Origin of the sequence: Polaromonas sp. JS666 (assembly GCF_000013865.1) — a bacterium.
In the GTDB taxonomy this organism is placed as follows: Bacteria; Pseudomonadota; Gammaproteobacteria; order Burkholderiales; family Burkholderiaceae_C; genus Polaromonas.
Genome location: NC_007948.1, coordinates 4,626,433 through 4,683,244 on the forward strand (window position 1 = coordinate 4,626,433; position 56,812 = coordinate 4,683,244).

53 protein-coding genes, 1 tRNA gene and 2 pseudogenes (2 of these 56 running past the window's edge) are annotated in these 56,812 nt (G+C 58.3%); 14 read left to right on the forward strand and 42 right to left on the reverse strand.

The window, feature by feature from the left end:
* The 3 genes in view from BPRO_RS21915 to argH (BPRO_RS21925) are tightly spaced (at most 29 nt apart) and all read right to left on the reverse strand, a layout consistent with a single transcriptional unit that may run on beyond the window.
* Nucleotides 1–413, reverse strand: partial view of an aspartate/glutamate racemase family protein gene (locus BPRO_RS21915; protein ID WP_232291445.1) — the 5' portion only. It extends 340 nt beyond the left edge of the window; only the first 413 of its 753 coding nucleotides appear in the window; it begins with the start codon at nt 411–413; the stop codon falls past the left edge of the window.
* 8 nt (nt 414–421) lie between these two features.
* Complete coding sequence (locus BPRO_RS21920) at nt 422–1,393, reverse strand: Bug family tripartite tricarboxylate transporter substrate binding protein (RefSeq protein WP_011485262.1); 972 nt, start codon at nt 1,391–1,393, stop codon at nt 422–424.
* A gap of 29 nt (nt 1,394–1,422) precedes the next feature.
* Nucleotides 1,423–2,922, reverse strand: coding sequence for an argininosuccinate lyase (gene argH, locus BPRO_RS21925; protein WP_011485263.1), 1,500 nt, complete (start codon nt 2,920–2,922; stop codon nt 1,423–1,425).
* A gap of 128 nt (nt 2,923–3,050) precedes the next feature.
* Between argH (BPRO_RS21925) and BPRO_RS21930 the strand changes: the two genes are divergently transcribed.
* Nucleotides 3,051–3,929, forward strand: a complete 879-nt coding sequence (locus tag BPRO_RS21930) for a LysR substrate-binding domain-containing protein (RefSeq protein WP_011485264.1) — start codon at nt 3,051–3,053, stop codon at nt 3,927–3,929.
* A gap of 208 nt (nt 3,930–4,137) precedes the next feature.
* On the opposite strand, the gene BPRO_RS21935 is transcribed toward BPRO_RS21930, so the two are convergent.
* The 8 genes and pseudogenes from BPRO_RS21935 to BPRO_RS21965 form a co-directional block, all read right to left on the reverse strand.
* Nucleotides 4,138–5,256 (reverse strand): ABC transporter substrate-binding protein, encoded by a 1,119-nt coding sequence (locus BPRO_RS21935; protein WP_011485265.1) that lies wholly within the window; start codon nt 5,254–5,256, stop codon nt 4,138–4,140.
* A 48-nt stretch (nt 5,257–5,304) separates the two neighbouring features.
* Complete coding sequence (locus BPRO_RS21940) at nt 5,305–6,270, reverse strand: Bug family tripartite tricarboxylate transporter substrate binding protein (protein WP_011485266.1); 966 nt, start codon at nt 6,268–6,270, stop codon at nt 5,305–5,307.
* A 105-nt stretch (nt 6,271–6,375) separates the two neighbouring features.
* Nucleotides 6,376–8,235, reverse strand: a complete 1,860-nt coding sequence (locus BPRO_RS21945) for a dipeptide ABC transporter ATP-binding protein (protein WP_011485267.1) — start codon at nt 8,233–8,235, stop codon at nt 6,376–6,378.
* Entirely contained in the window at nt 8,232–9,752 is a 1,521-nt protein-coding gene (argH, locus tag BPRO_RS21950) for an argininosuccinate lyase (protein ID WP_157045849.1), read from the reverse strand. The genes BPRO_RS21945 and argH (BPRO_RS21950) overlap by 4 nt, the downstream gene beginning before the upstream one ends.
* 29 nt (nt 9,753–9,781) lie before the next feature.
* The gene (locus tag BPRO_RS21955; protein WP_011485269.1) at nt 9,782–11,347 is read right to left on the reverse strand and encodes a glutathione ABC transporter substrate-binding protein; all 1,566 of its coding nucleotides are present in this window, start codon (nt 11,345–11,347) and stop codon (nt 9,782–9,784) included.
* A gap of 92 nt (nt 11,348–11,439) precedes the next feature.
* The gene (locus tag BPRO_RS21960; RefSeq protein ID WP_041390140.1) at nt 11,440–12,324 is read right to left on the reverse strand and encodes an ABC transporter permease; all 885 of its coding nucleotides are present in this window, start codon (nt 12,322–12,324) and stop codon (nt 11,440–11,442) included.
* A gap of 13 nt (nt 12,325–12,337) precedes the next feature.
* Complete coding sequence (locus BPRO_RS30950) at nt 12,338–12,487, reverse strand: hypothetical protein (protein ID WP_369794612.1); 150 nt, start codon at nt 12,485–12,487, stop codon at nt 12,338–12,340.
* Nucleotides 12,488–12,584: 97 nt separating this feature from the next.
* Nucleotides 12,585–13,262: pseudogene (locus tag BPRO_RS21965) on the reverse strand (ABC transporter permease); the annotation flags it as partial.
* 236 nt (nt 13,263–13,498) lie between these two features.
* Between BPRO_RS21965 and BPRO_RS21970 the strand changes: the two are divergent.
* Complete coding sequence (locus BPRO_RS21970; RefSeq protein ID WP_011485272.1) at nt 13,499–14,404, forward strand: LysR substrate-binding domain-containing protein; 906 nt, start codon at nt 13,499–13,501, stop codon at nt 14,402–14,404.
* 90 nt (nt 14,405–14,494) lie between these two features.
* On the opposite strand, the pseudogene BPRO_RS30565 reads toward BPRO_RS21970, so the two are convergent.
* The 11 genes and pseudogenes from BPRO_RS30565 to BPRO_RS22020 all read right to left on the reverse strand — a co-directional run.
* Nucleotides 14,495–14,701 (reverse strand): annotated as a pseudogene (locus BPRO_RS30565) (ABC transporter substrate-binding protein); the annotation flags it as partial.
* A gap of 42 nt (nt 14,702–14,743) precedes the next feature.
* The gene (locus BPRO_RS21975; RefSeq protein ID WP_011485273.1) at nt 14,744–15,106 is read right to left on the reverse strand and encodes a RidA family protein; all 363 of its coding nucleotides are present in this window, start codon (nt 15,104–15,106) and stop codon (nt 14,744–14,746) included.
* Nucleotides 15,103–16,524: an NAD(P)/FAD-dependent oxidoreductase gene (locus BPRO_RS21980; protein WP_011485274.1), complete on the reverse strand. Its 1,422-nt coding sequence runs from the start codon at nt 16,522–16,524 to the stop codon at nt 15,103–15,105. The genes BPRO_RS21975 and BPRO_RS21980 overlap by 4 nt, the downstream gene beginning before the upstream one ends.
* Nucleotides 16,521–16,832 carry a (2Fe-2S)-binding protein gene (locus tag BPRO_RS21985; RefSeq protein WP_041389013.1) on the reverse strand — a complete coding sequence of 104 codons (312 nt, stop codon included), beginning with the start codon at nt 16,830–16,832 and terminating at the stop codon, nt 16,521–16,523. Before BPRO_RS21985 ends, BPRO_RS21980 begins: the two co-directional genes overlap by 4 nt.
* A complete protein-coding gene (locus tag BPRO_RS21990) occupies nt 16,825–17,940 on the reverse strand; it encodes an NAD(P)/FAD-dependent oxidoreductase (protein ID WP_011485276.1) in 1,116 nt (371 codons plus the stop codon). The genes BPRO_RS21985 and BPRO_RS21990 overlap by 8 nt, the downstream gene beginning before the upstream one ends.
* Complete coding sequence (locus BPRO_RS21995) at nt 17,941–18,918, reverse strand: ABC transporter ATP-binding protein (protein WP_011485277.1); 978 nt, start codon at nt 18,916–18,918, stop codon at nt 17,941–17,943. It abuts the gene before it with no gap.
* Nucleotides 18,906–19,910 carry an ABC transporter ATP-binding protein gene (locus BPRO_RS22000; protein WP_011485278.1) on the reverse strand — a complete coding sequence of 335 codons (1,005 nt, stop codon included), beginning with the start codon at nt 19,908–19,910 and terminating at the stop codon, nt 18,906–18,908. The genes BPRO_RS21995 and BPRO_RS22000 overlap by 13 nt, the downstream gene beginning before the upstream one ends.
* Nucleotide 19,911: 1 nt before the next feature.
* Nucleotides 19,912–20,847 carry an ABC transporter permease gene (locus BPRO_RS22005; RefSeq protein ID WP_011485279.1) on the reverse strand — a complete coding sequence of 312 codons (936 nt, stop codon included), beginning with the start codon at nt 20,845–20,847 and terminating at the stop codon, nt 19,912–19,914.
* Entirely contained in the window at nt 20,844–22,004 is a 1,161-nt protein-coding gene (locus tag BPRO_RS22010; protein WP_157045850.1) for an enolase C-terminal domain-like protein, read from the reverse strand. Before BPRO_RS22010 ends, BPRO_RS22005 begins: the two co-directional genes overlap by 4 nt.
* 17 nt (nt 22,005–22,021) lie before the next feature.
* Entirely contained in the window at nt 22,022–22,999 is a 978-nt protein-coding gene (locus BPRO_RS22015) for an ABC transporter permease (protein ID WP_011485281.1), read from the reverse strand.
* A 64-nt stretch (nt 23,000–23,063) separates the two neighbouring features.
* Entirely contained in the window at nt 23,064–24,689 is a 1,626-nt protein-coding gene (locus BPRO_RS22020; RefSeq protein ID WP_011485282.1) for an ABC transporter substrate-binding protein, read from the reverse strand.
* A gap of 147 nt (nt 24,690–24,836) precedes the next feature.
* On the opposite strand from BPRO_RS22020, the gene BPRO_RS22025 reads away from it, so the two are divergent.
* On the forward strand, nt 24,837–25,037 hold the full coding sequence (locus BPRO_RS22025; protein WP_041389014.1) for a helix-turn-helix domain-containing protein: 201 nt from the start codon (nt 24,837–24,839) through the stop codon (nt 25,035–25,037).
* 565 nt (nt 25,038–25,602) lie between these two features.
* Here the strand turns inward: BPRO_RS22025 and BPRO_RS22030 are convergent.
* On the reverse strand, nt 25,603–27,228 hold the full coding sequence (locus BPRO_RS22030) for an ABC transporter substrate-binding protein (protein WP_011485283.1): 1,626 nt from the start codon (nt 27,226–27,228) through the stop codon (nt 25,603–25,605).
* Between the two features lie 47 nt (nt 27,229–27,275).
* Here BPRO_RS22030 and BPRO_RS22035 point away from each other — a divergent pair, with 47 nt between their 5' ends.
* Nucleotides 27,276–28,343, forward strand: coding sequence for a LysR family transcriptional regulator (locus tag BPRO_RS22035; RefSeq protein WP_049764157.1), 1,068 nt, complete (start codon nt 27,276–27,278; stop codon nt 28,341–28,343).
* 183 nt (nt 28,344–28,526) lie between these two features.
* Here BPRO_RS22035 and BPRO_RS22040 read toward each other — a convergent pair whose 3' ends face one another.
* The 13 genes from BPRO_RS22040 to BPRO_RS22095 all read right to left on the reverse strand — a co-directional run bounded on the left by BPRO_RS22040 (nt 28,527) and on the right by BPRO_RS22095 (nt 41,806).
* Nucleotides 28,527–29,678: an ABC transporter substrate-binding protein gene (locus BPRO_RS22040; RefSeq protein WP_011485285.1), complete on the reverse strand. Its 1,152-nt coding sequence runs from the start codon at nt 29,676–29,678 to the stop codon at nt 28,527–28,529.
* A 71-nt stretch (nt 29,679–29,749) separates the two neighbouring features.
* Complete coding sequence (locus tag BPRO_RS22045; protein ID WP_041390142.1) at nt 29,750–30,778, reverse strand: ABC transporter substrate-binding protein; 1,029 nt, start codon at nt 30,776–30,778, stop codon at nt 29,750–29,752.
* Nucleotides 30,779–30,987: 209 nt separating this feature from the next.
* The gene (locus BPRO_RS22050) at nt 30,988–31,899 is read right to left on the reverse strand and encodes a LysR substrate-binding domain-containing protein (protein WP_011485287.1); all 912 of its coding nucleotides are present in this window, start codon (nt 31,897–31,899) and stop codon (nt 30,988–30,990) included.
* A 111-nt stretch (nt 31,900–32,010) separates the two neighbouring features.
* Nucleotides 32,011–33,138: a mandelate racemase/muconate lactonizing enzyme family protein gene (locus BPRO_RS22055; protein WP_011485288.1), complete on the reverse strand. Its 1,128-nt coding sequence runs from the start codon at nt 33,136–33,138 to the stop codon at nt 32,011–32,013.
* Complete coding sequence (locus BPRO_RS22060; protein ID WP_011485289.1) at nt 33,139–33,507, reverse strand: RidA family protein; 369 nt, start codon at nt 33,505–33,507, stop codon at nt 33,139–33,141. It abuts the gene before it with no gap.
* A gap of 107 nt (nt 33,508–33,614) precedes the next feature.
* Entirely contained in the window at nt 33,615–34,991 is a 1,377-nt protein-coding gene (locus BPRO_RS22065) for an NAD(P)/FAD-dependent oxidoreductase (protein WP_011485290.1), read from the reverse strand.
* The gene (locus tag BPRO_RS28750; RefSeq protein ID WP_011485291.1) at nt 34,981–35,337 is read right to left on the reverse strand and encodes a (2Fe-2S)-binding protein; all 357 of its coding nucleotides are present in this window, start codon (nt 35,335–35,337) and stop codon (nt 34,981–34,983) included. Before BPRO_RS28750 ends, BPRO_RS22065 begins: the two co-directional genes overlap by 11 nt.
* Nucleotides 35,327–36,463: an NAD(P)/FAD-dependent oxidoreductase gene (locus tag BPRO_RS22070; RefSeq protein WP_011485292.1), complete on the reverse strand. Its 1,137-nt coding sequence runs from the start codon at nt 36,461–36,463 to the stop codon at nt 35,327–35,329. The genes BPRO_RS28750 and BPRO_RS22070 overlap by 11 nt, the downstream gene beginning before the upstream one ends.
* Before the next feature lie 100 nt (nt 36,464–36,563).
* The gene (locus BPRO_RS22075; RefSeq protein WP_041390144.1) at nt 36,564–37,358 is read right to left on the reverse strand and encodes an ABC transporter permease; all 795 of its coding nucleotides are present in this window, start codon (nt 37,356–37,358) and stop codon (nt 36,564–36,566) included.
* Nucleotides 37,359–37,366: 8 nt separating this feature from the next.
* Nucleotides 37,367–38,239, reverse strand: a complete 873-nt coding sequence (locus tag BPRO_RS22080; RefSeq protein WP_011485294.1) for an ABC transporter permease — start codon at nt 38,237–38,239, stop codon at nt 37,367–37,369.
* Nucleotides 38,232–39,302, reverse strand: a complete 1,071-nt coding sequence (locus tag BPRO_RS22085) for an ABC transporter ATP-binding protein (RefSeq protein ID WP_011485295.1) — start codon at nt 39,300–39,302, stop codon at nt 38,232–38,234. Before BPRO_RS22085 ends, BPRO_RS22080 begins: the two co-directional genes overlap by 8 nt.
* Before the next feature lie 58 nt (nt 39,303–39,360).
* Nucleotides 39,361–40,389, reverse strand: a complete 1,029-nt coding sequence (locus BPRO_RS22090; protein ID WP_011485296.1) for an ABC transporter substrate-binding protein — start codon at nt 40,387–40,389, stop codon at nt 39,361–39,363.
* 502 nt (nt 40,390–40,891) lie between these two features.
* Nucleotides 40,892–41,806: a LysR family transcriptional regulator gene (locus BPRO_RS22095; RefSeq protein ID WP_011485297.1), complete on the reverse strand. Its 915-nt coding sequence runs from the start codon at nt 41,804–41,806 to the stop codon at nt 40,892–40,894.
* Nucleotides 41,807–41,904: 98 nt separating this feature from the next.
* On the opposite strand from BPRO_RS22095, the gene BPRO_RS22100 reads away from it, so the two are divergent.
* The 5 genes from BPRO_RS22100 to BPRO_RS22120 all read left to right on the forward strand — a co-directional run bounded on the left by BPRO_RS22100 (nt 41,905) and on the right by BPRO_RS22120 (nt 46,552).
* Nucleotides 41,905–42,963, forward strand: coding sequence for a tripartite tricarboxylate transporter substrate binding protein (locus BPRO_RS22100; protein ID WP_011485298.1), 1,059 nt, complete (start codon nt 41,905–41,907; stop codon nt 42,961–42,963).
* A gap of 315 nt (nt 42,964–43,278) precedes the next feature.
* Nucleotides 43,279–44,397, forward strand: a complete 1,119-nt coding sequence (locus BPRO_RS22105) for an NAD(P)/FAD-dependent oxidoreductase (protein WP_011485299.1) — start codon at nt 43,279–43,281, stop codon at nt 44,395–44,397.
* Complete coding sequence (locus BPRO_RS22110) at nt 44,381–44,692, forward strand: (2Fe-2S)-binding protein (protein ID WP_011485300.1); 312 nt, start codon at nt 44,381–44,383, stop codon at nt 44,690–44,692. Before BPRO_RS22105 ends, BPRO_RS22110 begins: the two co-directional genes overlap by 17 nt.
* Nucleotides 44,689–46,173, forward strand: coding sequence for an FAD-dependent oxidoreductase (locus tag BPRO_RS22115; RefSeq protein ID WP_011485301.1), 1,485 nt, complete (start codon nt 44,689–44,691; stop codon nt 46,171–46,173). Before BPRO_RS22110 ends, BPRO_RS22115 begins: the two co-directional genes overlap by 4 nt.
* 10 nt (nt 46,174–46,183) lie before the next feature.
* On the forward strand, nt 46,184–46,552 hold the full coding sequence (locus tag BPRO_RS22120; RefSeq protein WP_011485302.1) for a RidA family protein: 369 nt from the start codon (nt 46,184–46,186) through the stop codon (nt 46,550–46,552).
* Nucleotides 46,553–46,571: 19 nt separating this feature from the next.
* Here BPRO_RS22120 and BPRO_RS22125 read toward each other — a convergent pair whose 3' ends face one another.
* The 3 genes from BPRO_RS22125 to BPRO_RS22135 all read right to left on the reverse strand — a co-directional run bounded on the left by BPRO_RS22125 (nt 46,572) and on the right by BPRO_RS22135 (nt 47,772).
* Nucleotides 46,572–46,892 (reverse strand): hypothetical protein, encoded by a 321-nt coding sequence (locus tag BPRO_RS22125; RefSeq protein WP_041389015.1) that lies wholly within the window; start codon nt 46,890–46,892, stop codon nt 46,572–46,574.
* Between the two features lie 109 nt (nt 46,893–47,001).
* Entirely contained in the window at nt 47,002–47,541 is a 540-nt protein-coding gene (locus tag BPRO_RS22130) for an HAD family hydrolase (protein WP_011485304.1), read from the reverse strand.
* Nucleotides 47,542–47,553: 12 nt separating this feature from the next.
* Nucleotides 47,554–47,772, reverse strand: coding sequence for a hypothetical protein (locus BPRO_RS22135; RefSeq protein ID WP_041389016.1), 219 nt, complete (start codon nt 47,770–47,772; stop codon nt 47,554–47,556).
* Between the two features lie 207 nt (nt 47,773–47,979).
* On the opposite strand from BPRO_RS22135, the gene BPRO_RS30955 reads away from it, so the two are divergent.
* The 5 genes from BPRO_RS30955 (at nt 47,980) to BPRO_RS30570 (ending at nt 53,969) form a co-directional block, all read left to right on the forward strand.
* A complete protein-coding gene (locus BPRO_RS30955; RefSeq protein WP_081430549.1) occupies nt 47,980–48,399 on the forward strand; it encodes a helix-turn-helix domain-containing protein in 420 nt (139 codons plus the stop codon).
* 274 nt (nt 48,400–48,673) lie between these two features.
* Entirely contained in the window at nt 48,674–51,304 is a 2,631-nt protein-coding gene (locus tag BPRO_RS22140; RefSeq protein ID WP_011485306.1) for a DDE-type integrase/transposase/recombinase, read from the forward strand.
* Nucleotides 51,297–51,551, forward strand: a complete 255-nt coding sequence (locus BPRO_RS22145; RefSeq protein ID WP_157045851.1) for a hypothetical protein — start codon at nt 51,297–51,299, stop codon at nt 51,549–51,551. The genes BPRO_RS22140 and BPRO_RS22145 overlap by 8 nt, the downstream gene beginning before the upstream one ends.
* Nucleotides 51,544–52,668, forward strand: coding sequence for an ATP-binding protein (locus tag BPRO_RS28105; RefSeq protein ID WP_081430550.1), 1,125 nt, complete (start codon nt 51,544–51,546; stop codon nt 52,666–52,668). Before BPRO_RS22145 ends, BPRO_RS28105 begins: the two co-directional genes overlap by 8 nt.
* Nucleotides 52,669–53,312: 644 nt before the next feature.
* Complete coding sequence (locus BPRO_RS30570; protein ID WP_041389018.1) at nt 53,313–53,969, forward strand: hypothetical protein; 657 nt, start codon at nt 53,313–53,315, stop codon at nt 53,967–53,969.
* A 295-nt stretch (nt 53,970–54,264) separates the two neighbouring features.
* On the opposite strand, the gene BPRO_RS22160 is transcribed toward BPRO_RS30570, so the two are convergent.
* The 3 genes from BPRO_RS22160 to BPRO_RS22170 all read right to left on the reverse strand — a co-directional run.
* Nucleotides 54,265–54,340, reverse strand: a tRNA-Phe gene (locus BPRO_RS22160).
* A gap of 57 nt (nt 54,341–54,397) precedes the next feature.
* On the reverse strand, nt 54,398–55,075 hold the full coding sequence (locus tag BPRO_RS22165; protein ID WP_011485309.1) for a response regulator: 678 nt from the start codon (nt 55,073–55,075) through the stop codon (nt 54,398–54,400).
* Between the two features lie 68 nt (nt 55,076–55,143).
* Nucleotides 55,144–56,812, reverse strand: partial view of a sensor histidine kinase gene (locus BPRO_RS22170; RefSeq protein ID WP_011485310.1) — the 3' portion only. Its footprint extends 629 nt past the window's final position; 1,669 of the gene's 2,298 nt are visible here — the last part of the coding sequence; its start codon lies beyond the right edge, outside the window; the stop codon is at nt 55,144–55,146.

Here is a 56,812-nt window from a genome sequence, read left to right on the forward strand (position 1 = left end):
GCCGGAGTGCCAAGCAGTCCAATGCGGCCGCCATCGATTCCTCTTGCATGAAGGTTTTCGACGACGGAAGAGACGATATGAATCAATGGCATCTTCACGCTCATTTGCAGATCTGGGTACCAGTAGTGAGCGGTGTTGCATGGAATGACGGCGCAACTGCACCCGCTGGACTCCAGGAACTGAAGGTTTCGGCGCATCGCAGGCATCGGGCTCAGTCCACGCCCGAGAGCAAATTCCGAGCGGTCGGGAATTTTGGGGTCGTTGATCAAGAGCACCGGAAGGTGCTCTTGATCACTCTGAACATCTGTGAGCAACGCCAGTCGATACGCAAAGTAAGCGCCTGCAGCGGGTCCCATCCCGCCAAGTACACCGAGCATCGGTGCCATGCCCGCTTGATTGATTGCCTTATTCACCTTTCTGCTCAATCAAGGGTGATATTTGCCTTCTTGATCACTTCGCTCCATCGTTGCGTTTCGAAGCGCACAAGTGCGAAATAGTCAGCACTAGTTCCGGGCAGTGGCAATGCACCTTGCGCCGCCAGTTGCTCGGCGGTCGACTTTTCCTTCGTGATCTTGTTGATTTCCATAGAGAGCTTGTCGATGATCGCCTTCGGTGTACCCGCTGGGGCCAGCACGCCAGACCAGGAGTCCACCACAAAGTCGGGAACGCCAGCCTCTGCCATCGTCGGAACGTTTGGCAGCGAGGGGGATCGTTGCGCACTAGTCATTGCAAGCGCACGCAGCTTTCCGCTCTGGATATGCGGGAGGACGGTCGGCAGGTTCACAAACATCAAGTCAATCTGGCCCGCCAGCAGGTCGTTATTAGCAGGACCTGCACCTTTGTACGGCACATGGTCGATGTCAGTGTTTGTCTTGAATTTAAACAATTCGCCGATCAGGTGATTGACGCCGCCGGTTCCCGAAGAACCCATGAAGAGCTTTTTGCCTCCCGATCTGGAATAGGCGATCAGTTCCTGGACAGTTTTTGCAGGCACCTTGTTCGCGACGACAAGTACATTGGGTAGGGCTGCAAACAGGGCCACTTGCTTGAATGCCTTGTTTGCGTCATAGGGTAGCTTCTTGTATAGCAGCGAATGAAATGATTGGTGGCCCGATGACGCAAGGAGGAGGGTGTATCCGTCGGGCGGGGCCTTGGCTACAACGTCCGCCCCCATCGTTCCTCCTGCCCCCGCTTTATTTTCGACAATGACTTGCTGACCTAGTTTCTCGGAAAGGCGTTGCGCGAGAACCCTTCCGATCAGGTCTACACTGCCACCGGGCGCAAAAGGGACGATCAACCGGATCGGCTTCTCCGGGTACGTGGCAGCGAATGCGTTGGTAGCAACGCAGACAGCGGCGATGGTCGCGATCAGAGTTCTAACAAGGAACTTCATGGTTCAGATCCTTTACGGTGAGTGGACGGTTATTGACTTGCGATGGCGGCCACGTCGCGCTTCATCTGTTCGTGCGCTGCGGTAAAGTGATCTCTGGTTGACTGAACTTTGGCCAGAACATTTTCGAGACTACCGAGCTGCTTCTTGATTGCACCGGACAGCTCCGCAGGCGCTGGCCCCCCGTTGTGCCGCATGTTCACACACTCAATGGGATCGAGGTACTTGCGCAGCTTCTGCTCGGGCCACTCGATTGCGGATCCAATAACGTCGACTGCTGCGCGATCCAGCATTGCGCTCGTTAGCTCGTTCGCAGACTTGCCTTCGTCCAGTGCAAGGCGAACGAGGCCACCCACCACGTGGTGCGCCTCGCGAAAGGACATGCCGGCCTCGGCCACGAGCCCATCGGCAAGGTCGGTTGCAACCGAAAAATCGAATCGAACATGCTGCAGCATGTTCTTTTCTTTGGGCTCCGCCGTGCTCACGATCAACTCGAACAGTGCGAGGCATCGGAGAGTCTCCTCAGCGCACTCCCAAAAGCTGCGCATGCTTTCACGGCTGCTATCGCCGGCATGGGTGAAGTGGGTTCCCTTCACTGCAACAAGGGAAGCGGTAAGCAGTCCGATGATGTGACTGCTCTTGCCCCGAAGGTACTCAAGTACGACGGGGTTCTTCTTCTGCGGCATGATGCTCGACGTGCTGGCCACTCGATCTGGGAACGACACAAGCCCGAATTCGAGCGTGGACCAGACCTGAAAGTCCTGCGCCACCCTCCCCCAAGTGAGCGCGACGATGGTCATCGCCGACATCGCCTCCCACGCGAAGTCTCGCGAGGCGACCGCATCCAGGGTGTTGGGCGCGACGGAGCTAAAGCCGAGTGCCGTAGCCGTCACGCTCCTATCGATGGGGAAACGTGTCCCCGCCAACGCCCCCGCGCCAAGCGGCGACTCATCGATGCGAGCCAAAGAGGCATGCAGACGATCCATGTCCCTCCCCAGCGCTTCCGCCACAGCGCTCAGATAGAAGCCATACGTGATCGGCTGCGCGGGCTGCAGATGGGTATACCCGGGCATGATGACGTTTGTGAACTTGCTCGCCCGCTCAAGGGCAACCCTGCGCACCCGTCCAAGAGCTTCTAGGACATTGAGCACGGCACTCCGTGCGCGCAGCCGATCAATCGTCACCCCAATGTCGTTTCGACTGCGCGCCATATGCAGTCGACCTCCAACGTCGCGCCCGACGATCTCCATCAGCTTCGATTCGTAGTTGAAGTAGGGCTCCTCCTTGGCCGGATCCAGTTCCACGGCTTCAGGGCCTTCGGCTTCCATCTGCGCCAAACCGTTGGCGAGCTTCTTTGCCACGTCCGGCGAGATCAAACCCGTCTTGTGCAGCATCAGCAAATGCGCCTGGTTCACGACGGTGAGATAGGGGAACTGCCTCGGGAAATCGCGCGCAAGGCGCGGACCAGTGATGTGCTCGCAGATCTCCTTTGCGGTTGGCTCTTTAAGCCGGCGACTGACTTTTGATTCCATTGTTTTCAAATCCGTTTTTTAAGTTAATGCAAGTATCAAGAGAGAGCGTCATGGCGTCAAATGACAGTTTTCAAGTACTCAATACGCATTTGATATGACTCACATCGAAAGAAGTACTATTAGCACCTATGAACTTCAAGCAGATAGAAACATTTCGGGCCGTCATGCTTACGGGATCAATGACCGTAGCGGCGCAGCAACTTCATACCTCTCAGCCGAACGTCAGCCGCGGCATCGGCAAACTCGAGGCGGAGATCGGCTTCGAGCTCTTTGATCGCCTCGCAGGGCGCCTGGTGGCAACCAAAGGCGGGGAGGCACTCTTCAAGGAAGTGGAGCGCGCGTTCGTTGGACTGGACAGTCTCACCGAATCAGCGCGCGCTATTCGGGAGTTGGGGGTGGGAACCCTCCGCGTTGCCGCAGCTGCCTCGATCTCTATGAGTGTCCTTCCTCTGGCTATTCGCATGTTCAGCGAAAAATATCCATTGATCCGGATCGTTGTGGACACCAGCGAGTCATCCATCGTTGCTAACTGGATAGCCACTCAGCATTGCGACATTGGGTTCGTGTCCTATATTTCCGACAAGCCAGGTGTCGTGGCATCAGTGATCCACACCGAGAATGCAGTTTGCGTCATGCCATCCCGTCACCCGCTTGCAAGGAAAAGGCGTCTTGTACCGCAAGACCTGAATGGTGAGCGGTTCATATCGCTCCCGAGCGGAAGCTCCTCTCGATGTGCGGTCGATGCTGCGTTTCCCGAGGAAGGTCGAATCATGGTGCTCGAAACCACTTACGCAGCGACAATATGCAGGATGGTCAGCGAGGGACTCGGCTTGAGTCTTTTGAATCCTATCGTTAGTCGCACAATGAAGCTTCCCGGGATCGTCGCCATCCCCTTCAAGCCGGACGTGCCTTTCAAGAGCTACATGCTCAGGGCCCAGCTGGCACCGCGTGACACACACGTAAACTTCTTTGTTTCCTGCATGCGGACAGCCTTTAAGTCATTTTGATGGCGCTGGTCCACATGGACATCATTGAGTGCTGACCACGCTACAGGTTTGTCTGCAGACAGACTGACCCCTGACCCTTGAGGATGCCCTTTCTCACTGGTCCGGCCCGAGGGGTTCACTCCAAGTGTGGGTCAAGATTTAATGGCAAGATTGTCAGGCTTCAGTGCGATTCAGCAACAAGCAAACAGCCAGATCGAAACTCTTCGATCTACTGACGTATTTTCCCGCTGCCACTGATGATGGACAGCTCCACGAATTTCGCGCCGGAGCGTATTCCCGGCTTGAAGCTCACCAGGTAGCCGCCGAGGTCATAGCTATCCATGCTATCCAGCGCTGTCACAAACCCTGAGCGATTTGGATTTTTTCCTTGTCGACGCACGGCTTCCACGATGACCTTGGCTGCGATATAGCCTTCCATCATGGTATAGCTCACCGGCACCTCTAGACTCTGAGTTTTAGCGATCGTATCGCTGAACTCCTTGGCCAGGCGCACTGAGATCTTGTACGGATTGGGCACAACTTGCGCAATTGCCACACCCCGCAATTGTTCCTCGCTCAGTCGCTTTGATAACTGCTCGATGTCGGCCCCTGAGTGCGAAAGCAACTGTGATGCACCACCAGCCGCCCGGTACTGCTCAATAAAGGCGGCTGCGGCCGCCCCGCTTGCGACCATGATAATGGCCTGCGGTGTGGTTTTAACGAACACCTCAACAGCCGGCGTAACGCGAGCCGTCCCAGCTGGATAGGATGCTTTGGAAATGACATTGCCGCGAGTCTTCTTGACTGCTTCGTCGGTGGCAGCAAGCAGCGAGGCAACACCCGGACCGTCTTCGTAAAAAAGGCCAATTCGGTTGATACCGACAGTGGCCAGGTGTTCGGTAATTTTGTGGATCTCGTCACGTAAGCTGGCCCGCACGTTGTACAGCAACGGGGTCTCGGGACGCATTTCTGTCGTGCGGTAGCCCACGACGGCGATGGAGTTTGCTTCGAGCACGCCTGAACTCACCAAATCTGTGATGTTGCGGTTGCCAAAAAATCCAGCCAAAACCAATGGCTTTTCTTCAGTCAGCAACTGCTTGGTGGCACTAATAGTATCCTCCGCCCGCCCACCATCATCTTTGCGAACCAGGGCGAACGTGTGGCCGTTGATGCCGCCGGCCTTGTTGACATTGTTAAACATCAGCTGCATACCAACCGCATATGCCCTGCCTTGATTGGCATCCAAGCCTGACATCGGACCGACCTGCCCGACAACAACTTCAACAGCATGCGCTAGTGGCATCCCTAGCAGGGAAAGAATGAGAACTAAGCTTGGATTCATTTTCATAAAACTTCATATCCCAACAGCGTAGAGATCAATATGCGTAGCCACAAATCAATCCACAGTTGCACCAGAACTGCGCACCAGTTTTGCCCACTTTTCAGTATCTGATTGAATACGCTTAGTGAGTTCTTCCGGCGTCGAGACAAGTGGGGTAGCGCCCTGCAGGGTAAGTTTCTCAACCATTGCTTTATCCCGTGCGATACGCGAAATTTCATTCGAAAGCTTGACCAGAATTTCCTTTGGTAGGTCCTTTGGCCCCAGGACACCAGACCACACATTTACGGCGTACCCCGGCACTCCTGCTTCAATCATTGTCGGTACGTTGGGCAGTACCGGTGACCTTGTCGTGCTCGTTACAGCTAGCGGACGCAGTTTTCCAGCTTTAATCCCCTGCACCGATCCTGGAAGATTGTCGAACATCAGCTGAATCTGATTTCCCAACAAATCAGTCATCGCGGGTCCGCTACCCTTGTAAGGTACGTGCGCAAAAGTAGCTCCCGTCATCGATTTGAACAACTCACCCGAAAGATGGTTGGTAGTTCCATTGCCGGCCGAACCCATGAACAGGGTGGTGGGATGTCTCTTTGAATAGTCGATTAATTCTTTAACCGACTTAACCGGAACCGTTGGATTGACCACCAATACGTTTGGAACAGTCGCGAACGTTGCGATGGGGGTGAAATCCTTCTTTGAATCGTATGGCAAGTTCTTATATAGCGACGCATTGATTGCCAGGCCGATTCCTCCGAACAACAACGTGTATCCATCCGCCGCCGACTTAGCCACGAAATCTGTACCGAGAGTGCCGCCTGCACCTGCACGATTGTCAACAATCACCTGTTGTCCAAGCGATTCGGACAGACGGCTGGCCAGCAGGCGACCAAGATTGTCGGTGGTTCCCCCTGGAGGAAACGGCACGATCAAACGGATCGGCTTCGTTGGATAGCTTTCCGCGTAAGCGGCTGTGGCGGCCAATGCAATGAATAGGCTTGTAATTAACCTAGAAATATTCGTCATGATGTAGATTCCAGTGAAAGGTCGAAGGAATGTGACAGTGATCGTTGCTATTCACTACTCAGCACTATCAGAAGTACCACAACGTGCAGCGCTTGTCTGAACGGCTCAAGCCGCCATCAACGCGTCGTGGACCACAAAGTGACCGGGTGCTATCTCGTCAAGCCTTAGCTCAGGCGGCGCATAGTGCAGGCCATGTATGGGACTTGGAATTTCACCGGCCATCATGTGGCGCAGGTTGCGGCGTTGCGGGTCTGCCACCGGAACGGCGGACAGCAACTTGCGGGTGTAGGGATGGCGAGGGTTTTCAAAGATCTGGCGACGGGTGCCAATCTCCACGATGCGCCCAAGATACATAACAGCCACCCGGTGGCTCACGCGCTCAACCACAGCCAGGTCGTGTGAGATAAAAAGAAAGGCAATTCCCAGTTCGCGCTGCAGATCCTGCATGAGGTTGATGACCTGAGCTTGAATGGATACGTCAAGTGCGGAAACCGACTCATCGGCCACAATCAGGCGTGGCGAAAGGGCCAACGCTCGCGCAATACAGATGCGTTGTCGCTGCCCGCCCGAGAACTCGTGTGGGTAGCGGTGCGCATGCTGCGGTAGCAAGCCAACCTTGCACAACAGCTCGCCAGCCCGGCGGCGCGCCTCCTCACCGTATGCAATGTTGTGTACCTTAAGCGGTTCAAGCAGTGAGTCTTCGATGGTGCGGCGCGGATCGAGCGATGCGTAGGGGTCCTGAAACACCATCTGTACCTCTCGGCGCAGGCCCTTGAGCCTGCTGCCGGTCATGGTGCCGATGGACTGCCCGTTGAACTCGATCTGCCCGCCTTGTGTGTGCAGCAGGCGCGCTACCGCACGGGCTGTGGTCGATTTTCCGCAGCCTGATTCACCGACCAATGCAAGTGTTTCTCCAGCGAAGAGATCAAAGCTCACATCCTCTACCGCATGGACACGGCGCTGCACGCGGCCGAGAATGCCGCCGCGCAAGTCGTAACGGGTCACCAGATTACGCACACGCAGCAAGGGTGGGAGGTTGTAGTCTGGTGTGGGTGCATCCAGCGGCGATCCTGACGGAGCAACCGCCTGAACCACCTCGCCCGTGCCAGGCTCGACCAAGGGGAACTTCGCCGGGAAATCGGTACCCTGCATAGCTCCTAGCCTGGGCACCGCGGCCAGCAGACTTCGCGTGTATGGATGCTGGGGCCGCGCAAATATGCGCCCGACCGAACCGCGTTCGACTGTCTCGCCGTTGCGCATGACCATCACCTCGTCGGCAATCTCAGCCACGACACCCATGTCGTGAGTGATGAAAACCACGCCCATGTCCAGGTCGTCCTGCAGCCCGCGAATGATCTGCAGGATTTGCGACTGCACGGTCACGTCCAGCGCCGTGGTAGGTTCGTCGGCAATGAGCAAAGTGGGTTCACAGGCCAATGCCATCGCGATCATGATTCGCTGGCGCATGCCGCCGGAAAGCTGGTGCGGGTAGCGCCCCATCACCTGCTTCGCATCAGGGATTCTCACGAGATCCAGCATGCGCAGCGCGCGTGCAAGTGTGGCCGCACGGTCACCGGGTTGGTGCAGGCGGATGGCCTCCAGAATTTGGTCGCCGACCTTGAAAACCGGGTTCAAGGAGGTCATGGGCTCCTGGAAGATCATGGCCATGTCGGCGCCCCGCAGGCGACGGAGTTGAGATTCGGGCGCTTCCATAAGATCGACCACCCCATGATGGCGGGTGCGCAGCTGCATTTGCCCGGAGGCGATGCGGCCGCCGCCCAGTTCTACAAGACGCATGATGGCCAGCGAAGTCACCGACTTGCCCGAGCCCGACTCGCCAACGATGGCCAGCGTCTTTCCACGCGCCACCTCGAAAGAGACATCGCGCACCGCCATGGGGGCGCCGACGTCGCCGCAGAAGGCCACGCTCAGGTTCTGTACGCGGGCGACGAGGTCAGCGTTCATACAGTTTCCACGGCAGCGACAAGCCGGCCGACGGCCTGGTTCAGTTCGCTCTGAGCCCGTGCCAGGCGGGCGCGCGCCTCCTCCACCCAGCGCTTGTCGGCAACACGCTCGCTCTGCGCATGCGCCAGCAGACGGGCGACCTGCAGCGGCGCTACGCTGCCGTCGGTGACCCGGGTTTCGACAAAACGCCTTGGATCAAGCGCATCGCGCACGGCCTCATCGCCGAGCCTGAGCTCAAGGCCGGCGGTTTCTAACGCAGCCTCATCGAGCAGTGCGCTTGTCAAATCAGCCGGTGCAGTTCCTTGCGCAATGCAGTTGCGCACGACACGCGCCACGATGTGATGCACTTGGCGAAACGAAAGGCCGCGCTCGCGTACGATCACATCGGCAAGGTTACTGGCCGTACACCAGCTGCCGCTGAGTGATTCGGCCATACGGTCGTCATGCACGATCAGCGTCTCGATTACCCCGGTGAAGAGGTCAAGCATGCCTTCAGTGGTTGCGAGTGCCTCATCGATCAGCGGCAGTTCGCGCATGGCTTGGTCACCCGTTCCCTCCGCACGGAAGGTGGCCAGCGCGGTGGCCAGCCAGGTTACGGCCGAGCCGGCGGCCTTTTTAATGGTTTCAAGGCCCGCCGGATTTTTCTTCTGAGGAAAGATGCTGCTTGTGCCGCAATAGCTGTCGTCGCTTTCGACCAAGCCGAACTCTGTGCTGGACCAAAGGTGCAGATCGGTCGCTAGGTCGTTGAGGTCCGCCATGACAAAGGCCAGAGCACCGATGGCCTCGGCCGCGTAGTAGGCCTCGCGTCCCAGCTTGGAGTTTTCCACCAGCCCATCAAAACCCAGCAGCGCGGTGGTGCGCATGCGGTTCAGTGGCCAGGAGGTTCCAGCCAGGCCGACCGCGCCCAGCGGGTTGCGGTTGACGCGGCCATACGCCTGGGCCAGCCGCTCGAAGCTGTCGTGCAGCCGCGAGCTGAAGCTCAGCAGGTAATGGCCGAAGACCCAGGGCTGCGCATGTTGAAGGTGGGTGTAACCGGGCATGATGGTGCGAGCATGGCGCCGCGCCTGCTGGGCGATGGCGTCCTGCAGGCCGTTGAGCTGGTCCATCACATCGAGCATGCGGTTGCGCTTGTAAAGCCGCCGGACGGTGGCGCCCTGGTCGATACGGCTACGGCCTGTGTGCATCTGCCCGCCTACGTCCTCGCCGATTGCCGCAAAGAGGTAGGACTCGATCTGCAGCAGGAAACTTCCCTTGCGAACGTCCGTGGGAAAGTCAGCCGGCTCCATGCGGCGGATCGCAAGCAGCTGCTGAAGGATGGCGCGGCCGGCTGCTGTTGAGATGATGCCTTCCTCCACCAGCATGGTGGTGTGCGCCATGTCGACTGCGACAAACTCCTGGAACTGCTTCTTCTCGCGCTCCAGGCCTGGCAGGTCGTGGTATTTGACCAGCCGTGCGGCCGGGGGAGCGCTCAACCGGGCTTCGGTCAGCAGAGTTTCATGAAGGGTAGTGGATGTCATCGGGACTTTGAAAGTTGGCATCAAGTGGGTTAGCGGGTGACGGTTGCGTTGTTAAATTCGACGATCTCGTCGCTATAGACGGTCAGACCCTTGACGCCCTTGCGTTGGCCGATGAGTTGAACCTGGTCAAATAGCGGTATCGTGTTGGGTTCGAGCTCCCAGACGACACGCTGGACGTCGCCGTACGTCGCCATGCGTTTGTCGTAGTTCATCTCGCCGGCAGCTTTGGCCAGCAGGCCGTCGACCATCGGGTTGGAGTAGCCGGTGAGGTTGGACGGGTCGCCCGTGCTCAGCTTGCGGCGCAGGCGGATATCCGCATTCGGGATGCCGGTGCCCAGCAGCCACATGTTGGCGCCGTTGCTTCCCTTGCCCGTACCCTTGCCGGGCTCGGCGCGGTACAGCTCCTTCTGGTAGGAGGCCCACTCCCAGACCTTGAACTCCGTCTTCAGACCGACGGCGTTGAGGTAGCCCTGTACGGCTTCGGCGGCGGCACGATCCTTTGTGTAACGGCCCGAGGGAGTCCACATGGTCACGACACCGGGGTACCCACCAGGGAATGCGGCCTTCAGCAGGCGGCGCGCCTCGTCCGGGTTGTATTTGTAAGCCGGAAATATGCGGCGAGCCTGCGTTCCCTCTGGAAAGGGGCTGACGGGAACGCGGCCATAGCCCAGCAGGATCTTGTCGACGATGGCTTGGCGGTCTATGGCCACATTCACCGCCTTGCGTACGCGCACGTCGTCAAAGGGGGGCTTGGTGACGTTCAGCTCGAAGAACACCTGAAAGGCACTAGGGGCTTGTTGCAGCACCATTTTGTCGCTGCCCTTGAAGTCACCGGTGAGTTCCGGCGCAATGTTCGCGGCAACGTCCGCGTTTCCGGTCTTCAGCTCGATCACGCGCGCAGCATTCTCCGGCACGGGGCGAAACACCAGTCGGTCTGTTTTCCCGGGAGTGCCGAAGTAGTCAGGGTTGCGCACAATCTCGGCGCGCTCATTGGGAATCCAGCTCTTGAATACATAGGGTCCGGTACCCACGGGGTTGCGGCCATAGGCGCGACCACGCTTTTCGATGGCTGTGGGGCTGCTGATGGACGCCCATTCCTCGGTCAGAATCTCAAGCAGTGTGGGCGACGGTTCCTTGGCGGCAATGGTCACGACGTACGTGCTCGGGGCCTCTACCGTCTCAATAGCAGCGTAGTAGGACCGGTTCGGCGAACCCAGTTCGGGACTGCGCAAACGGTCCAGGTTGAACTTGACAGCCGCCGCGTCCAGTGGCGTCCCATCATGGAATTTCACTCCTTTGCGAAGATTGAAAGTCCAGACCTTCCCGTCAGCAGAGACGTTCCATGACTCCGCAAGGTCAGGAACGATCTTCTTGAAGCCAGGACCGTCCCAGCTCACCAATTTGTTAAAAATATGCGTGATGACGATTTGCGAGGGGGTGCTACGGCTCACGGCTGGATCGAGTGTGTCGATCTCTGTGCCTTGGACATAGGTCAAGCTGGTCTCGGCTGCAGCATGGCCGGCACCGCCGAGCAGCATCAGGGCAAGGCCCGCGGCGGTGAGCGGACGGGTGACGGACGGAAAACTATGGCGCATGGAGGGTACTCCGGAGTTTGGAAGGCAATGACGGATGCAGGATTGGAATCGGATGGAGGTCTTGGAGCGTGGAGGATTAATCTGACGGGGTTTCAGCGCCGCGACTGCCGCGATCGCGGATCCACGTAGTCCCGCAGCGCGTCGCCGACCAGGTTGAAGCTCAGGATCACGATGAACAGCGCACAACCCGGTGCGAGCAGCACATGCGGGTGACTGGTGAGATGGGCCCGGGAGTTGGCGATCATGGCGCCCCACTCAGGGATCGGCGGCGGTGGACCCAGACCGAGGAAGCTCAGTCCGGAGCCAATCAAAATGGCCTCGGCCAGTGAGGTCGTGGCCTGCACGATGATGAGGGATCCGATATTAGGGATGATGTGGCTCAGGATCAGTCGCAGGTCGCCCACACCTATGGATCGCGATGCAAGCACGAACTCGCGCGCCTTGAGCGCCCGCACCGGCGCGGCGAAGAAGCGCACATAAATCGGCATCGTGGAGATAGCGATAGCGGCCGTCAGGCTCATCACGCTATTGCCGGCAACGGCCACCACCATGATGGCCACCAAAGTGCGAGGAAAGGCGATCATGAAGTCCATGAGCCGCATCAGAGTGCCGGTGGCTGCGTTGGCGTAAAAGCCGCAAAGCGCACCGAGAGAAATGCCTACGGCCATACCCATTGCAACGCTGCCGAAGGCAACTGCTAGCGTGATGCGCGCCCCCCAGAGCACACGTCCTAGCAAGTCACGCCCAAGCTCATCTGTGCCAAGCCAGAAGGTATTGCCCGGTGCGAGCAGCGCTCGGTCGAGGTTCACCTGCGTGACGGATATCCAATCGAACATCCAGGGCGCAATAGCGGCAGCCGTGAAAATTGCCAACAGAATGGCTAGTGAGACCGAGGCAATCCAGCGGCGCGCACTGAGCAGGTAACGCAGGAAGCCGCCGGCCGGACGCCGAGTCGTTGCAGCAGTGGTGACAGGCACGTTGGGCTGCACTTCAAGCGTAGGTGATGCGAGGGTCAAGGAATCCATATGCCAGGTCGACGATGAGGTTGATGAGAACGACGAGTGCGGCGAAGACCAGGATGGTTCCCTGCACGACGTAGATGTCGCGGACCATGATCGCGTCGATCATGTAACGACCCATACCAGGCCAGGCGAATACAGTCTCGACGATGACCGCCCCCCCCAAGCAGGCGGCCAAAGTCCATGCCGAACGAGGTCACCAGGGGTATTGATGCATTGGACAGGGCATGACGTAACACGACGCGTGGCCGTGCCACCCCCTTGGCATAAGCGGTGCGGATGTAATCCTCCCCCAGCACGTCTAGCATGCTGGAGCGCGCCAACCGAGAGAAAGTAGCTACATACGGTAAACCAAGCGTGATGGCTGGCATCACCAGTTGCTGCCAGCTACCACGGCCGGTGGGAGGCAACCAGCCCAGCGTGGATGCAAAGACAAGCATCAGCAGAAGGCCCAGGAAGAACCCCGGCATCGAGATGCCGACCACCGCAAGTGCGGTCAAAGCGCTGTCGAGCAGACCGCGCGGCTTGAGTGCAGCCGCGATGCCCAGTGGTACACCAAGTACTACGGCCAGCAGCATCCCGGCAGTGGCCAGCTCAAGGGTCGCTGGAAGCGTGCGTGCGATGCTTTCGGTCACCGGCGCATAGGTCTGAAAGGAGTCCCCGAGATCGCCTTGCAAGACCACACGCTGGAGGTAGATGAAGTACTGCTGGTGCAGCGGCTTGTCCAGGCCATAGTTGCGGCGGATTTGCTCGATGTCGGCCTCGGCTGCATCGGGGCCGGCGGCCATGCGCGCCAGGTCACCGGGTATGGCATGCATGACGAGGAAGACGGCCAGTGAGATGCCGGCGAGCATGGGCACGAACAGCAACAGGCGTCTGATCACATAATTGAGCATGAGGTGTTTTCGGAGAGCAGCGGCTCTGGATTTACAGCGGCTGGATCTGCACCATGCAGGCCCGATTCCGTGACCGAATGATGACACTCAGCCCCCTCACGGCACAACTCCAAATAGGGTTGGACGCACATAAGCAAATGTTATGCTCTGCGCTAATAAACTGCGGCTAACGCTGCATTGGCGCGTTGCGCCATCCAGCGGCAGGGACATCGCACGTCGCTTGTCTTGGAGCAACCATGGAACTCAATCCCCGACAACTCGAAGCTTTCCGCAATGTCATGATGACCGGCAGCATGACCATTGCCGCGGAGCTTCTGAAAGTCAGCCAGCCTGCAGTGAGTCGGCTGATAAAGGATTTGGAAAAGACACTTGCCATACGGCTCTTTCGCCGTGAAGGCAATCGCCTCATCCCAGGCGCGGAGGCACAGCGGCTCTTTCTGGAAGTGGATCGTTTCTATCAAGGTATGGAGCAGGTCCAGCGAGTCGCGCAGGATCTGAAATCTGTGCGCATCGGCACACTGCGTATCGCCTCCATGCACACGCTGGGGTTGAGCCTCCTCAGTGAGGGAGTTCGGCGATTTTCACTTGCCCGACCTGGCGTGGTCATTTCGCTGGACGTGCGTAATTCGCTTGGAATCCTTGAGCTCACGGCCGCCCATCAGATTGACATCGGATTCGTTCAGATGATGGGTACCGAATACCCAGGGGTCGACGTATTCCCGCTTCCGAGCGTCCCTGCAGTCTGCGTGCTTCCACGCGGCCATGCGCTGGCGCGCAAGAAGGCAGTACAAATCACTGACCTGCAGGGTGAATCGCTTATCTCGTTGAGCCGCAACAGCCCGATGCGTATGCGACTGGAAATGGCGCTTGAGGCCGCTGGGGTGACATGCCGACGTTCGGTGGACACAACGCTCGCGCACCTGGCCTGCAGCATGGTCGCTGGTGGGCTGGGTCTCACGGTGGTCGACCCATTTACCGCTGGCCGCATGCGCGCTCCCTCGGTTGTCTACCGTCCCCTTTTGCCGACCGTTCCGTGTGAGTTCTCCATGGTGCTGCCCGCACATCAGCCGCGCTCCAAGGTGGTGGACGATTTCATCCGGGTGATGAAGGAACTGTTTGACGCTGGCTTTACCTCGGCCTGAGTCGCGGCCAGCCGGTTCGCTCTGTGCGGCTCTTTGGCAAATCGCCCATTCTGCTTGACGATTCCCGCGTCGGGCATGGACTTGCCTGGCTCATTGACGGATCTTGCCGGTGTCGCTGATGATCGTAAGTTCCACGAACTTCGAGCCACTTCGCATGCCAGGCTTGAAGCCGACCACATACCCGCCCAGCTTGAGGGTATTTATGCTCTCCAATGCCGCGGCCATGCCTTCACGGGTCGGGTACTTGCCCTGGCGCCGCGCAGCCTCGACGATGACCTTCGCCGCAATGTGGCCTTCCAGCCAGATACTCGTCGATGGCGAATAACTTGGAACTCCGACTCAACCCAACGAGGCAATGACGGTCACCTCAACCAAGAGGTTTGCCGCTGCGAGTCGCGCCTCTACCGTAGTTCTCGCCGGTGCGGTGCGGGAGACAATCCACGATTCCCAGACTGCATTCATCGCGGCGAAGTCGTCTATGTTCTTCAAATAGATGGTCGCTGAAAGGATCTGCTCGCGGTTACTGCCCGCCTCGGTTAACAGCGCGTCGACACGCGACAAGGTTTCATGCATCTGAGCGGTGATGTCAGCGTTGGCATTGGCGCTGCTAGTGGCGGTCTGACCGCATAGGTAGACCAAGCCGCCATGCTGCACGATCTTGCTCATGCGTGCGTTGGTGTGCTTGCGTTCGATAGTGCTCATGTTGTTTCCATGGGTTCAGAGTTTTCGATGGTTGCCGTGTCGGCCAGTGCAGCAATAGATGCCAGCGGCACCGGCTTCAGCGGCGACCGAATGTGATAGGCGCCGACCTCGCTTGGCGGCCTACCCAACTCCGTTGAGAGAATTTGGGTCACTGTCAGGCCACATACTCGGCCTTGGCACGGTCCCATACCACAGCGGCTGAAAAATTTGGTCTGATTTGGTCCCTGGCAGCCCAGGCGAGCCATCTCGCGGACGCGGCCAGCCGTGACTTCCTCACAGCGGCAAACAACAGTCTCATCGGTAGGATCGGAAAGCCATTCGGGGGGGCGATACAGCGCGTCCAGGAAGGGCCGGATGCGTAGCTGGCGTTTCAGCGTGCCGCGTGCGGACGCGGCGCGCTGTTCGCACTCCGTCACGTCTAGCCGACCCAAGGCCTGCGCAGCACCCAGCGCCGCGAGTGTGCCATTGGGTTCTGCTGCCTGTGCGCCGGCAATCGCCGCACCGTCACCGGCAACGCGAAAGCCCGCGAGCGAAGTTTCACCCCATGCATTGACTTGTGGGCGCCAGGCCAGTTGAACAAGGTCCCAATCATGGTCAACCCTTAGCAGGCGGCTGAGTTGGGTGTTGGGAACCACCCCGTGATGCAATAACACGACATCCGCGTGCAGAAGATGGTCAATACGATCGGCCTTGAACGCCAGCGCCTGAACTCGCTCGCCGCCCTCGACGCGCAAGGACGTCGCCGCAGCGAACATCGGAACGCCTGCTCGACGAAGACGCCACAGCATGCGCAGGCCTTTTGCCAAGTAGGCGTGTGCTCCCAGCGCAGCCGGCAGGTGGCGCAGGGCACGCCAGCGATTGGTTGACGGCGAAGTTTCGACGATGCCTGCCAGCGAGACTCCTGCATCCAGCAATTGACAGGCTACCAGCAGCAGCAGAGGCCCGCTCCCGGCAAGCACGACGCGGCCGGAGGGAACGGCACTGGCACTCTTCAAAGCGATCTGAGCAGCGCCGGCGTTCAGTACACCGGGAAGCGTCCAGCCGGGGATCGGGGAGGCGCGCTCCATGGCACCGGTGGCGGCGATCAGCTGCGGCGCACGCACCTGAAATGACTGACCATCCTGTTGAGCGGTTACGGTAAGGTCGCGCGCAACGTCCCACACCATCGCACCAAAGCGCAGCTCAACACCCGAGCGGCCGAGCCGAGCCGCCAACCCTTCCCCGTGCCGGTAATCGGGCCCGAGCAAGGCGGCTACGGATGGAGGTACTGCGGTGATGTTGCGGTAAATCTGCCCGCCCGGGCGCAACTGCTCGTCCAGCAGCAGTGTCTTCATTCCGAGCGATGCCGCCGTTAGCGCGGCCGACATGCCAGCTGGACCAGCACCGATGATCACGAGGTCGTGTGTCGACGCGCTCATTTCCCATCTCCCGCGCGGCGCGCGCCGGTGGGCAACCCCACCTGCATGCCGGCATTCACCCTGACCATGCAGGATTGCACGTTCTGCGCACCATCTACTTCGACCAGGCATTCGAAGCACACCCCCATGAGGCACAACGGCGCGCGCGGCTGACCCGATACGGGCGTTCGCCGGAATGGGACAATGCCCGCGTTAAGTAGTGCGGCTGCAATCGTCTCGCCCTCGCGGGCCGATATGCGCCGCCCTTCGACAAATATATCGACCACGGGCCGCTGCTCGTTTGCGGGAAGTAGCATCGTCCTAAACATCGAAGCGCTCCGCTTTGAAGGTCCTGATTTCGGAAGGCTCAACGCCACCTCTCATCCAGTTCACGAGTGAACCCGCATGCATAGACGCCAAGGTGATTCCGCTGTGGCAGGTGACGAGGAACGCCCCTGGGCAATCGCTGGATGCCTGGTAGACCGGGAACCCGTCCGGGGTTAGCACACGCAGAGCGCCCCAGGCGCGGACTGCATTCACACTGGCCAGAATCGGAAAGTAGCGGCTAGCCTGACGCGCGATGCGCGCGACCTGCTCCACGGTCGTACCGTCGTTCAAACCCACGTCCTCGTGCGAATCCCCGATTTGCACCACACCTTCTGCGGTCTGACGCACGAGTTGCGACGGATGACGTAGAAAGGGTTGCACCCGCTCGGTGACCACGATTTGTCCCCGGTTGGGCATGACTGGCGCCTTCAGGCCGACCATTGGCGCCAGGTCGCTATTCCCCAGGCCGGCGGCCAACACCACACGGTCGGCGACATGCTCGGTGCCACCGGCCCAAACGTGGAATGCGCCGGACCGGTGCTCGATCCGCTCACAATGAGTTCCGGCTATCATCTCGCCGCCACGCGACCTGAAGCCGTGTACGAGAGAACGCAAGAGTCGCATGGGACTGACATGGCCGTCCAAAGGGCTAAAAATCGCCCCTATCACTTCGGGTCCGACAAACGGCTCCATCTCGCGCAGGGCGCGGGGATCAAGCACTTCATACGGGTAGGGCCCGCCAATGGAGTCCCGTAGCAACTCAAGATCGGACACGCGGCGGGCCAGATCTTGCTCATCCAGGCACATCGTCACTCCGCCAATCTGCGAGAGTTCGACGTCAATCCCGGTTAATTCGGCCAACTCCCGTGCGAAGCCTGGCCAACACTGGACCGCAGCCCTGCTCCAGCGGGCATAGTCGATGTTGCCTAAACCCTTCCCTGACGCCCAGACAAGACCGAAATTGCCGCGCGCGGCGCGAAATGCGTCATCGCCTTCATCAAGCAGGCGCACCCGTTCGCCGGATGTGGCCAGGCCGTATGCGATAGCCATGCCGACGACGCCGCCACCCACTACCAACGTATCAACGTCGCGAACTGTCTTCAACGTCATTTAAGCAGCCACTGCATGACAGGCAACGGTGTGCCTTTCGGCAACCTCGAGCATCTTTGGCGTCTCTGAGCATTGCGGCATAGCGAGATGGCAACGCGGGGCAAAGCGGCACCCCGGGGGCGGATTGACCGGTTTGGCAAGTTCGCCCATGATCTCAACCGGTTTCCGCCGGTAGGCAGGATCAGGCACTGGAACCGCCGCCACCAACGCGCGCGTATAAGGATGCCTTGGCGAATTCACGAGGTCGTGCGAGCTGGCTACTTCCACGAGCTGTCCGAGATACATCACCATCACCCGGTCGCAAAGATGAGTGAGGATTGAGAGGTCATGCGACACGTAGAGGCATGAGAAATTGAGCCGGGTCGAGAGGTCGCGCAACAAGTCCATGACGCCCGCGCGAATTGATACGTCAAGCATGGAAACCGGCTCATCAGCAATCACCAATCTCGGTTCCGGAACCAGCGCGGACGCAATGCCGACGCGTTGACGCTCGCCGCCGCTCAACTGGTGTGGGTACCGCTGCGCGTACCGCTCCGGGGGAAGCCCGACCAATGCCAACATTTCAGGAACACGACGCGCAATCTCGACCTCGTCCCACAGCTTGAGGGCGCGCGGCGCTTCGGCCACGATGTCGAAGACCTTCAGCCGCGGGTTGAGCGAGTCGAAAGGATCCTGAAAGATCAGCTGAACTTGGGCGCGATAGCGAGCAAGCGCTGTCTTACTCAGATGTGTGACGTCCTCTCCGTCAAACAGGATTTTCCCGCTCGTTGCATCGTCAAGCTTCGAGATGAGGTTGCAAGTGGTGGACTTGCCACAACCGGATTCGCCCACGATACCCAGTATCTCGCCTTCGCCAATAGAAAAGCTCACGTCTTCGACCGGTTTAATCCAGTTGGACGGTTGCCGACGCAGCACGGCGCCGAGATCGCGTCCGAGACTGAAGTGCTTTGTTAGGTGTTCTACGCTTAAGAGTGCCATGTCAACTTCTTCGCTGCGGCGGCGCGCATATATTCGATATCAGCCGTACGTATGCAGGCTGAAATGTGATCGGGTCCGACTTTGATGAGGGCTGGCCGCCGCGCATGACAAGTCTCAAGCGCGAACGGACACCGCTCGCCAAAGCCACATCCTTTGGGAGGGTCCGACAAGTCTGGTGGCGACCCGGGTATGGAAATTAGCTCGCGCCCCAATTCAAGAATGCTGGGGAACGCATTCTTGAGGCCAAGGGTGTATGGATGCTGAGAAGCAGCGAACAGCGCCGTAGTCGGCGCACTTTCGACCATTCGTCCGGAATACATTACACCGACCCGATCTGCCGTTTCAGCAATCACTCCGATGTCGTGCGTGATCAGCAGAATCGACGACTTGATCCGTTGGCGGATTTCCCGGATGCGGCCCAGAAGCCTTTCCTGAACCAGCACATCCAAACCAGTGGTCGGCTCGTCCATCACCAGCAGCGCGGGCTCGAAGGCTAAGGCCATCGCGATCATCGCGCGTTGGCGCATGCCGCCCGAGAACTGGTGTGGGAACCGGTCCATCAGCTCCGACTGAAGGCCGACGATGTCGAAAAGTTCGGCGACACGTTCGCGGGCCTTGCCCGCGGACGCTTTCGAGTGAGCGCGGATTGCCTCAACAATCTGTGCTCCCACGCGCTGCACCGGGTTGAGCGAGTTCTGCGCGCTCTGCGGCACCAACGCGATCTCGCGCATCAGAATCTCGCGCCGAAAGCGTGCCGGCGCCATCGTGAGCAAGTCGTGCTCCCGGAAGCGCAGCACATCCGCCTCGATCCGGGCGGTTGGCGGCAGCAGCCGCAACAAAGCCTTGACGACCGTCGATTTTCCGCAACCGGACTCGCCGACCAGACCAAAGACTTCAGATTCGTTGATTGCCAGATCGAGTCCGTCGACGGCGCGCACATCTCCGTGGGCGCTCCGATAAGTCACTCGCAGATTGCGGGCTTCGAGCAACATGTTAGCGGTCCCCCAATCGTGGGTTAGCGACAACTTCGTAAGCGCGGCTCACGAACACGAAGGCGCTGACGAGCAACACGATCGCTCCCGATGGCGCGATGAACCACCACCAGGCGCTGCGCGTGTAGCCTGATGCCCATAGGTCCTGCAGGATGCTGCCCCACGTTATCGCGTTGGGGTCACTGAAGCCCAGGAAGCTGGCAGAGGCTTCGGTCACAATCGCCCAGGCAATGTTGAACGAGGTGTAAAGCAGCAGCAGCGGCAGGATGTTAGGGGCAATGTGCCGATAGATGATGCGCATGTCGCTCGCGCCTCGTGCCTTTGCGAACGCTACAAATTGGCGCTGCTTGATCGCCATCGTCTGGGCGCGGACTACGCGCGCGGATGTGCGCCAGACAATCACCACGATCGCCAGCATCACGAAGCCGATGGAACGCCCGAACAGAGAGATCAATACGATGATGAAGGGAAGGAACGGCATGCCATAGACGATGTCGGTCAGCCGCATCAGCACGTTGTCCACGCGTCCGCCGTAGTAGCCGGAAATCAGTCCGATGTTGGCGCCGATGACAATGGAGATGAGCCCGCTGACGAGCCCGATGATCATGGTCGTGCGTGTCGCCACGATCATCTGTGAGAGGAGGTCACGCGCGAGATTGGTCGTGCCGAGCGGAAACTCCAAACTGGGACGCTGTAGCACGGCCATGCGTCCGTCGGCCATCCGTAGCGACTCGTAGGGATCGTGCGGGATCAGCCACGGGCCGAACACTGCCACGAGCGCCGCGACAACGATCACCACAGCGCCGAAGCTACCCAGTCGGTCCGCTCGAATGACCCGCAAATTGTTGGCCAGCTCGCGGCGTAGCACGCCCGCCCAGCGCAGCGCCCGGCCTCCGGCAGGGGTCGCGGCGGGGGCCTTGAGAGATTTGCGGTTCACCGTTGTGCCCCAAGAATGAAGCTGTCCACTGCCAGGCGGCGAACGTGAGGCTCGTCAACCTGGATACCCAAGCCGGTAGTGCCGGGAAAGTGCACTACCCCATCGCGCACAAACGAAGAAAAATCGGTGGGATCCTCCGCGAGGCGCAAGGTGGACATGTAGGCGTGCCCAAAGTCAACAAGGTTTCCAATAGTCACGGCGTGCTGCAACGAAGCCGCCTGCGTGATACCGAACTCCAGCATCGAATTCATGTAGCAGCGAATCCCGAAGGCCTCTGCCACCGCGGCGATGCGTTGGGCACGCAGAGGCCCGCCGTTCTTGCTGCTCTTGATGCTGAAGACACTGGCGGCCCCGAGACTAGCGATGCGGGCGGCGTGCGCGAGTCCAACCACCGACTCGTCGGCTGATATCTGCAACGTGCTGCCACTCGCCAGCAGCGCCATACCCTCGAGGTCGTCCTTCACTACGGGCTGTTCGACGAACGCAAGTTGAGAGCCTCGGACCCCGTCCAGGAACTCTCGCGCTTCGTCACGGCTCCAGCCCTGGTTGGCGTCGGCGATGAGCGCTACACGTTTCCCGTAGCGGGCCTCGAGCGTAGCAACCCGCTGCACCTCATCACGCACCGGTGACGTGCCCATCTTTAGCATGAAGCTCGAAAAACCTTGAGCCGCCCGCTCGTCGATCACGCGGATATCGTCCTCGGCGGTACCATTGTTGAGTGGCCACAGTACCGGAAGCGATTTGCGTAGCGTCCCACCCAGTAGCGTTGCAACAGGTACACGCAGCCGTTTTCCGAGGAGATCGAGCAGCGCCATGCTCACCGCACCTTTGGCACAAAGGTGCTTGGGCAGCAGTGCGTCCAGTGCCGCATCAATGCGACCCGGTTGGGGATCAGCAGAAGCGAGCACCGCCGGCAACAGCACGTCCTTAAGAGCCCTCGCGGCGTCACCGGACGACTCTCCAGTAAAGGCCTCGCTGGGATTGGCCTCTCCCCAACCCTCAACGCCGTCGGCGTCGGTCAATTTGAGCAACACTGCGCGTGTTGTAGCCAACGTGCCGGTGGACAGCTTGTAGGGCGTAACGAACGCAGCTTCAATTTCGAACACCTCTGCTGCGATCACCGGCGCCATCGCCACGGTACTGAGTCTTTCTGCCATTCTGTTTCTTTCGGTCGTCATGTGGTTCCAAGCCGGATGCGTGGGTCGAGGAGGCTATAGGAGAGATCGGTGATGAAGTTCAAACCAATCACTACTGCTGCCATTAGGAAGAATGCCGCCTGAGCGACCGGGTAGTCGTGTTGCATTGCGGCGTCGACCATGGCCTTGCCCATCCCCGGCCACGAGAAGACGGTCTCGATCACGATCTGTCCGCCGATTGCAAAGCCCAGGATCAGCGAAGAAACCGTGACCACCGCCAACAGAGCGTTGCGCGCAGCGTGGCGAAACAGCACACGGACCGGACTCAGCCCCTTCGCACGGGCGAATTCGACGAAATCCGAACCCAGCACCTCGAGCATCGAATCGCGCATCACCAGCATCGGCGTGGACAAATAGAGCGCGGTGATCGTGAGCGTTGGCAGGACCAGGTGTTCTAGAAAATCCTTCGAAGTGATGAGCGCCCAGGTGTTACCTGGGTCGGCGCCAGGCGTGAACATCCCTCCTGACGGGAAAATCTCGAACTGATAGCTCAGCCCCATAAGCAGTAGGATCCCGATCACGAAGGGCGGTGAGGCCTGAAAAACGAGCCCCAGAACGGTGGCGCCGTTATCGAGGGGGCCGCCGCGACGTGCCGCCATAAAAATGCCAAGCACAACGCCTAGAGAAATCGCCAAGACAAGTCCGGTGCTCATCAACAGCAGCGTATTGACCAGCCAGCCCCCTAGCAAACTAGCGACCGGCTGGCCGGTGGTGAAGGACCGGCCCCACTCAAGCGTTGCCGTGTTCTTCAGGTATATGATGAATTGTTGCCACACCGGAAGATCCAAACCAAACGCCTGCTTGAGGCGGTCCTGAGCTGCCGCATCGAGGGCGGGGCTGATGATCTGCGCAGTTGGATCACCCGGCATCATCCGGAACAGCACGAAGAGAATCACCGCCACGCCCAATAGCGTGAGCAATGCCGACAAGAGACGGCGCAGGATATACGCAGTCATCGCGAGCCTCCCTGATGGCCGCGGTTTCGAGTAGGGGCGTCATCCGCCCACAATGCACCGTAGATCATTTGCCGCGGGGAGAGAGCAATTTGCCTTGCGCGTCCCATCCGTAACCGGCCTTCGCAAGAATGTCGCGCGCCTTCTTCACGTCTTCAGCCGGAACCTTGACAGCCGGGTTGTGCCAAAACGTGCTGATGGGCGAAATAATTGATGCGCCGGGATCGGCGTACCCGAGCAGGATCAGCTCCGAGATCATCTTGCGCGGCATCACATGGTTGAGCGCCTGGCGGAAGGCGGGATCGTCGAAAGGCTTGATCTTGTTGTTGTACGCAAGGTGATAGAGGCCGTGGCTGGGATAGCCCTTGGCCACTACGTTCTTCACGTTCTTTATACGATCGACAAGGGCTGGCGACAAGATGTAGCGTGAGCGGTCGCATTCCCCCTTCTCGATGGCGGCGGCCAACGCGTCATGGCTGCCGTAAGTAATGCGGATGATGCCTGCGCACTTGGGTGGGTTGAAGTGCTCGCGGAACGCGGTGACCTTGAGTTCCGAACCGCGCCGCCAGTAGTCGAACTTGAACGGTCCGCTACCGACCGGCTTGTCGTTGGGGAATTTGAGCGGATCGTCAATGCCGACCTTCTCCGGGATGCCTTCCCAAATGTGTTTGGGGAGAAGAAACATCGTCGCCATCACGTTGGAGACAAAGGGAGCCGATGGATTTTCGAGTCGGATGCGCACCGTATTGGGGCTCGGGAGCTCCACCGCGACGACATTATTGAGCGCGGCAAGGAAAAATGGCGCCTTCCACTTCTTGTGATAGTCGAAGGTGAACTTGACATCCTCGGCCGTCACTGGCTTACCGTCATGCCAGCGCATACCCGAGCGGATCGTCAGATCGATGGTTTTGTCATCCACCAACTTCATTCCGGAGGCTGCCCAAGGTACAGGTTTGCCGTCGGGCCCAAGGCGGAAAAGTCGGTCGTAGATCATGGAAAGCTCCATGAATTCCATGGAGTCATTGACCGCAACTGGATTCAGATGCTTGACGTCCGCATTCGAACCGGTGCGCGAGAATCCGTCGCCCGCCACTTCCATGTTGACGTCAGACCAAAAGCCGCCGATTCCCTCGCCGAGCTGCGGCACCAGGCCCTTGAGCTTGTCCGAACGATGAGCCATCGTCATCTGCGTATAGGCCAGCACGGTTCCAGGCTGGTCCTGGAAGATGGTTTCCTGCGCTTCGAGCACCGGCTTCCTACGGTCGTCGATCTTCATCAAGCGGCTCTGCACGGTTGCCAGCGCGTCTACACGGTCGTTCTTGTAGCCCGCCCAGTTGAAGCCGCCGCGCTTATGCTCTGTGGAGTGGTGAATGCTGCGAATGAAGAAGTCGGGGTCGATGCGGATGGCCGTACCCGGAAGAAAGACCAGGAACATCTCGAAGTCATGCTCGTTGATCACTTTCGTGATGCCCTGGTTGTAGTCGATGGGATTGGCTTCAACCTCCCACCCGAGCGACTTGCAGGACTGTGCGACAACCCGGGCAATCTCCGGGCGGGCCGGGTCGAACTGCGCCGTAGCTGTCAGAATTGAGCGCTTCGCAACTGGCGCCCCGGCTTGTTGCGCTTGCCCGATGCCAGCGGCGGCGGTTGCAGTAAGAGCTGCTGCGCCTTTGACGAAATCACGACGATCCATTCTTGTCTCCTTAAGTTTCCCAGGCCACCAAGCCCGATATGTGACAAGTCTATGAATGCAGACTTCACATGTCCATGTTGCAAGGAGTAACGTTATCTAGCCATAACTGATGGTTATAGCGTAGACATGGCTCTAGGAGGTGGGCCGATGAAGTCCGAACTCATTGAGGTCTCCAAGGCCAAGATCGAATCCGGCACAGTTATGGCAGCTACTCACTCTCTCAAGCTGTCTCAACCGGTGATGGCAAAGCAACGCGCGCAACTGCAAAGCGAGCTTTATCTGACGCTATTCAAACAGCGAGATCGGCGCCTGGCGCCGACAGCAGAAGCGCGAGCCCCCATGGGCTGATGACCCACGCGTGGCGTGGTGTGATCGAGTTAGAAGAGAATGGGAGAGACAGATCGTGAAGTGCATCGACGACTTGAATGGGCAAGGGCACCCAAATGTGGCTTTGCCATGGGCGCGCCCAGTTTCTTACGCTTTATGCGAGTGGCAGGCACTGCCCATGGAAGCCGCGTCGGGATCGAGCGCCTCCCACATTGCGTGATACAGCTCTTTTATTAAATCAGGGCAATTTCAGACCGATTCGGCATGCGTCATTCGCCTAGTTCGTGACCGACCGCCAGCGGCCGGCGAGTTTCACGCCCTGCTCCCACACACCCTTGGGCCAGTCTCAGGGTACATACCGAGCGAGAACCGCTTTTCTTTGCCGGCGATCTGTACGTGGCATGCCGCCACTGTCCTCCTACCTGGGACAGTTCCGGATACAGCCATTTGCGAAAAGATGCCGACGCGATGAAAACGCCGGGCACAACGTCGAGGAAGAGGCGACGCGCGACGTACTCTGTCATTGAACGCGCCGTGATATGAAGGCGTTCGAATGGAGGAGTCAGCAGCCGCAGTGGGGCTCAGGTCATTTGCCGCGGGGAGAGAGCAATTTGCCTTGCGCGTCCCATCCGTAACCGGCCTTCGCAAGAATGTCGCGCGCCTTCTTCACGTCTTCGGCCGGAACCTTGACAGCCGGGTTGTGCCAGAACGCGTTGATGGGCGAGATGATTGATGCACCAGGATCAGCGTATCCAAGCAGGATCAGTTCCGAGATCATCTTGCGCGGCATCACATGGTTGAGCGCCTGGCGAAAGACGGGATCGTCGAAAGGCTTGATCTTGTTGTTGTACGCCAGGTGATAGAGGCCGTGGCTGGGATAGCCCTTGGCTACTACGTTCTTCACCGCTTTCAGGCGATTGACGAGGGCTGGCGACACGATATAGCGTGAGCGGTCGCATTCCCCCTTCTCGATGGCAGCGGCCAAAGCGTCATGGCTGCCATAGACGACGCGGATGATGCCAGCGCACTTGGGCGGTTTAAAGTGCTCGCGGAACGCGGTGACCTTGAGTTCCGAGCCACGCCGCCAGTAGTCGAACTTGAACGGTCCGCTACCGACCGGCTTGTCGTTGGGGAATTTGAGCGGATCGTCAATGCCGACCTTCTCCGGGATGCCTTCCCAAATGTGTTTGGGGAGAAGAAACATCGTCGCCATCACGTTGGAGACAAAGGGAGCCGATGGATTTTCGAGTCGGATGCGCACCGTATTGGGGCTCGGGAGCTCCACCGCGACGACATTATTGAGCGCGGCAAGGAAAAATGGCGCCTTCCACTTCTTGTGATAGTCGAAGGTGAACATGACGTCCTCGGCCGTCACTGGCTTGCCGTCATGCCAGCGCATATCCGAGCGGATCGTCAGCTCGATCGTTCTGTCGTTGATCAACTTCATTCCGGAGGCTGCCCACGGTACAGGTTTGCCATCCGGTCCGAGGCGAAAGAGTCGGTCATAGATCATGGAAAGCTCCATGAACTCACTCGTGTCGGTAACGGCGAGCGGATTCAGATGCTTCACATCCGCGTTTGAGCCCGTACGCGAGTAGCCATCGCCCGCTACTTCCATGTTGACGTCAGACCAAAAGCCGCCGATGCCCTCGCCGAGCTGCGGCACCAGGCCCTTGAGCTTGTCCGAACGATGAGCCATCGTCATCTGCGTATAGGCCAGCACGGTTCCAGGCTGGTCCTGGAAGATGACGTCCTGCGCTTCGAAGACTGGCTTCCAGCGATCGTTGAAGTTCATCATGCGGCTCTGCACGGCCGCAAGAGCATCCACCCGATCGTTCTTGTAGCCCGCCCAGTTGAAGCCGCCGCGCTTATGCTCTGTGGAGTGGTGAACGCTGCGAATGAAGAAGTCGGGGTCGATGCGGATGGCCGTACCCGGAAGAAAGACCAGGAACATCTCGAAGTCATGCTCGTTGATCACTTTCGTGATGCCCTGGTTGTAGTCGATGGGATTGGCTTCAACCTCCCACCCGAGCGACTTGCAGGACTGTGCGACGACCCGGGCAATCTCCGGGCGGGCCGGGTCGAACTGCGCGGTAGCTGTCAGAATTGAGCGCTTCGCAACTGGCGCCCCGGCTTGTTGCGCTTGCCCGATGCCGGCGGCGGCGGTTGCAGTAAGAGCTGCTGCGCCTTTGACGAAATCACGACGATCCATTCTTGCTCCTCAGTTGATCAGGCCCAAGCCCGTTATGCGACAAGTCTATGAACGAAGATTCGGGGAAGTCCACGCCAAGCGTGGCTACGTTATCCACCCATAACTTTTGGTTACTATTTGAGCCAGAACACGAAAAGGCAGTAGCTATGAAATTTCGACTTATTGAGATCTTCAGGGCAATGATGGAATGCGGCACAGTTACAGCAGCAGCTCACTCGCTCAAGATCTCTCAGCCGGCGATGACAAAGCAACTCACCCAGCTGCAAAGCGAGCTTGACTTAGTACTCTTCGAACAGCGCGGTGGACGTCTGGTGCCGACAGCAGAAGCGAGAGCCCTCATTGGTTCGATGGATCGGGCATGGCGCAGCGTCATCGAGTTGAAGGAAGTTGCCAGAGATGTGCGCGACATGCGACGCGGCCGACTCACAGTAGTCGCTTCCCCGAGCTTCGCTCAGACGCTGATGGCCGATTTCGTCACTCAGTTCTCTCGTGAATCGAGCAAGGTCACAATCGCGTTGCACGCGCAATCTTCACCTCGTGTGATTGACTGGACAGCTGACGGACAGGCAGATGTCGGAATATCAATGATCCTTGCGCCCCGTCCCGGCGTGCACGTGGAGCCGCTGGGAAGTCTTGTTGGAGTTTGCGCGCTGCCAGTTGGCCACGCACTCGCTGCAAATAAGGTCATACGTGCGGAGGACCTCCATGGTCAGCGATTCATCTCATTAGCCGAGATTGATGATGCGCGCTCCCGGGTCGAAGCTGCATTCGATGGGCAAGCGATAGAACGCGATATCGCTTTGACAACACCACAATCCGCAGTGGCATTAGCGCTTGTCACGCATGGCGCCGGCGTGGCGGTCATTGACGAGGCCACAGCGACGATGGCTGACCTGACTCGGGTGGCCATCCGCCCATTCTTGCCTACGGTGAGCTTTGAAGTCTATATGTACCATCCCGCGAATAGGGTGCCTTCACAGTTGCATGAGCGGTTTGTGCGAAAGTTTCGGACATGGTTTAAAGGCCGCCGTGCGATCGCGAGAGCCACCATCACCACATCGTTGTCGCAAATATCTGCATCCCGCGCGGACTCGGCTCGTGCACGCGGCAAATAAATTTCGTGGATGCCAGATCGGCTGTGGTCATCAAGCGCACGCTCTGCGCAAGATAGTCTTCGGCTATGACGGAAAAACCAACGGTGAGCAGCATCACTAATTGGCTTATCGCTACAGGTCAGCGCCCAGGCTTGACGAAGAAATCCACAATGCGGCTTTCAGCAAGCGCTGCCAGAATCTCATTCATTGGCGAATCTTACCGGTATCGCTGATGATCGTAAGTTCCACGAACTTCGAGCCACTTCGCATGCCAGGCTTGAAGCCGACTACATACCCGCCCAGGTTGAGACTATCGATGCTCTCCAGCGCTGCGGCCATGCCTTCGCGGGTCGGTCGCTTCCCCTGGCGCCGCACGGCTTCAATAATGACCTTCGCCGCAATGTAGCCTTCCATCATGACGTAGCTCACCGGTACATCCAACTTACCGTCTTTGGCCACTGCCTCATTGAGCTCTTTCGCCAGCCTAGAAGAGTGATACGGACTGGGCACAACCTGCGCAATGGCCACTCCCTGCATAACGCTCGAGACGAAGGCCAGGCGGTTTTCCGCAATCCGCTTCGTCACGCGCTCCATATCGGCGCCCGAATGTATGAAAATTTGTGCGGAGCCGCCGTCCGCGCGGTATCGTTCAATAAAGCGCGCACCAGCTGCACCACTGCACACCAGAATGATCGCCTGAGGCTTTGCCTTGACGAATGTATCAATCGCGTCGGCTACGCGCGTGGTGCCCGCTTCATAGGATGCTTTCGAGACAATTGTGGCATTGCCCTTCTTAGCAATTTCTTCGGTTACGGCTATTAGCGCAGCTGCACCAGGGCCTTCCTCGTAGAGGAGACCCAGGCGCGTCACTCCTATTGCCGCCAGATGCTCGGTGATCTTACTAAGCTCAGTACGGAAATTTGCCCTTACGTTGTAGAGCTGAGGGATCTCAACGCCGATTTCAGCAGCGCGGTAGCCCACCAAGGCGAGCTTTTCCTTTTCCAGAAAGCCCGCAATCACAAGTTCAGAGATGTTGCGGTTGCCAAAATAGCCGGCCAACACCATCGGCTGATTCTCGGTGAGCAATTGGCGGGTGATAGCGACCGTATCCTCTGGCCCGCCACCGTCATCCTTACTCACCAACTCGAAGGTATGCCCATTCACGCCGCCGGCCCTATTGATGTCGTTAAAGAGGAACTGCATACCGGCAGCGTACGCACGCCCCTGGCTGGCCTCGGGCCCAGATAGCGGCGCTACCTGCCCAACAACGATTTGCGTGGCCTGCACCGATGGAGTAGCCAAAATCGCGGCGCAGCTTAAGAAAGCTGGCATTGCCAGCTTGAAGATGTGTTTCATCTAGGTGATAGGAAATTGTGGGAAATGTGATCCAGCTGCCCCTTCGAAGAAGGAAAGAACCGGAGAGAAAATCAACGCTCAATCGTGCGGTTCCAGCGATTGGTCCATTCGGCACGTTTCTGGTTCACGACATCCCAGTCGACTCGGACAAGTTTTTTAATAAAGTCCGGTCCGTAAGGCACGTTTTGGGCGCGTTCTCCTTCGAGTTTTGTCTTGCTGTTGGTAGGCCCCCAGCCTTCCGTGGCAAGCCACTGCTGCACTTGTGGTGAAACCAAGTGCTGCACGAAGGCCTGAGAATGCTCCATCGCATTGTTTTGCACGACCGGGCATGCCGCGGTGACTAAGGCAACAGCACCCTCCTTCGGGTACACAAACTCAAGCGGGAAGCCGGTCTTTTTCAATGCGTAGGCGCGGCTGCTACCCCATATTGCGACATCCACGTCGCGGTTATGGAACATTTCGGCAAGTGCTGCGGGTGACGAAGACCAGCTCAGCACATTGGGAACCAGCTTCTTGCCGATGGCATCGAAGCCGGGCTCAATATTTTTTTCGCTCCCGCCGTTCACGCGTGCGAACATGAGCAGGGTGTGAACCCCATAGGTACCAGACAAAGACGACGTCGTGAACCGTTGCTTGTATTTCGGATCCGTCAGATCATTCCAGGACTTTGGAGCGGCCCAGCCCTTTTTCTCAAACGCGGCCTTGTTGTAGGCAATGCCTGTGGCAACCAAACCCACACCGATGGCTTTACCGCCAAAACGGGCCGCTTCGTAGACGTCGGAATAGACCGGTGCTTTGGTCAGCGTTTCGCAGTAACCATACTGGATGGCCTGGTACATGGGGCCATCGTCGACGATGACGACATTCATCTCTTGCCTGCCGCGCTGAGCTTGCAACTTGGCGAGCACGTCGGTAGAGTTTCCTGGAATGTAGGTAACCTTGACCTTGCGGGTTGCCTCAAACGCAGGAATGATCCTTTCCTGGAACAGTTTTTGCGCACTACCACCAGGGCCAGCCACGTAAAGGTTGGGCTGTTGCGCCATTGCATGACCTGCGCCACACAATGCCAGAACAAAACAGGATATCTGTAGTCGTTTCATGATTCCCCGCCACATAAAAGAACCCCTGCCAGGACAGGTAAGGGAGTAGCTTCAAGCGGTGTCTTACGACACCAGCGGCACCACGAATGCAGTGCTTGGCTACTGTAGTGAGGGAGTCAATGGCTGGTCAAATAGAAATATAAGATCGGTCTATTCGAAGACGATATAAGGGGGCGGGTGTACCCTAACCTCGAGAACGCAGAGCAGGTTCATTTTCCTTGTAGTGCTTCGCACTCTTCGCGTGCGATCTGACGTAATACTTCTGAAAATTTCGCGACCAGGCGGTTGGCCGGTCGACCTTTCGGAATGATCAGAATGCCTTCATACGGCAGTGCGGGATCAAAAGGCCGTGTCACGACAGGCGCCGACCGGTAATCCTGTACGGCAAGCGGATTGACGATACTTATGCCCATGCCCAGCCCCACGAGCGACCAGATGATGGAGCTGTAGGACGTTTCGATATTTATTATTCGCTTCACCCCCGCTTGATCGAAAATTCGGTCGACGCTTTTACGCAGTTCGTCAGGCTTGGCTGACGAGATGAAGGTCTCGCCTTCAAGATCCATCGGAGTGAGACGCTTCTTCTCCGCCAGTCGGTGGTTTTCCGGCATCAGGCAAACGCCATCTATCCGGTATAAAACGTCCGGCTCAGTTGAAATGTCCTGGCGTGACAGCTGCGAAACGATGCCCAAATCACAGAAATGCGAATCCACCCACTGCGAAATGACCGACGAGTGGCCCATGTGAATGGAGATGCCGACTTCGGGATGATCTTGGGCGAACCTCTTTATTGCGCGCGGCAGAAGTCCGAATGCAATCGTGGACACCGCGGCAATTCTCAGTTCGCCGGTGCCAAAACGCCTAATTTTGTCTGCAGTTTCATCTAGCCTCTCCAAACCCAGGAAGCTGCGTTGAACCTCGGTGAAAAAAGTGAGCCCCTCCTCCGTTGGGGTCAACTTGCCTGGGGATCTTTCGAAAAGGAGGAGGCCGATGGCTTTTTCAAGCTGAGATATCAACCGGCTGACATTGGGCTGCGAAGTGTGAAGAACGCGCGCCGCTGCCGTGGTGGAGCCGGAGAGCACAACCGCACGAAAGGCTTCAACCTGCGAGAGGTTCATCATTGTGTAGGCTCCTTGTAACGTGCAACAGGCAATTTAATCGCCTAATTGGATGAATATCAAGAGGAGCCGGGAAACCGCAGGTCGCTACACCACACGGCTGGCCCTTGGATTTCAGGGCCGGGCGGACCCGCTGGTAGTTGCCAATCGCTTCAGGGCCTTTTCATCTACCTCAACGCCCAAACCAGGCCGCGTGCCGACATTAAAGCCGTCACCATCCAGCAGCAAGTTGACCGACATGAATTCATCTCTAACAGCCGGCACGCCGTTGGCATAGGTTTCGAGCATCACCGCGTTGGGAATAGCCGCGCACACCTGCACGCTCGCAGCTGTGGCGATGGGGCCTACCGGGTTATGGGGCGCAACACCTATTCCATAAATCTCAGCCAACACGGCAATTTTTCGCATCTCGGTGATGCCACCAACACGAATAACGGAAGGCTGCACAATTCCCACTGCCTGGCGTTCAATCACCGCGCGAAACTCCTGTCTTCCCGCGAGCCGCTCACCTGTCGCAAGACGAACGGGAGACTGCCGCGCCAAGCCAGAGAGCACCTCGAGGTTCTCAGCCATCACCGGTTCTTCGACAAAAAGCAGGTTATATGGAGCCACCTGCATACAAAACTGCGCCGCGGCCGCTCGGTCAAGCCGTCGCCATAAGTCCACCATCAGATCGATGTTGGGGCCAACTACCGCACGCACAGCCGCAACCTCGTCGACGGCTCGTTGAACTTCAATAGGCCTCACGGCCCAGTTCTGCTCATGCTGCGGAAGGAAGCGGAAGGGATACCACTTCAATGCCGTTGCCCCTTCTGAGACAGCAATCCGAGCGAGGTCGACAAGGTCCGCGCCCTTAGCGATGTCGCGCCACCATTGATTCAGATATGCACGCACGCGCATCCGGTAAGGCCCACCTAAAAGCTGATGAACTGGTAGACCGGCTGATTTTCCGGCAATGTCCCACAGTGCCTGATCTATAGCGCTGAGGGCGGCCAGATCGGCTGGCCCCCCGCGCCAGAAGATCCGGTCGTGAAGATCTGCCCAAATTCGCTCGACACCAATGGCACTGCGGCCTTTGAGGTATTGGGCAGCAGCGTCGATGCCTGCGCACACCTGGCCGGATCGGTAATCGAGGGTGGCCTCGCCGACACCGGTGATGCCGTCGTCTGTTTCGACAACGACCATCGTGAAGTCCTTGAAGGGCGTGGGAACCACATACCAACGGATATCTGCGATCTTCATTTATGCAGAACCTTTTCCTGCTGCGGCCGTTACGATGATCTCTACCAGTACGTCCGGTGCACCCAGCTCGCACTGGGCAGTGGCACGCGTGGAAGCGGCGCCGGGCGCTGTCCATGCATCCCAGACTTCATTCATGCCTGCGAAATCGTTCTTGAGGTCCTTGATCCAGATCTGTGCGGTGAGTAGGCGGCTCTTATCTGTGCCGACCTCGGCAAGAAACTTCTCAATCTTTGCCAGGGTCTGGCGGGTCTGGCCACGAATATCCTGGCTGCGGTCGTCGGCCGTCATGCCGCCTACAAAAACCATGCCGTTGTAAACCACGGTACGGCTACGGCGCTGATCGGTGGCAATGCGTGTGATGTCGCTCATCTGAATCTCCTTTGTTTGAGTTAAAAAATCCCACGCAGGTCACTGCGTGGTTCTACTTGCTTCGCAAGGTGGCACCCCTATGTCGGACGCCCTCCTTTTCTAAACGGCTAGCCGGCCAACTCACCTATCGTCACTGGCTTGACGGGAGGCCGAATACGGTAGTACCCCACTTCCTGCGGAGGCAGGCCACGGCTATCAGCAATGAGCTCAGTAACAGTCAAGCCACACAGCCGTCCCTGGCAAGGCCCCATCCCACATCGCCCAAACGCCTTGGTCTGGTTGGGGCCCTGGCAGCCGAGTTCGACATACTTTCTGATCTGGCCCGCAGTGACCTCTTCACAGCGACAAACGATGACGGAGTCTTCCTGCGGGATACGCTGCACCTCCGGCGGGCGATAGAGTGCATCAAGGAATGGCCTGATGTGCAGCTGATTTCGCAACTCTTTTCGCACGGCATTTTCGCGATCATCGCGGTCGGCCCCTTCAAGATGGCCAAGCCTGCCGGCAACCGCGACAGCTGCCAGCCGCCCTTGCGAAGCCGAAGCCTTGGCGCCCACAATCCCGCGGCTATCGCCTGCGATATAAATGCCGCTTTCTTCGATCTGGCCGTACTCGTCTGTTTCCGGTTCCCAGCACAACTGGGCCTCACTCCAATGGTGCTTGGCCCTGAGCGACCAGCTAAGCTGAGTGTTAGGCACCACCCCTTGATGCAAAAGCACGAGCGATGATTCGATGCGGTGGGACCGACCTTTATGGGTGAAGCACATCGCTTCAGCGTGGTCAGTGCCCTGGATCGAAAGGGCTTTCGCACCTGCATAGACTGGGACCCCATGCTGGCGCAGATGGCTAAGCATGCGCATGCCTTTGCGCAGATCGCGCCATCCGCGTAGTGCGCCTCCGATGTGGGCCACTGCCCTCAAATAATCACCGCGCTGGGTGGTGTGCACCACCGCCTTCAGTTTCACCCCTGCCTGCAGATACTGGCTAGCCAGGAGATAGAGCAAGGGGCCGCATCCTGCCAGCACGACCGGCTCGCTCGGTAACGCGCCAGCACTCTTGTACAAAATCTGCGCTGCACCCGCGCCCATAACTCCAGGCAGCGTCCAACCGGGTATAGGGAACGGCCGCTCCATCGCACCGCTGGCCAGAATAATGTTGCGCGCTTGCAGAACTTGATTGGCGCCTTGGCGAACATAGTTCACCTTCAGGTCGCGGCCAACATTCCACACCGCGGCACCCGCGATATGCTGAGCGCCGCTTTTGGCGAATGCGCGGGTCAACTCGGTCCCTGCAGCGTAGTCTTCACCGAGCACCGACTTTCTTTTTTTGCTGGCAGCGTCTACAGCGCGGTAGATCTGTCCGCCTGACGCGATTTGCTCATCCAGCAGGGCCACGCTCAGCCCCCATCTACGCGCTTCACACGCTGCGGCCAATCCGGCCGGGCCCGCGCCCACGATGACAAGATCAACGACATTAGCGTCCATGGTTTTCTCCTTCCGTGGAAATTTCCAGGGCAGACGCACCTTGTTGCCGTCTGACAATCATTCCCTCACGAACAGGGATCAGACAGGCTTGGCGGCTGGGCATGCCGTCCACTTCGACCAGGCAGTCGAAACACACGCCCATCATGCAATAGGCTGCTCGCGGAGCCGAGGTGACTGGAGTAGTGCGGAACGGCCCTACCCCGTTTAGCAGCAAGGCTGCGGCAATACTGACACCCGCGGGAGCGGTAATCGTGCGGTCATCGAATCGCAGCGTGACCGGGTCTGAAGGGGAATCCCCGTTCGATGTAAATAGCGCAGGGCAAGGAGAAGTGGTTTTAGTGTGCATTTGAAAAGCTCCGGTTGGGGTCCAGAAATCGTTCCCCTGCAAATACTTCGAAGGCATCAGGCGCGGCACCCAGCCCGGCCACCCAAGGTCCAATCACGTGAGCATGGGCGGCCGCTAGCGATACGCCGCTATGACTGGTCGCCACGAATGCGCCTGGACACGACACCGACTCTTGGTAGATCGGCAGGCCATCCGGTGTCAGTACCCGCAAGGCACCCCAGGCGCGGACGAGGCGCACGCTGGAAAGAATGGGAAAGGTAGTCACCGCGCGTTTGGCGATCCATTCAACGGCAGAGACTGTGGTGCTGTCATCCAGTCCGACGTCTTCGACCGAATAACCCAACTGGACACTGCCTTCGTTGGTTTGCCTTGCCTTGTTGGTGGGATAGGGCAAAAAAGGCTTGAGCCTTTCGGTAATGAGAACTTGCCCTCTGTTCGGCAAAACCGGTGCATGCAGGCCGACCTGAGGAGCGAGTTCGTTGTTGCCCAAGCCAGCGGCGAGTACAACGCGCGGGGCGTGCCAGCTCTTTCCGTCCTTGCTCTTGATTTCAAAGCCAGTGCCTTTCTCCTGGTATGTGATTTGCGCGACATCAACACTAGAGACCACTCGCGCACCGCGTGCCTTAAGGCCGGCATGGAGGGCGTGCAAGAGCATGAGCGGATTAGCATGACCGTCTAGCGGGCAGTAGCTGCCTCCCGCGACCGTAGGACCAATGGCCGGAAGGCGCGCCTTGAGCGCGGCGTGGTCGAGCATTTCATAGGGAATGCCCCCTACTGAGCTATTGATTCGTTCCAGCATGGCCTCACGCGCCTGCATCTCGGCTTCGCTAAAACCAATCCAGAAGCCTCCGGGCTGGTGCAGGGCTACGTCAACACCGGTGAGTTCGAGCAACTCTTTGGCCAGCGCGGGCCAAAATGTCAGAGCGTCACGGCTCCAGCGCGCATAGCGCGGCACCTTGTCGCCTTTGCTCTGCACCCACACCAGACCAAAATTTCCGCGTGAGGCGCGATGTGCGATATCGCCTTGGTCAAGCAGGGTCACGGGGGCGCCGGCCCGGGCGGCCCCGTAGGCGATGGCAGCGCCGACCAAGCCCCCGCCAATCACTACCAATTCTTGTGTTTGCATGATGTTCTCCTTGCCTGCGATGTGGGGCTTTGGCGTTCGTCGGGACGAGCGCCGTCCTTCACAGGCTTGGCCTGTTAATGTTTCTGTTAAAGAGAAAGGGTTACTTCTTGCCGATCAGCACACGGTCTAGTCCAACCACCCGGTCCAGCAAGACCATCAGGATCAAGGTGCCGACAATCAGCACGGTAGATATTGATGCGACGAGCGGATCGGTGATCTGCGAGATGCGGTGGTAAATGGCGACTGGCAGCGTGGTCGTTCCCGGTGTGGCAACAAAGATCGTCATGGTGACTTCGTCAAAGCTCTGTATGAAAGCCAGCATCCAGCCACCTGCTACGCCAGGCATGATGAGCGGCAATAGAACGCGCCTGAATGTGGTCAGGCGGGACGCGCCTAGCGACATCGCAGCCATCTCCGCGTCGCGATCCATACCGATCAGGGCTGCGAGGGTTAACCGCAGTGAATAGGGAAGCACAATCACCGCGTGTGTCAGCATCAAGGCGATGACTGAGCCACTCCAGCCGGTCAGCGAGAAGAACCGCAGAAACGCCACACCCATCACGATGTGCGGGATCATTAGCGGCGACATGAGGAATGCCATCAGTGTCTCGCGTCCGCGGAAGCGATGGCGGGCAATGGCGATCGCGCCAGGCAACGCCAACGCTGCAGCAATCGTGGCCGAGCCAAGCCCTAACCAAACGGACAACCAGAATGCGTCGATGATGTCCGGGGTATTCAAAATCGCCTCAAACCACCGCAGCGACGCGCCATCAAACGGCAACGAAATATAGTCTTTGTCGGTGAACGAGACCAACGCCACCACGATGAGCGGCGCGACGATAAAAATCACAAAGCACGCGTGATACAGCAAGGCCAGCCAGCCGTTTCTTCCGATCTCGCCTTTCATGATGCGAATACCTGTTTAAAGCGGCGCTCAAGCATGCGGTTGCAACCCACAATAATGACGACATTGGCCAAAAGAAGTAGCACTGCGATAGCCGCCCCCAGCGGCCAGTTCATCGAGTTGAGGAACTCGTCGTAGGTGGCCGTGGCGACCACCTTGACACGACGGCCGCCAATAATCGATGGCGTGGCAAAGGCCGAGGCGGCGAGTGCAAAAACAATGATGCTTCCCGAAAGCACGCCAGGCAGCAATTGCGGAAACACGATACGCAAAAACGAAGTCGACGGCGTTGCCCCTAAGGATCGACCGGCGTGTTCTACCTGCGGATCCAGCTTTTGCAGCGCACTCCATACTGCAATGACCATGAAGGGCACAAACACGTGCGTCAAAGCAATCACGACACCCAACATCGAAAAGAGAAAACGTATGGGTCCGTCGATGACGCCAAGGCTTTGCAGGGCATTATTGATCATGCCTTGGCTGCCCAGCAGAATCGACCAGCCAAGTGTGCGTACGACCACCGATATCAGAAGCGGCCCGAGGATGACGACAAGGAATAGACCACGCCAGGGCGCCTGCATGCGAGCCAGGATGAGCGTTTCCGGCACGCCAAGCAGCACACACAGCGCCGTGACACCCAAGGCCATGAGGCCGGTTCGGACGAATATCTGGTGGTAATAGCTGTCTGTGAGTATTTCCGCATAGTTGGCCAGGGTGTAATTGGGCTGAATGCCGCGCATGCCGTCGAAAGCATTGAACGACAGCACTGCGGTCAGCGCCAGGGGCACCAACAAGATGCCTACAAACAGCAGGAGCGCAGGCGAGGACAGTACCCAGGGTGCACTGGGACGGGGTGACAGGGCATCAGCCATGGGCACGCTCGCTGGGGATGGCACGCAGGTCGTCATCGCGCCAGACCAGGCCGATGTTCTCGCCTTCTCCGGGAAGGTGGTCGCCCAGATTTGTCGATGTCAGACGCAGCGTACCCAGTACGCTTTCGATTTCGTAGAGCCAATGGTTGCCAAGAAAAAGCCGGGTGGTCACCTTGCCTGGCAGGTTGCCTTGCCCTGCTGCAGCCAAACGCAAGCGCTCTGGCCGGATGTAAACGCCGACCTCCCCACTGATATTGGTTCCTGCGTGCGGGATTCGCATGGTGCAGGGGCCTGCCTGAACGATCGCGCAGTGTTCGCGCATTTCAGTAACCCGGCCCGGAATGACATTGGTTTGGCCCAGGAAGCTGGATGCAAAGCCGGAGGCCGGTCGGTCATACACCTCGAAAGGTGTCCCGAGCTGTGCGATCTTGCCCTCGCTCATCACGGCGATACGGTCGCTCATCGTCATGGCTTCGACTTGGTCGTGCGTCACGAGAATGGTTGTGATGCCGAGCTGCCGCTGAAGGCCACGCAGCTCAACATGCATTTCGCCGCGCAGCTTGGCATCCAGATTGGACATGGGCTCGTCCAGCAACAGCACCTGGGGACGTATCGCCAGGGCGCGGGCAATCGCGACTCGCTGACGTTGACCGCCCGAAAGTTCACGCGGATATCGCTTGCCGAGGCCACCCAGTCGGACCAGCTCCAAGGATTCCTCAATACGGCTGGCCGCCTGCGGGCGAGCGAGCTTTCGCATTTCCAGGCCGAAGCCGATGTTCTCGGCGACGGTCATATGGGGAAACAGCGCGTAGCTCTGGAACACCAAACCCATGTCCCGCTTTTCGGGGCGAACCTCGGTGATGTCTTTGCCATTCAGATGGACGCGGCCTGAAGTTGAAACCACAAACCCGGCGACCATTTGCAGGGTCGTTGTCTTGCCGCACCCTGATGGGCCAAGTAAAGAAATGAATTCGCCGCGCTCGACGTCCAGATTCAACTCGCGTACGACGTGCGAGTCGCCGCCGTACGTCTTGGACAAAGCTCGGAGTGATAAAAAGCTCATGGGACATGTGGGGACAGGGTCCCCCTCCAGAAAGGGAATAAAAGCGGGTACAAAAGGATCAACGTTCTATGGTGCGGTTCCAGCGGTTGGTCCATTCGGCGCGCTTCTGGTTCACGACATCCCAGTCGACCTTGGCAAGCTTCTTGATGAAGTCCGGCCCGTACGGCACGTTTTTGGCAATTTCTCCCTCGAGCTTGGTTTTGCTATTGGTGGGGCCAAAGCCCTCTTCAGCTAGCCATTGCTGCACTTGCGGTGAAACCAGGTGCTGCACGAAGGCCTGAGACTGTTCCGGCGCACTGTTTTGCACGACCGGGCAGGCCGCCAGCACCAGGGCTGCAGCCCCCTCCTTCGGATAAACGAACTCGATCGGGAAGCCGGTCTTTTTCAATGCATATACGCGACTACTACCCCAGATCGCCACGTCCACATCGCGATTCTGGAACATCTCGGCGAGCTTGGCCGGCGATGAAGACCAGCTCAACACATTGGGGGCCAGTTTTTTTCCAATGACGTCAAAACCGGGCTCGATATTTTTTTCACTTCCGCCGTTCGCGCGCGCAAACATAACCAAGGTGTGAACGCCGTAGGTGCCAGACAATGACGATGTCGTGAAGCGCTGGTTGTACTTTGGGTCGGTCAGGTCTTGCCATGACACCGGCGCCTTCCAGCCTTTTTTCGCGAACGCCTCTTTGTTGTAGGCGATACCCGTGGCGACCAAGCCCACACCGATGGCGTTACCACCAAAACGGGCCGTTTCGTAAACGTCGGAATAGACGGGAGCGTTTGTAAGAGGTTGGCAGTAACCATACTGGATGGCCTGGTACATCGGACCGTCGTCAACTATGACCACATTCATCTCCTGCTTGCCACGTTGGGCTTGCAACTTGGCGACCAGTTCGCTGGATATACCAGGAACATAGGTGATCTTGACTTTGTGGGTGGCCTCAAAGGCAGGAATGATTCTTTCTTGGAATAGCTTTTGCGCACTGCCACCAGGACCACCCACATAAAGGGTGGGCTGTTGCGCCACCGAATGGCCCGCGCCAATTAATGCAAGAGCAAAACAGAATGCTTTAATTTGTCTCATCATTTCACCGCTTTATAGAATTTGTGGGTCCCTACCAGGGCTGGCGGGGAAAGTAGCCTCACGCTGGGTTCTAAGCCATCAACCAGTTCACAACGTGTAGTGCTTAGTTACTGTAGCGATGGGGTCTATATCAGGTCAAATAGATATAAAGGGCCGCCCTATTCAATGGCGATATAGGAGGGAAAACCCTATGCTTCGCAGAAGCACTGAACGAGTTCATGCCTCCCGCAGCGCTTCGCATTCTTCTCACGAGAGCATTGTGAGACGCTAGGTGTTGGTAGAGACGAACTATTCCTATCCGAAACCACTTGGTTCACGAGCGCGTATAGCTGCTTCACTTGAATGACGTGCAGGGGCTACTAGATGGCTACGTAATTGAAGACATGATTTCCAAGGGGCGCGCCTTTCTTTTACCCATCTCTGTTTCCTCTTACTCAAATCGGAACAGTGGTATGCGGTGTCTATCGCCAAATTGGAGAGTAACGATGCCGCTCCTGACAATTCATCGCTGTTTGAACTGACGGATTTCCTCTTTAAGGTCCTTTACGAAGGCCTCAGCCAGCATTAGTCTGGCGCCAGGGTAAGGAAAGATAATGGCCGATCGCGATGTAAGTTCTTCCTTGACTGGCCGCACAACGACGTTCGGCCCCGAAAAGGATTCCGCAGCCCAATGGGACACTAGTGTGATCCCTGCTCCGGCAGCTGCGAATGCGCACGCGATGTTGGAGTGTGGCGTTTCCAGGACAACGTGCGGAGCCACTCCCAGCTTAGAAAAAGCGTCGTCGATTTGATAGCGCAGGAAGCTGTGCTGAGACAGCAGGACCATCCGCTCGCCGGCCAAGTCCTTCACCGAGATCTGCTTCTTGCTTGCCAGCCGATGGCCGGCCGGGATGACGGCCACCGACCGTGCTGGCGCCAGCGGCTCAACGGAGATCGACGGACGCGCCATGGGCAGCTCAATGAGGCCGATATCAAATTGACGTGTGGCCACCAGGTCGGCGACCTGCCGCGACGGCAGACTTTGCACGAACACAGAAACGTTTGGTCGCGACGACAGGAACCTCGTAGTCACGCGGGGCAGCAGCGATTGAGACAGTGAGGGCAGGGTCGCGATACGCAGTTCCCCTGCGCGCTGAAAACGGATGTCCTGGGCTACCTGCGCGAGTCGGTCCAAGCTGCCATAGATCGGCTCGGCTTCCCGGTAGAACGCATGGCCTTCAGGCGTTGCGACCAGCTTGCGCCCCTTACGTTCGAAGAGCTTGTATCCGATACGTGCTTCCAGTAGGCTGATGGCGCGACTGACCACCGGCTGGGTGACGTTCATGTGGCGCGCTGCCGCTACGACGGTGCCCGTGCGCATAACCGAATAGAACGATTCGACTTGCCGAAGATTCAAGGTAGGTTTCATATATAGCATTTGAGCATAAGGTATGGCGAACTTTCAAATTGTTTGTTGGGGAAGAGCGGCATACGATTCGATGCATACACCTGCAACAGACTTAAAAGGAGACGTTCATGCCCCCTATCCAACATATGCCTTTCGCAAGCTTCCCGGCTTTGGTCGCCACCGCACTCGGCGCCATGCGCACCGCCGGAACGCGAAAAGTGGGCCGAACAGCTGCAATGGCGGCGCTCGCCTTCAGCACCGTTTTTGGGGCCACCTGCGTACAGGCACAGGCTTACCCGAATCGCCCCATCAAATTGATTGTCGGATTCCCACCCGGCGGATCTTCAGACGCGACGGCACGATTGCTCGCCACTGCGCTCAGCGAAAAGCTCGGGCAACCGGTCGTGGTGGAAAACAAGGCCGGCGCGAACACCGTCATCGCAACCCAATACGTTCGCAGCCAGCCTGCTGATGGCTACACCCTTTTCTCGGTGTCGTCGTCATTCGCAATTAACCCGGCGCTGCAAAAGCTCAACTACAACATCTACAAGGACTTCACTCCAGTTGCGCTGCTCGGCGTCATCCCTTTGTGGCTCGTCACTCCCAATCAAGTTCCCGTGAAATCTGTTGGGGAACTGGTTTCGCTGGCGAAAGCTCAGCCAGGGAAGCTGGCCTATGCGAGCTACGGCGCCGGCAGTGCGGGACACCTGGCCTCTGAGCTACTGCTCTCCATGACCAAGACGAACATGATTCACGTGCCTTACAAAGGCACCGGGCCAGCTATCGTCGACGTGATCGGTGGCCAAGTCACCATGATGATGCCGACCGTTGCGTCCTCGCTTAGTCTGGTCAAGGAAGGAAAGCTGCGAGCGATCGCAGTGTCCAGCAGCAAACGGGTCTCTGCCGTTCCGGATGTCCCGACGATTGCCGAGTCTGGCGTGCCCGGATTCGAACTGGTCGCTTGGGAGTCCATTCAGGTTGCTGCCGGAACCCCGCCAGCGATCGTCTTCCGGCTCAACACCGCCATCCGCGACATCGTTGCCTCTCCCGACTTTCGAGAGAAGTTGATCAAACTTGGAATCGAACCGGAAACGAAGATGGCGTCGAACGATGTGGCGAAGTTCATCCGCAGCGAAGCGGAGAAGTTTGAGAAGATCATTCGCGAACGCAACATCAAGGCCGAGTGATCTCGCCGTAAGGAACATGGCCTGGATCACTCAAGGATCCAGGCCGTTTTTTCTAAGAGCGCCTAAACGTTCTAGAGCGCCTTCCTATGCCGGACGAAGTCGAGCCGATCTCGTCAGCGGCAACTGCGGCTGACTTGTCGCCGTTAGACCTTTCGAAGTTGTTCAGAAGAATCCAATCATGTCTACTTTCACTGTCTTGCCTTGGGCGTACGCGCTTGCAGTCCTCACGCAAGCCCACCTGCTGGCTGCCGTGACCCCGCTGCTACCGCGCCTTCCTCATGGCGACTCTTTTTTATCTCACGCGGGGGAAGACCGATGACTGGCCATCGTCACATCGACACCCTCGTGGTGGGCGGCGGCGTGGTGGGCATGTCCATCGCTTATGGATTCGCCCGCGCCGGTGAGGCCGTGTGCGTGCTCGATGGCAGCGACGACGCCTTTCGCGCATCACGCGGCAATTTCGGCCTGATCTGGGTGCAGAACAAGGGTCTTGGCCGTCCTGCTTATGCGCGCTGGACGATGCAAGCGGCACGCACATGGCAGTCCTTGGCCACCGAGCTGCAAGAGCTGACCGGGGTCGACGTTGAGCTGCGCCAGCCCGGAGGGCTGAGCATGAGTTTCGATGAGAAGGTGCTGGCTGCGTCCAGCGAAAAGCTGAACGCACTCGGCAAGGAGCTCGGCATCGTCTACCCGTATGAGCGACTGGATGCTGACGGTCTGCGCAAGCTGACGCCGGAAATAGGCCCAGACGTGGTTGGCGCGATCTATTGCCCGTTGGACGGGCATGTCAGCCCATTGCGGACACTTCGCGCTTTGGTTCAAGGCTTCGGGGTCCGCGGAGGCCAGTTGGTCTCCGGCGTGAATGTCGATCGTGTCGAACGTCGTGGTGGCGAGTTCCGTGTGCACGCTGGCAACAAGGTCTACACAGCGGGCCGTGTGGTGCTGGCTGCGGGCTTGGCTAACCGCGAGCTCGCGCCGCAAGTTGGCCTGAAGGCGCCGATACGGCCGGTGCGCGGCCAACTCCTTGTGAGCGAGCGCGTCCAACCCTTTCTTCACTACCCCTGCCACTACGTCCGGCAAACGGGCGAGGGTGTGGTGCAGATTGGCGACTCCAAGGAAGAGGTCGGCCTGGACGACAGCACCACGCTGGGCGAGTTGGCGCGCATCGCCGCGCGCGCGACGCGCACCTTTCCGATGCTGGCCAACGTCAACATCGTGCGTACCTGGGGGGCGCTACGGGTGATGAGTCCCGACGGCTATCCCATCTACCAGGCCTCCACCGAATGCCCCGGCGCCTTCGTTGTGACCTGCCACAGCGGGATCACGCTCGCGCCCGCCCATGCCGGCCCTTTGGTGGATTGGATGCGAACCGGCACCGAACCGGCGGAAATCCGGGGTTTCAAAGCGGAGCGTTTCGATGTTCAAACCAATTGATCTTCCCGCTGCAGAGCAGCAAAAAGCCGTGCTCATCCGCGTGGAGGGCCGCGAGGTCCATGCCCGCGAAGGCCAGACCCTGGCCATGGCCCTGCTGGGCGCAGGGGTCGTCCCATTTCGCCGCACGGCCGTGTCCGGTGCGCCGCGCGCGCCGCTGTGCCTGATGGGTGTGTGTTTCGATTGCCTGGTCGAAGTGGATGGCTCGCAGAATGTGCAGTCTTGCCTCGTCGAGGTGCGCGAAGGCATGCAGGTGCGGCTTCCCTCCGGCGCGCGGCGCGCAGGGGGTGCAGCATGAATGGCCCCCACGAGCTGAGCGAGGTGGACGACGCCAACGCGGGAGCAGATTTCACCCATGACCTCGTCATCATCGGCTCCGGCCCGGCCGGCATGTCCGCGGCGGTGATGGCATCCGCCTGCGGCCTTCGGAGCGTGGTGCTCGACGAGCAGCCACGCGCCGGCGGCCAGATCTACCGGAACGTGACGGTGGCACCGCCCACTGTGGCCAGTCTGCTGGGCCCGGACTACCGCCACGGCGCCACCCTGGCCCAGCGCTTCGCTGCCTCTGGCGCCGAGGTACACCACGACACGCTGGTGTGGGACGTGGCACGCGATCTGACGGTGACGGCCCAGCAGTCAGGCCGGTCCTTCCATGTGCGGGCGCCTCAGCTGTTGGTGGCCAGCGGCGCCATGGAGCGCCCTTCTCCGTTGCCAGGGTGGACCCTGCCAGGTGTGCTCAATGCCGGAGCGGCGCAGATCGCCCTCAAGACGGCCGCGCAGGTACCCGACGGGCGCGTGATTCTGATCGGAGGTGGTCCGCTGCTGTTGCTGGTGGCTTGCCAACTGCTGCAGGCCGGTGCGCGGATCGCTGGCATCGTTGAAACATCACCGGCTTCCAACCGTGCACGGGCGATGCGCCATGTGCTGGGCGCGCTGGCTGCGCCGGCATTGCTGGCAAAGGGCTTGCGCATGCTGTGGCGGCTGCGGCGCGCGGGCGTGCCCATGTTCAAACAGGCTACAGACGTGCGCATCGAAGGCGTGGAAGGGGCCGAGGACACGGACGTCAACCAGCGCGTGCAGGCCGTGTCCTTCACCGCCGGTGGCACGGCCCACCGGCTGGAGGCCGACGTGGCGCTCCTTCACCACGGTGTAGTTCCCAACACCCAGATCAGCCGGCTTTTGCGCGTGGACCATGCCTGGAGCGACGCGCAATTGGCGTGGCAACCGCAGGTAGATGCGTGGGGCCAGACCTCGTTGACGGGGTTTCGCATGGCCGGCGACGGTGCGGCCATTGCCGGTGCGCTGGCCGCCGAAGCCAGCGGCGCCATCGCCACCATCGGGGCGGCCGTGGCGCTGGGCAAGCTGGACACTGCACGGGCGCAGCAGCTGGCCCAATCCTGGCGTGCCCGGCTCGCGCGGCAAACGGGCATTCGCCCTTTCCTCGATGCGCTCTACCGGCCGCCCGAATGGCTCACCGACTGTGCCGACGAGACAGTGGTATGCCGCTGCGAAGAAGTGACCGCCGGCCGCGTGCGGGAGATGGCGCGCCTGGGCTGTGAAGGCCCTAACCAGACCAAGTTCTTCAGCCGCTGCGGCATGGGCCCTTGCCAGGGCCGCATGTGCGGCATCACCGTCACCCAGGTACTGGTCAAGGCGCTGAACCGCACGCCCGCACAAGTGGGCGCCTACCGCATTCGTGCGCCGCTCAAGCCCGTCAGCCTGGGCTCGCTCGCCGCATTGGCCCAGCCGGCTGCACCCGCCAAACCATCATCGCATTAAGAACAACACCATGACAGACATCCAGCGCCACCACACGAACGCCCGCATCAGCAAGATTGTGCGGCACGGCGGCCTCCTATACCTTTGTGGCCAGACCGCTAAGGGCAGCCCGAGCGCGGCCGGCGACATTTCCGCGCAGACGACGGAGGTGCTTTCCCGCGTCGATGCCTTGCTGGCAGAAGGAGGTAGCGACCGCACCCGGCTGCTGACGGTCACGATTTACCTGCGCGATATCGCCGATTTCGCAGCGATGAACGTCGTGTGGGAAGCATGGCTCGCAGGAATGCAGGCGGGCGCACCAGCCCGGACCACAGTCGAAGCCGCGCTGGCAACGGAAAGCCTGCGTGTGGAAATGACCGTGGTCGCCGCAGCAGGCTGACCATTGATCGATACGCACGTCAGTCAGCATCCGCAGCACAAAAGGAAGCGCTCACCATGCGCAACCGTTGCTTGTCGTCGGATGTTGCCAAAATCCTGATGGCCCTGGCGGTGGGTGGCTTTGTGGTGGGAGCCAGTCCGATACTCGCCGCAGAGATCGTAGTGGGCCAGGTCGGCCCCATGACCCGATTCCCATCACCAAAAATCGAGTTATAGCCCGCGTCGAAGCCGATGGACGTCATTTGTTCGAAACCGAGCTCGCTACGCTGGACTTCTTTGCCACATCGATCGCACCGGATCTGATGGACTACGCTCACTGCTTCAATACCGTTGAGTTGCATCGAATACTCCTGGTGAAATAACAAACGACTGCGTGCACGCCCGTTTAATGCCTGCTTAGCCACCACTGGACGAAATCCGATAGATCGGCATGCATGGAGTCGACAGCACTTAAGTGCTGTCCGATGTTCGGACTACCCTTGGGCCCCGGAGAACCAGCGCCTTGTGAATGCCTCCATCCACACCCACCAGGTAGGGGAGATAGTCATCTACAAAGGCTACCGGCTTCAGCCGATCCAGCACGTCGGCTTTCGGACTGCGCCCTCCCAGGGAATGCGCGGTAGCAAACACCCTCTCAATAGGGAAGTCGTGCTGGCGCAAATTCCGGAGCCGAGCATCCGCAAGATCTTCTGCTAACGCCGTCACGCAGACCAGGTCGTAACCCTGATTGCGTAAGCGATGGCAGGCTTCGACAGCAGAGGCCAGTGGCGGAATCGTGCTCCAGAAATCGACATCGAAGCAAGCCCGGAACTGCTCCAGCTTTTCTCCGCTAAGCTTTTCGACATCCCATCGATCCATTGCCCAGTAAGCCTGGATGTCTCGTTCCGCGGGATACCTGCCAGTCGCTCTCTCCCAGGCCTTGGCGTAGGCCAGGTTGTAGTCCAGCAGGACTCCGTCACCGTCAAGGGCAATAAGAGGTCGTGGATCCACAGCTAAAACCCCTTAGACCGAAAACTTCGCGGGCACTTCAATGCCAGGAAAGAGCCCATCTTTGACGTCGTGCCTTTCGATCACCATCTGGAGGTTGAGGTTGGTTTCCCTTGCGCAGGGGAAGCGAAGCGGGAGCGTGCATTTCTCCGAAAAATCACCAGCGACAACGGGCGTCTGGATGAACTCGCCCGCCCATCGCAAAGTACGGGCTCGCTCTGTCGGTGTGGTCATCACCGCTCTCCTTTTTGCGCATCCCGGTCTAATTTCAATGAGTAAGGCCAGATCGAGTAACGTTTTCAGATTCGCCGGTACGCCACCTTAAAACCCTCGCGATCAGAGTGGTGTATGAGATATCTAATAGACCACTAAAAAGTATTCAATTTCGTGAAATATCGACCTATTGCACCATTTTAATGAAGTAATGTATTATTTCAAGTGATGACTGCGCAACTAAACGCCGCGGCGCGGCGACCACTACCTTCCCCATTCGACCTTCCGGCCCGGAGGTTTGGTGAGCTCTTGTTTAGTTTCAGAGAAGACGTCGCAGTCAGCCAGGCAGAGCTGTCTCGAGTTGCACGGCTGTCAAAGTCATACGTCTCCTCCATCGAAAATTCCCGCTTACGGCCGCCACCTATCGATACAGTCCGACGCATAGCGGCGGCTATCGGCTTGGGTGCGGAAAAAACCATTGCGTTGGAACGGGCCGCAACGCAAGAGCGCGCATGCGAGGTACGTATATCGGAGTTCTTGCCCGCGCACGTACGCGTAGTGGCTATGCGTCTTGTTGCGCAAGCTGACACGCTCACTCAAGACACAACCCAAAGACTGCTTGAACTATTGGAGGAATCTGAAATGTAAACCGACCAATCAACCCCTCGCGAGGTCAATTGGCCGAGTACAAGGACAAACAATTCAGCACTAGTAATCTGAATACTAAGTTTCTCCGAAGCCTCAGTCAAGGCTTCGTTCACCTCAAAAGCTGAACACAACGCGCGCTGCGCGTTGAAGGAGAAGCTCGTGCTAAAAAAATCCATCCTCATCTCGGTGAGAGGCGACAGCGTGCATCCGAAGATTAACGGGGCCAGATCATGCGTCATGGTCGAGCACAGGCACCAATCAATACGTCCCCGCCATGTTCAATGATCAAGCCCTGCGGCAGTATTTTGAGGCGAGGGCTCTTGGAACAACTGCACGCAATGTCATTCTCAAGATTAGAGAGAGCGATCCCGTTCGGAATGTGAGTAACCGGGCGGGGAACATGGCCGGCACTCATGCTAGTTCCAAAATGCAGCGCACGATCCAATGGGAATCATGGTCGGGCGAGCGAGCGTTGGCGGTACTCTGGGAATTTGATCCCGATGCCTTAGAGTTTTGGGATCAAACGTACGATCTCAAAATTACTTATACGCTCCCTACAGGGCGAAGGACAGGCCTTCGAACGGTGCCGGATTACCTGCTTCTAGCAAAAAATTTCTGCGGGTTCGTTGACTTCAAAACCTCAGCAGAGTTGCGAGAACTGGCAGTCGATCAGCCAACGCGCTACGTGCAGATTGCCGATGGCAAGTGGGATCAACCGCCGGCACGAGAGGCAAGTCAAAGCTTAGGCCTTGACTACCAACTTCTCTCCGATCTGGACATACCGCACGTGTTGGTGCGAAACCTTGAATTCTTGCGTCCTCGCATGCTGCATGGACTAAGCACGCCGGAGACATCAATCGATGCATTGAAACAGTCACTTATCGAGCAAAAGAAGATCGTTCTTTCCGAGGCCATCAACATGGTCGGTGACCCCAATATCATTTACTGGGGGCATTTCTGGAGTCATTGGTTTCTTAGCCTCAATACCGAGCCTCTTGCACATCCAGATTCATCCTGCGTCTATCTCGATAAGTTGGCGAGAGATACGTTCGGTGCAGTCGAACGCTGCTATCAACCGCTGCTATCCACCACACTAGATGCCGACTCGATTCCTGATCGAGCTTTTATCCGCTGGGACAACAGCCTCTTTCAACTGCTGAATCGCAGCACGACCCATGTCTATCTGCAACCCGGAAATGGTCCACTGGTAACTATTCTCAGGCGTGACTTTGCCGGATTGGTTTCCTCTAACGCAATTACCGCGAATGTTCCTGCGCGCCTACTAATCGCCTCCGGACTGGACATTCTGAAGTCCTCGACGTCGAGTTCTCAAATGCGCGCTTTGGAAAAGTTAAAAATTCTTGAGCGCCATTGGAGTGGTGAACAGGTCATTGGAGATGTTGTCGCAGAGCGAACACTGCGAGACTGGGTCGCGTGCTTTCGAGGGGCAGAAGAAGAATACGGCAACGGGTTTCTTGGCCTCATCAACAAGAACCACCTGAAAGGCAACCGCACCGCACGCACTAGCAAAGAGGAGCTTGCGCTTGTTGAGGAGGCATTCGAATGGCTCAAAGTGGAAGTAGCGCGCCCACCTGCGGCCGGATATGCAGTCTATGTCGCATCTTGCCATGAGGCAGCAATTATTCCTCGATCAGAGAATTCTTTCATGAAGCTGTGGGGGAAAAATGATAAGTATGAGGAAACCCTGACCCGGGAAGGCAAGCGAGCCGCTTACCCACATAAGGCACCTCACCACAAAAATCCACAGTCGATATTACAAGGCCCCCCCGAAGGCGACAGTCCATTCAATCAAGTGCACGTCGACCATACCCAGTTAGATTTTTTTTGCCGACGGGAAAATTCTTCTGCGCTGCTGGGAAAACCCTGGTTGAGTCTTGCCATCGATGCGTGCACCCGGTTAGTGCTTGGGTGGTGGCTGTCCATGTTGGCCCCCAGCACAGCATCCGTTCTGATGGTGCTTCGAGACATGGTGAGGCGTCATGGAAAGCTTCCGCTTTACACCATCACCGACAGCGGCAAAGATTTCTCCGCCACTCGCGTGAAGCAGTTTCTCGCCAGCCACCGCTGCGGACATGGCTTCCGACCAGCTGGGGAACCACGCTTTGGCAATCCGGTGGAACGGCTGAATCTCGACATCTCTATGCATTTTTCTCAAGTCGTGTATGGGAGCAACAAAATATTTAAAACGCCCCGGATGAGCTCGGCAACGCACGACCCCAGAAATCTTGCCTACCTTACGATGGGTTCGAGCGCGAGCAAGCTTGAGGAGCTCTTCTTCGACCTGTATCCACAGCGGCCGCACTCCGGTTTGGGCGAGTCTCCGGATAGCAAACTGCGATCCGCAGCCATCATGCAAGGAACTTCATGGGGAGTACCAACCCGTTTTGACGACCGTCTTCTTTTTCAAACGCTTGCAACACCGCACAAGCATGGCGGTTTGGTAAGGCAGCGCGACGGCATTCGCTTAAACGGGCACAACTATTTCTCGCCATTGCTGGTTGGCGGCGGCAATGGGAGGCATATGCGAGAGCTACCTCTCTACGATCCTGAAGATCCTACCTACATCCAGGCGCGTGTAGATTCGCAATGGACAAGATGCGATTTGCTTGACTCACAGAGAAAGCGCTTGCCCTCGTCCGACCTTAAATACTATTTGTCGGAAAAGATTTTCCTCAATCGACACAGCACAAATAAGGACGACATCAGAGCGTACCAGGCAAGCCTGGGGAGTTTTTATAAACGCACTGACGAAGACCGAGATCGAGACGCCATTGACAGTCTCGACGCGAGTCCTGCGGATCCTCCTGTGCAGCCTGATACTCCAGCACTCCCTTTTCCGCCCATTCAGGCAGCCCCCGTTTCCAAGAGGCCGCGTCATGAATAGTTCCACGATTGCACGCTTGGTCAAGCATGGGGAAAATTCTGATCCTCGAGTCGTCCAGTTTCGGGAGTATTTCATACTACATGAGCGCTTCCAGAACATCCTCGATGAGGTCGCTGAGCGCCTCCAATTTGGAGGCCGGCAATCGATGACACCCATTATCGGCCCGACTGGCAGTGGCAAAACCGCCGTCGCACAAAAGTTTAAATATCAATTCGACAACTACGCATCGGATATTCCTCATGAATAGTTCCGCGATTGCACGCTTGGTCAAGCATGGGAAAAATTCTGATCCTCGAGTCGTCCAGTTTCGGGAGGATCTCGTACTACATGAGCGCTTCCAGGACGTCCTCGATGAGGCCGCTGAGCGCATCCAATTTGGAGGCCGGCAATCGATGACAGCCATTATCGGCCCGACTGGCAGTGGCAAAACCGCCGTCGCACAAGAGTTTAAATATCAATTCGACAACTACGCATCGGCTATTCCAACGGACAGACGTCCATCGTTGCTATATATGGAGCTGGCCTCGTCAGAGGTAGGCGCCTTTAACTGGAAAGGAGATTTCTATCAACCGGCACTGGAGATACTCCAAGAGCCCTGCGCGAGAAGCAAGATCGACATCGAAAAAATTCGAGCTCAGACCCTTGCAGGAAACACTCGGCAAATTTTCTCAAAAGCCCCTGCGACAAATCGCGACTACCGAAATCTCTTATATGACGCGTTAGATCGCGCACGCACATTGGCTTTTCTTATTGATGAGGCTGACCACTTTCGCAGACCCATGTCCAAAGATGGGGTATTTCGCCAGTACAACAACATCAAGAGCCGCAGCAATTCCTGCGACACGCACTTCGTGCTGCTGGGCACGACCGATATTCGCGATATCTTCAGGCAAAGCGGCCAGATCAGTCGCCGGGTCTATCCCGTGTGGTTATCGCCATATAGCCGGGCAGAAATTTCGGCCTTCACCGCGGCGGCGGCAGCGCTTGTTGAAAAATTGCCTATCCCCGTCAATTTTAGTGTGGCGTCCAAAATTGAGGACCTTTTGGACGGTACTTTTGGCCTCTTCGGGATTCTCTACGAGTGGTTCGAACGTGCCCTTATCAAGTGTCTCGCTCAGAATAAGGGAAGGTTGACATGGGCAATCATGTGCGAGGAAAGACTGCATGAAATGCAACTAGATGGCATTTTGACGGAGCTTATAAATTTTCAAATTTTCGAACGGGAGATCAAAGCATTCATTCAGCAAAAAAAGACGTTTCTCTTCCCGGTTAACTCGTCAGCGGATGCTTCAGCATCTTCAACGGCAAAACGCGGAACCAACCCTGGTGCACGCAACCCGATACGCGACGCAGTGCCCCTATGACGCGGGTCAGCATCATCCCGGCCTCCTCAAGTATCCCGGCGCTTAGCTCGCTCAAGCCTCGGCAGCGGGGCCCGGGATCAATTGAGGCACTTTCAAGTCATCTGATAGCGCTTGCCGAACATCACAGTTGCTCACCATATACGCTCATTCACCAGGTTCTTATTCCTCCTTCAGAACAGTTGAGTTTGCGCTGGAGAAGAGTTCGATTCAACGAGTCCCAACTTGTCAATGGCTATCTTGATGTTGCTCAATACTTGTCAGAAGCGGTAATGAAGTGCAGCCACCGGACAGACATCACGAACTTGACTCTTATTGGGATGCAGTCATTCTGTGATCCAGTTGGAAAACATGTTTTACGACGCGTGAGGCCTTGGTGCCCTGAGTGCTACCGAGAGGCGCGAGCCCACGACATACAGCCCTGGGATCCTCTTTACACCTATGTCACTACAACCGCGGTTTGTGTTTGGCATCAGGTGGCGCTTCGCACAGAGTGTGAAAGGTGCGGGCGTCCCCAGAGATTTGTCCCGAAGCTTCCCTTTCTCGATTTATGCGAGAGATGCGGGGCCGATCTGGCCATGCAGGGCAGCCCACCACTGAGGACTGGCCGTACACCTAATGACGAATTATGGTTTTCGAGGGCGGCAATGCACTTGATCGAAACGCTTCAGAGCGGCGTGCAACTTTCGGCACATAACTTTGCCAAAAATATCCAACTACTCATAGACGAACATTTCGGTGGCAATCGACAACAGTTTGCCAAGAAACTTGGAGTCGCGGGATCAGGTCCGAAGAACTGGATCGACCGGGGTTCACACCCCAGTTGGGCGTCGGTTGCTGATCTGGGCTTTCGGATGGAGATCCCTCCCGCTCAACTCGCAACCGCTGATCTGCCGATGACGGACCCAACTTATTGGCGCTATGCAAACCGATTGCTCCTCGACGCGCCTCACATCCGTCCGGCCGCCGAAACGCTTGATGCAGCTCGGGAGGCCTTGAACTCTGCGATCAAAATGGCCCGTGCCAACCCCACCTTACTGCCTGAAAGTATTGAGGCGGTCACCAAGAAAGCTGGCGTGCGTCGGGATCTTCTCAAGCGCCATTTTCCAGACGAATTTGCAACGCTGGCAGGGCTAAGATCCAGCGCCGCAAAATCTCTAGCGCTAAGAAATGCTGCTGAACGTAGCGAAAGATTGGCGTCCGCAATGCAGGACATAGCCACCAGCGGGAAAATGCCCACCTCGCATCGCCTGAAGCTCCAATCAGGGATAAAGATATCGGATTTAATCCCAAGGCGTAATTAAGGGCTCCGGCTTACCGAGATGCCTGAACACTCATATGGGACCGCCGCTTGAATACACCCCCTGAACACCCTCAGTGGGATCGTCTGGCGTGCTTTGGCGGCTTCAGCGGCCGCCGTGGGACCGCTCATTCAGGCATTAGCTCCGCTCGAGCCGGCCAGTAAAACTGGCCCTGCAAACCTCAGCACGGTGTATTGACCAAGCATAAGTTTGCACAATCTCTCCCCAAAGCATAAAGCCGCACAAGTGGCGGCTTTATGGGTTCCCTGACACCATCGCGTGGATGGGTTTTCAAATTTGGTGGCCTGGGGCGGAATCGAACCACCGACACAAGGATTTTCAATCCTCTGCTCTACCGACTGAGCTACCGGGCCTGAGCCTAAGATTATATATCAGCCGCGGGCACCCCTAAAAAGCCGCTGGCCTGCTACTCAACCGGCGCGCTTGCCGCGTGTGAGATCGACGCCCAATTGCTTCAGCTTGCGGTAGAGATGGGTGCGTTCCAGACCTGTTTTCTCGGCCACGCGGGTCATGGAGCCGCCCTCTTTGGCGAGATGAAATTCAAAGTAGGCTTTTTCAAACTCGTCACGCGCATCGCGCAGCGGTTTTTCAAGCAGGAAGCTTTGTGTGGCCTGCGGCCCCAGGTCAATCGGTACGGGCAAGATGCCGCCCGTCATGACGGTTTCTACCGTGAGGTCCACCGAATGCACGGTCGCGTGGTTCAGCACGGTGGGCTTGCGGGCCGCAGTTTTGGTGAGGCCCTGCTCCACGGCCTTGAGCAGTTTTTGCAGGGTGATGGGTTTTTCAAGAAACGCCATGGCACCGATCTTGGTGGCCTCTACCGCAGTGTCTATGGTGGCGTGGCCGCTCATCATGATGACGGGCATGCTGAGCAGGCCGCTGGACGACCACTCCTTGAGCAGCGTCACGCCATCGGTGTCGGGCATCCAGATGTCGAGCAACACCAGGTCGGGCCGGGTGCGCGAACGGGCGGCGCGAGCCTGTGCTGCGTTTTCAGCCAGTTCGACTTGATGCCCTTCGTCATTGAGAATTTCCGAGAGAAGGTCGCGTATGCCCAGCTCGTCGTCGACCACCAGAATATTTGCCATGATTGAATTGCTGCCCTGCCAGTTGTTGCCGATGCGGAGTGTCGTTGAATGTGTTACTGAATGTGTTGTTAAACCACAACTGCAAATGATAACGACACTTGTGCCCCTTGCACCACACCGTCCACCACACGGTTGGAAATATCGATGCGCGCGCCGTGTTCATCTGCAATCTTTTTGACAACAGCAAGACCCAGGCCAGTGCCTTTGACCTTGGTGGTCACGTAGGGCTCAAACGCCCGCTCGAGGATGTACTCGGGAAAGCCGGTGCCGTTGTCGCGCACGCTCAGGCGCACACGCTTCGAGGTGTCGGAGTATTCGGTTTTCAGGGTGACACGGCCATCCGGCCTGCCTTCCTGTGCGTCCTGCGCGTTTTGCAGCAGGTTGTGAATGACCTGGCGCAGCTGCTGGCCGTCACCCTGAATCAGCGGGGCCTTGGGATCCAGCTCGGCATAAACGGGCACCACCGCGTTCTCGCCGACGTACAGCTGGATCACATCGTTGACCAGCGCATTGAGGTCTATGGGCTTGAGTTCAGCGGCGGGCAGGCGGGCGTAGTCGCGAAACTCGTTGACGAGGCGCTTCATGGCGTCCACCTGGTCCACGATGGTCTTGACGGATTTGGTCAGCAGCGCCTGCTCCGTCTCACCGACCTTGCCCGTGAGCTTCATTTCAAGGCGCTCGGCCGACAGCTGGATGGGCGTGAGGGGGTTCTTGATTTCATGCGCCAGCCGGCGTGCGACTTCGCCCCAGGCTTGCGCGCGCTGGGCCGACACCATTTCGGAGATGTCGTCGAACACCAGCAAAAACTCTTCGGTGCCGGGCATCTTGGCGCCGCGTGCAATCAGGGTGATGGCGTTGTCGGGCGCACCGGGCACGGCGGCCTTGAGTTCAAACGATTGCTGCCAATGCTCCAGCCCATGCGGTGCGTTGTTGTTGAGGTAGTCGGCAAACTGGGCCAGCACGTCCTTGGCGAACACCTCCAGGCCCGGCACTTCGCCGAGGGACTTGCCGTGGTAGACGGCCAGCGGCGCGCGCAGGATGCGGGTCACGCCCGGGTTGCTGGACTGGATGCGGCCGCGCACGTCGAGCACGATCACGCCCGCGGTGAGGTTGTCCAGGATGGTTTGCAGGTTGGCGCGCGCGGCGTCGACCTGGTTCATGCTTTGCTGCACCGCAGAGCGGGCATCGGCCAGCTGCTGCGTCATGTCGGCAAATGAACGGGTCAGGCCGCCGAGTTCGTCCTTGCCCTGCAGCGCGGCCTTGGGTGTCAGGTCGCCCTGGGCGACCTGCCTCACGCCTTCGGCCAGCACCAGCAGCGGCTTGGCCAGCTGGTTGCCCAGCAAGACCGCCAGCAGTACGGCACCAAACACCGCCAGAAAGAGGCTGAGCGTGAGGGTGCCGATATACATCTTGCGCAGCCCGCTGCGCGCCAGTGCGCGCTCCTGGTATTCGCGGTTGGCCTCCTGCACGGCAATGGCGTTGGCCACCAGGCTCGCGGGCAATACCTCGGTCACCTGCAAAAAGCGCGACTCTCCCAGTACGTTGACATTCGGGTTGTTGACCACGGCGATGGCCTTGACGCGCGGCGGCGTATTGGCCGCCGCTGCCGCCGCGCCGGCACTGGCCGCCCCGCTGCCGGCCAGCTCACCGGTGCCGCCGGGGGACACCTCGTCCAGGCCTTCGATCTGGGTGATGACGCGCAGGGTGCGCGCGCTGCGCAGTTGCTGCGCCGAGGGG

What these genes read in the sequence shown, in the direction of transcription:
- BPRO_RS21940 (WP_011485266.1), bottom strand. Translation starts at nt 6,270, where the DNA reads ATGACGAATATTTCTAGGTTAATTACAAGCCTATTCATTGCATTGGCC.
- BPRO_RS30955 (WP_081430549.1), top strand. Translation starts at nt 47,980, where the DNA reads ATGACTGCGCAACTAAACGCCGCGGCGCGGCGACCACTACCTTCCCCA.
- BPRO_RS28105 (WP_081430550.1), top strand. Translation starts at nt 51,544, where the DNA reads ATGAATAGTTCCGCGATTGCACGCTTGGTCAAGCATGGGAAAAATTCT.
- BPRO_RS21935 (WP_011485265.1), bottom strand. Translation starts at nt 5,256, where the DNA reads ATGAAAATGAATCCAAGCTTAGTTCTCATTCTTTCCCTGCTAGGGATG.
- argH (WP_011485263.1), bottom strand. Translation starts at nt 2,922, where the DNA reads ATGGAATCAAAAGTCAGTCGCCGGCTTAAAGAGCCAACCGCAAAGGAG.
- BPRO_RS22065 (WP_011485290.1), bottom strand. Translation starts at nt 34,991, where the DNA reads ATGGACGCTAATGTCGTTGATCTTGTCATCGTGGGCGCGGGCCCGGCC.
- BPRO_RS22145 (WP_157045851.1), top strand. Translation starts at nt 51,297, where the DNA reads ATGAATAGTTCCACGATTGCACGCTTGGTCAAGCATGGGGAAAATTCT.
- BPRO_RS22025 (WP_041389014.1), top strand. Translation starts at nt 24,837, where the DNA reads ATGAAGTCCGAACTCATTGAGGTCTCCAAGGCCAAGATCGAATCCGGC.
- BPRO_RS22095 (WP_011485297.1), bottom strand. Translation starts at nt 41,806, where the DNA reads ATGCTATATATGAAACCTACCTTGAATCTTCGGCAAGTCGAATCGTTC.
- BPRO_RS22125 (WP_041389015.1), bottom strand. Translation starts at nt 46,892, where the DNA reads ATGCAACTCAACGGTATTGAAGCAGTGAGCGTAGTCCATCAGATCCGG.
- BPRO_RS21970 (WP_011485272.1), top strand. Translation starts at nt 13,499, where the DNA reads ATGGAACTCAATCCCCGACAACTCGAAGCTTTCCGCAATGTCATGATG.
- BPRO_RS22090 (WP_011485296.1), bottom strand. Translation starts at nt 40,389, where the DNA reads ATGAGACAAATTAAAGCATTCTGTTTTGCTCTTGCATTAATTGGCGCG.
- BPRO_RS21945 (WP_011485267.1), bottom strand. Translation starts at nt 8,235, where the DNA reads ATGAACGCTGACCTCGTCGCCCGCGTACAGAACCTGAGCGTGGCCTTC.
- BPRO_RS22055 (WP_011485288.1), bottom strand. Translation starts at nt 33,138, where the DNA reads ATGAAGATCGCAGATATCCGTTGGTATGTGGTTCCCACGCCCTTCAAG.
- BPRO_RS22105 (WP_011485299.1), top strand. Translation starts at nt 43,279, where the DNA reads ATGACTGGCCATCGTCACATCGACACCCTCGTGGTGGGCGGCGGCGTG.
- BPRO_RS21990 (WP_011485276.1), bottom strand. Translation starts at nt 17,940, where the DNA reads ATGACGTTGAAGACAGTTCGCGACGTTGATACGTTGGTAGTGGGTGGC.
- BPRO_RS22040 (WP_011485285.1), bottom strand. Translation starts at nt 29,678, where the DNA reads ATGAAACACATCTTCAAGCTGGCAATGCCAGCTTTCTTAAGCTGCGCC.
- BPRO_RS22035 (WP_049764157.1), top strand. Translation starts at nt 27,276, where the DNA reads ATGAACGAAGATTCGGGGAAGTCCACGCCAAGCGTGGCTACGTTATCC.
- BPRO_RS21995 (WP_011485277.1), bottom strand. Translation starts at nt 18,918, where the DNA reads ATGGCACTCTTAAGCGTAGAACACCTAACAAAGCACTTCAGTCTCGGA.
- BPRO_RS30570 (WP_041389018.1), top strand. Translation starts at nt 53,313, where the DNA reads ATGCACTTGATCGAAACGCTTCAGAGCGGCGTGCAACTTTCGGCACAT.
- argH (WP_157045849.1), bottom strand. Translation starts at nt 9,752, where the DNA reads ATGACATCCACTACCCTTCATGAAACTCTGCTGACCGAAGCCCGGTTG.
- BPRO_RS22015 (WP_011485281.1), bottom strand. Translation starts at nt 22,999, where the DNA reads ATGACTGCGTATATCCTGCGCCGTCTCTTGTCGGCATTGCTCACGCTA.
- BPRO_RS22070 (WP_011485292.1), bottom strand. Translation starts at nt 36,463, where the DNA reads ATGCAAACACAAGAATTGGTAGTGATTGGCGGGGGCTTGGTCGGCGCT.
- BPRO_RS22060 (WP_011485289.1), bottom strand. Translation starts at nt 33,507, where the DNA reads ATGAGCGACATCACACGCATTGCCACCGATCAGCGCCGTAGCCGTACC.
- BPRO_RS22110 (WP_011485300.1), top strand. Translation starts at nt 44,381, where the DNA reads ATGTTCAAACCAATTGATCTTCCCGCTGCAGAGCAGCAAAAAGCCGTG.
- BPRO_RS21980 (WP_011485274.1), bottom strand. Translation starts at nt 16,524, where the DNA reads ATGAGCGCGTCGACACACGACCTCGTGATCATCGGTGCTGGTCCAGCT.
- BPRO_RS21920 (WP_011485262.1), bottom strand. Translation starts at nt 1,393, where the DNA reads ATGAAGTTCCTTGTTAGAACTCTGATCGCGACCATCGCCGCTGTCTGC.
- BPRO_RS22050 (WP_011485287.1), bottom strand. Translation starts at nt 31,899, where the DNA reads ATGATGAACCTCTCGCAGGTTGAAGCCTTTCGTGCGGTTGTGCTCTCC.
- BPRO_RS22135 (WP_041389016.1), bottom strand. Translation starts at nt 47,772, where the DNA reads ATGACCACACCGACAGAGCGAGCCCGTACTTTGCGATGGGCGGGCGAG.
- BPRO_RS22100 (WP_011485298.1), top strand. Translation starts at nt 41,905, where the DNA reads ATGCCCCCTATCCAACATATGCCTTTCGCAAGCTTCCCGGCTTTGGTC.
- BPRO_RS22020 (WP_011485282.1), bottom strand. Translation starts at nt 24,689, where the DNA reads ATGGATCGTCGTGATTTCGTCAAAGGCGCAGCAGCTCTTACTGCAACC.
- BPRO_RS22165 (WP_011485309.1), bottom strand. Translation starts at nt 55,075, where the DNA reads ATGGCAAATATTCTGGTGGTCGACGACGAGCTGGGCATACGCGACCTT.
- BPRO_RS22140 (WP_011485306.1), top strand. Translation starts at nt 48,674, where the DNA reads ATGTTCAATGATCAAGCCCTGCGGCAGTATTTTGAGGCGAGGGCTCTT.
- BPRO_RS30950 (WP_369794612.1), bottom strand. Translation starts at nt 12,487, where the DNA reads ATGGGTCGTTACATGATCGACGCGATCATGGTCCGCGACATCTACGTC.
- BPRO_RS21975 (WP_011485273.1), bottom strand. Translation starts at nt 15,106, where the DNA reads ATGAGCACTATCGAACGCAAGCACACCAACGCACGCATGAGCAAGATC.
- BPRO_RS22010 (WP_157045850.1), bottom strand. Translation starts at nt 22,004, where the DNA reads ATGGCAGAAAGACTCAGTACCGTGGCGATGGCGCCGGTGATCGCAGCA.
- BPRO_RS21930 (WP_011485264.1), top strand. Translation starts at nt 3,051, where the DNA reads ATGAACTTCAAGCAGATAGAAACATTTCGGGCCGTCATGCTTACGGGA.
- BPRO_RS22000 (WP_011485278.1), bottom strand. Translation starts at nt 19,910, where the DNA reads ATGTTGCTCGAAGCCCGCAATCTGCGAGTGACTTATCGGAGCGCCCAC.
- BPRO_RS22030 (WP_011485283.1), bottom strand. Translation starts at nt 27,228, where the DNA reads ATGGATCGTCGTGATTTCGTCAAAGGCGCAGCAGCTCTTACTGCAACC.
- BPRO_RS21955 (WP_011485269.1), bottom strand. Translation starts at nt 11,347, where the DNA reads ATGCGCCATAGTTTTCCGTCCGTCACCCGTCCGCTCACCGCCGCGGGC.
- BPRO_RS22115 (WP_011485301.1), top strand. Translation starts at nt 44,689, where the DNA reads ATGAATGGCCCCCACGAGCTGAGCGAGGTGGACGACGCCAACGCGGGA.
- BPRO_RS22120 (WP_011485302.1), top strand. Translation starts at nt 46,184, where the DNA reads ATGACAGACATCCAGCGCCACCACACGAACGCCCGCATCAGCAAGATT.
- BPRO_RS28750 (WP_011485291.1), bottom strand. Translation starts at nt 35,337, where the DNA reads ATGCACACTAAAACCACTTCTCCTTGCCCTGCGCTATTTACATCGAAC.
- BPRO_RS22080 (WP_011485294.1), bottom strand. Translation starts at nt 38,239, where the DNA reads ATGGCTGATGCCCTGTCACCCCGTCCCAGTGCACCCTGGGTACTGTCC.
- BPRO_RS22085 (WP_011485295.1), bottom strand. Translation starts at nt 39,302, where the DNA reads ATGAGCTTTTTATCACTCCGAGCTTTGTCCAAGACGTACGGCGGCGAC.
- BPRO_RS21985 (WP_041389013.1), bottom strand. Translation starts at nt 16,832, where the DNA reads ATGTTTAGGACGATGCTACTTCCCGCAAACGAGCAGCGGCCCGTGGTC.
- BPRO_RS22045 (WP_041390142.1), bottom strand. Translation starts at nt 30,778, where the DNA reads ATGAAACGACTACAGATATCCTGTTTTGTTCTGGCATTGTGTGGCGCA.